This window comes from Betaproteobacteria bacterium (assembly GCA_009377585.1).
In the GTDB taxonomy this organism is placed as follows: Bacteria; Pseudomonadota; Gammaproteobacteria; order Burkholderiales; family WYBJ01; genus WYBJ01.
In genome coordinates, this window is record WHTS01000012.1 from 1 (window position 1) to 56,377 (window position 56,377).

At 66.0% G+C, this 56,377-nt stretch carries 53 protein-coding genes and 2 pseudogenes (1 of these 55 cut by a window edge); 25 read left to right on the forward strand and 30 right to left on the reverse strand.

Features of this window, described 5'->3' with window-relative positions; all coding sequences use genetic code 11:
• The first annotated feature begins 20 nt into the window (after positions 1-20).
• A complete protein-coding gene (locus tag GEV05_06335; protein ID MPZ43007.1) occupies positions 21-422 on the forward strand; it encodes a hypothetical protein in 402 nt (133 codons plus the stop codon).
• Between the two features lie 138 nt (positions 423-560).
• Here GEV05_06335 and GEV05_06340 read toward each other — a convergent pair whose 3' ends face one another.
• Positions 561-1,391, reverse strand: coding sequence for an aldo/keto reductase (locus GEV05_06340; GenBank protein ID MPZ43008.1), 831 nt, complete (start codon positions 1,389-1,391; stop codon positions 561-563).
• Positions 1,392-1,622: 231 nt separating this feature from the next.
• Here GEV05_06340 and GEV05_06345 point away from each other — a divergent pair, with 231 nt between their 5' ends.
• Together GEV05_06345 and GEV05_06350 are read left to right on the forward strand one after the other, a co-directional pair.
• Positions 1,623-2,027: a hypothetical protein gene (locus tag GEV05_06345; GenBank protein ID MPZ43009.1), complete on the forward strand. Its 405-nt coding sequence runs from the start codon at positions 1,623-1,625 to the stop codon at positions 2,025-2,027.
• Between the two features lie 35 nt (positions 2,028-2,062).
• Positions 2,063-2,725, forward strand: a complete 663-nt coding sequence (locus tag GEV05_06350) for a methyltransferase domain-containing protein (protein ID MPZ43010.1) — start codon at positions 2,063-2,065, stop codon at positions 2,723-2,725.
• Positions 2,726-2,754: 29 nt separating this feature from the next.
• On the opposite strand, the gene GEV05_06355 is transcribed toward GEV05_06350, so the two are convergent.
• From GEV05_06355 to GEV05_06380, 6 genes are all read right to left on the reverse strand, one after another.
• Positions 2,755-4,179: a DUF3300 domain-containing protein gene (locus tag GEV05_06355; GenBank protein MPZ43011.1), complete on the reverse strand. Its 1,425-nt coding sequence runs from the start codon at positions 4,177-4,179 to the stop codon at positions 2,755-2,757.
• Between the two features lie 402 nt (positions 4,180-4,581).
• Positions 4,582-4,875, reverse strand: coding sequence for a hypothetical protein (locus GEV05_06360; GenBank protein ID MPZ43012.1), 294 nt, complete (start codon positions 4,873-4,875; stop codon positions 4,582-4,584).
• A gap of 39 nt (positions 4,876-4,914) precedes the next feature.
• A complete protein-coding gene (locus GEV05_06365; GenBank protein MPZ43013.1) occupies positions 4,915-5,892 on the reverse strand; it encodes a tripartite tricarboxylate transporter substrate binding protein in 978 nt (325 codons plus the stop codon).
• Between the two features lie 147 nt (positions 5,893-6,039).
• Positions 6,040-6,837 (reverse strand): M48 family metalloprotease, encoded by a 798-nt coding sequence (locus GEV05_06370; protein MPZ43014.1) that lies wholly within the window; start codon positions 6,835-6,837, stop codon positions 6,040-6,042.
• Positions 6,838-6,908: 71 nt separating this feature from the next.
• Positions 6,909-7,607 carry a hypothetical protein gene (locus GEV05_06375; GenBank protein MPZ43015.1) on the reverse strand — a complete coding sequence of 233 codons (699 nt, stop codon included), beginning with the start codon at positions 7,605-7,607 and terminating at the stop codon, positions 6,909-6,911.
• Positions 7,550-8,134: a hypothetical protein gene (locus GEV05_06380; protein ID MPZ43016.1), complete on the reverse strand. Its 585-nt coding sequence runs from the start codon at positions 8,132-8,134 to the stop codon at positions 7,550-7,552. The genes GEV05_06375 and GEV05_06380 overlap by 58 nt, the downstream gene beginning before the upstream one ends.
• Before the next feature lie 255 nt (positions 8,135-8,389).
• Here GEV05_06380 and GEV05_06385 point away from each other — a divergent pair, with 255 nt between their 5' ends.
• Both GEV05_06385 and GEV05_06390 read left to right on the forward strand, forming a co-directional pair.
• Positions 8,390-9,538, forward strand: coding sequence for an HlyD family efflux transporter periplasmic adaptor subunit (locus tag GEV05_06385; protein MPZ43017.1), 1,149 nt, complete (start codon positions 8,390-8,392; stop codon positions 9,536-9,538).
• Positions 9,519-11,075, forward strand: coding sequence for a DHA2 family efflux MFS transporter permease subunit (locus GEV05_06390; protein ID MPZ43018.1), 1,557 nt, complete (start codon positions 9,519-9,521; stop codon positions 11,073-11,075). Before GEV05_06385 ends, GEV05_06390 begins: the two co-directional genes overlap by 20 nt.
• 30 nt (positions 11,076-11,105) lie before the next feature.
• Here the strand turns inward: GEV05_06390 and GEV05_06395 are convergent, their stop codons facing one another.
• The 3 genes from GEV05_06395 to GEV05_06405 all read right to left on the reverse strand — a co-directional run bounded on the left by GEV05_06395 (position 11,106) and on the right by GEV05_06405 (position 13,272).
• On the reverse strand, positions 11,106-11,435 hold the full coding sequence (locus GEV05_06395) for a heavy metal-binding domain-containing protein (protein MPZ43019.1): 330 nt from the start codon (positions 11,433-11,435) through the stop codon (positions 11,106-11,108).
• The gene (locus GEV05_06400) at positions 11,432-12,325 is read right to left on the reverse strand and encodes a hypothetical protein (GenBank protein MPZ43020.1); all 894 of its coding nucleotides are present in this window, start codon (positions 12,323-12,325) and stop codon (positions 11,432-11,434) included. Before GEV05_06400 ends, GEV05_06395 begins: the two co-directional genes overlap by 4 nt.
• Before the next feature lie 65 nt (positions 12,326-12,390).
• The gene (locus GEV05_06405) at positions 12,391-13,272 is read right to left on the reverse strand and encodes an NAD(P)H-binding protein (GenBank protein MPZ43021.1); all 882 of its coding nucleotides are present in this window, start codon (positions 13,270-13,272) and stop codon (positions 12,391-12,393) included.
• Between the two features lie 58 nt (positions 13,273-13,330).
• On the opposite strand from GEV05_06405, the gene GEV05_06410 reads away from it, so the two are divergent.
• From GEV05_06410 to GEV05_06420, 3 genes are all read left to right on the forward strand, one after another.
• Positions 13,331-14,596 carry a hypothetical protein gene (locus GEV05_06410; protein MPZ43022.1) on the forward strand — a complete coding sequence of 422 codons (1,266 nt, stop codon included), beginning with the start codon at positions 13,331-13,333 and terminating at the stop codon, positions 14,594-14,596.
• A gap of 136 nt (positions 14,597-14,732) precedes the next feature.
• Positions 14,733-15,365, forward strand: coding sequence for an aldolase (locus GEV05_06415; protein MPZ43023.1), 633 nt, complete (start codon positions 14,733-14,735; stop codon positions 15,363-15,365).
• Positions 15,366-15,380: 15 nt separating this feature from the next.
• On the forward strand, positions 15,381-15,851 hold the full coding sequence (locus GEV05_06420; GenBank protein ID MPZ43024.1) for a cupin domain-containing protein: 471 nt from the start codon (positions 15,381-15,383) through the stop codon (positions 15,849-15,851).
• Positions 15,852-16,558: 707 nt separating this feature from the next.
• Here GEV05_06420 and GEV05_06425 read toward each other — a convergent pair.
• Positions 16,559-16,783: pseudogene (locus tag GEV05_06425) on the reverse strand (hypothetical protein).
• Between the two features lie 458 nt (positions 16,784-17,241).
• Between GEV05_06425 and GEV05_06430 the strand changes: the two are divergent.
• Positions 17,242-17,685 carry a hypothetical protein gene (locus tag GEV05_06430; GenBank protein MPZ43025.1) on the forward strand — a complete coding sequence of 148 codons (444 nt, stop codon included), beginning with the start codon at positions 17,242-17,244 and terminating at the stop codon, positions 17,683-17,685.
• A gap of 469 nt (positions 17,686-18,154) precedes the next feature.
• On the opposite strand, the gene GEV05_06435 is transcribed toward GEV05_06430, so the two are convergent.
• From GEV05_06435 to GEV05_06455, 5 genes and pseudogenes are all read right to left on the reverse strand, one after another.
• Positions 18,155-19,084 carry a hypothetical protein gene (locus GEV05_06435; protein ID MPZ43026.1) on the reverse strand — a complete coding sequence of 310 codons (930 nt, stop codon included), beginning with the start codon at positions 19,082-19,084 and terminating at the stop codon, positions 18,155-18,157.
• A gap of 27 nt (positions 19,085-19,111) precedes the next feature.
• Positions 19,112-19,666 carry an ORF6N domain-containing protein gene (locus GEV05_06440; protein ID MPZ43027.1) on the reverse strand — a complete coding sequence of 185 codons (555 nt, stop codon included), beginning with the start codon at positions 19,664-19,666 and terminating at the stop codon, positions 19,112-19,114.
• A gap of 5 nt (positions 19,667-19,671) precedes the next feature.
• Positions 19,672-20,064: pseudogene (locus GEV05_06445) on the reverse strand (helix-turn-helix domain-containing protein).
• A 308-nt stretch (positions 20,065-20,372) separates the two neighbouring features.
• On the reverse strand, positions 20,373-20,882 hold the full coding sequence (locus GEV05_06450) for a hypothetical protein (protein ID MPZ43028.1): 510 nt from the start codon (positions 20,880-20,882) through the stop codon (positions 20,373-20,375).
• A 38-nt stretch (positions 20,883-20,920) separates the two neighbouring features.
• Positions 20,921-22,945, reverse strand: a complete 2,025-nt coding sequence (locus GEV05_06455; protein ID MPZ43029.1) for a CocE/NonD family hydrolase — start codon at positions 22,943-22,945, stop codon at positions 20,921-20,923.
• 330 nt (positions 22,946-23,275) lie between these two features.
• Between GEV05_06455 and GEV05_06460 the strand changes: the two genes are divergently transcribed.
• Positions 23,276-23,740, forward strand: a complete 465-nt coding sequence (locus GEV05_06460) for a cupin (protein MPZ43030.1) — start codon at positions 23,276-23,278, stop codon at positions 23,738-23,740.
• A 295-nt stretch (positions 23,741-24,035) separates the two neighbouring features.
• Here the strand turns inward: GEV05_06460 and GEV05_06465 are convergent, their stop codons facing one another.
• From GEV05_06465 to GEV05_06475, 3 genes are all read right to left on the reverse strand, one after another.
• Positions 24,036-24,320 (reverse strand): hypothetical protein, encoded by a 285-nt coding sequence (locus tag GEV05_06465; GenBank protein ID MPZ43031.1) that lies wholly within the window; start codon positions 24,318-24,320, stop codon positions 24,036-24,038.
• A 37-nt stretch (positions 24,321-24,357) separates the two neighbouring features.
• Positions 24,358-25,392, reverse strand: coding sequence for a hypothetical protein (locus tag GEV05_06470; GenBank protein MPZ43032.1), 1,035 nt, complete (start codon positions 25,390-25,392; stop codon positions 24,358-24,360).
• A 157-nt stretch (positions 25,393-25,549) separates the two neighbouring features.
• Positions 25,550-26,371: an alpha/beta fold hydrolase gene (locus GEV05_06475; GenBank protein ID MPZ43033.1), complete on the reverse strand. Its 822-nt coding sequence runs from the start codon at positions 26,369-26,371 to the stop codon at positions 25,550-25,552.
• Here GEV05_06475 and GEV05_06480 point away from each other — a divergent pair.
• Both GEV05_06480 and GEV05_06485 read left to right on the forward strand, forming a co-directional pair.
• Positions 26,370-27,587 carry a hypothetical protein gene (locus GEV05_06480; protein MPZ43034.1) on the forward strand — a complete coding sequence of 406 codons (1,218 nt, stop codon included), beginning with the start codon at positions 26,370-26,372 and terminating at the stop codon, positions 27,585-27,587. The two genes, GEV05_06475 and GEV05_06480, sit on opposite strands and share 2 nt — an antisense overlap.
• A gap of 110 nt (positions 27,588-27,697) precedes the next feature.
• Complete coding sequence (locus GEV05_06485; protein ID MPZ43035.1) at positions 27,698-28,078, forward strand: hypothetical protein; 381 nt, start codon at positions 27,698-27,700, stop codon at positions 28,076-28,078.
• A gap of 297 nt (positions 28,079-28,375) precedes the next feature.
• Here the strand turns inward: GEV05_06485 and GEV05_06490 are convergent, their stop codons facing one another.
• The 3 genes from GEV05_06490 to GEV05_06500 are packed head-to-tail and all read right to left on the reverse strand — an operon-like array spanning position 28,376 to position 31,739.
• Complete coding sequence (locus GEV05_06490; protein ID MPZ43036.1) at positions 28,376-28,747, reverse strand: GFA family protein; 372 nt, start codon at positions 28,745-28,747, stop codon at positions 28,376-28,378.
• 23 nt (positions 28,748-28,770) lie between these two features.
• On the reverse strand, positions 28,771-30,300 hold the full coding sequence (locus GEV05_06495; protein MPZ43037.1) for an AMP-binding protein: 1,530 nt from the start codon (positions 30,298-30,300) through the stop codon (positions 28,771-28,773).
• A gap of 20 nt (positions 30,301-30,320) precedes the next feature.
• Positions 30,321-31,739, reverse strand: a complete 1,419-nt coding sequence (locus tag GEV05_06500; protein MPZ43038.1) for an aldehyde dehydrogenase family protein — start codon at positions 31,737-31,739, stop codon at positions 30,321-30,323.
• 169 nt (positions 31,740-31,908) lie between these two features.
• On the opposite strand from GEV05_06500, the gene GEV05_06505 reads away from it, so the two are divergent.
• The 6 genes from GEV05_06505 (at position 31,909) to GEV05_06530 (ending at position 41,262) form a co-directional block, all read left to right on the forward strand.
• Entirely contained in the window at positions 31,909-33,327 is a 1,419-nt protein-coding gene (locus GEV05_06505; GenBank protein ID MPZ43039.1) for a homospermidine synthase, read from the forward strand.
• Between the two features lie 320 nt (positions 33,328-33,647).
• The gene (cobA, locus tag GEV05_06510; protein ID MPZ43040.1) at positions 33,648-34,451 is read left to right on the forward strand and encodes a uroporphyrinogen-III C-methyltransferase; all 804 of its coding nucleotides are present in this window, start codon (positions 33,648-33,650) and stop codon (positions 34,449-34,451) included.
• Positions 34,448-36,943 (forward strand): nitrite reductase large subunit, encoded by a 2,496-nt coding sequence (locus GEV05_06515; protein MPZ43041.1) that lies wholly within the window; start codon positions 34,448-34,450, stop codon positions 36,941-36,943. Before cobA ends, GEV05_06515 begins: the two co-directional genes overlap by 4 nt.
• Entirely contained in the window at positions 36,819-37,244 is a 426-nt protein-coding gene (gene nirD, locus GEV05_06520) for a nitrite reductase small subunit NirD (protein MPZ43042.1), read from the forward strand. Before GEV05_06515 ends, nirD begins: the two co-directional genes overlap by 125 nt.
• A gap of 81 nt (positions 37,245-37,325) precedes the next feature.
• Positions 37,326-38,540 (forward strand): MFS transporter, encoded by a 1,215-nt coding sequence (locus tag GEV05_06525; protein ID MPZ43043.1) that lies wholly within the window; start codon positions 37,326-37,328, stop codon positions 38,538-38,540.
• Between the two features lie 10 nt (positions 38,541-38,550).
• Positions 38,551-41,262 (forward strand): molybdopterin-dependent oxidoreductase, encoded by a 2,712-nt coding sequence (locus tag GEV05_06530; GenBank protein ID MPZ43044.1) that lies wholly within the window; start codon positions 38,551-38,553, stop codon positions 41,260-41,262.
• On the opposite strand, the gene GEV05_06535 is transcribed toward GEV05_06530, so the two are convergent.
• Positions 41,259-42,470: a lytic murein transglycosylase gene (locus GEV05_06535; GenBank protein MPZ43045.1), complete on the reverse strand. Its 1,212-nt coding sequence runs from the start codon at positions 42,468-42,470 to the stop codon at positions 41,259-41,261. The two genes, GEV05_06530 and GEV05_06535, sit on opposite strands and share 4 nt — an antisense overlap.
• Positions 42,471-42,627: 157 nt before the next feature.
• Between GEV05_06535 and GEV05_06540 the strand changes: the two genes are divergently transcribed.
• The 4 genes from GEV05_06540 to GEV05_06555 all read left to right on the forward strand — a co-directional run bounded on the left by GEV05_06540 (position 42,628) and on the right by GEV05_06555 (position 46,284).
• Positions 42,628-43,200, forward strand: a complete 573-nt coding sequence (locus GEV05_06540; GenBank protein MPZ43046.1) for an SAM-dependent methyltransferase — start codon at positions 42,628-42,630, stop codon at positions 43,198-43,200.
• Positions 43,201-43,287: 87 nt separating this feature from the next.
• Positions 43,288-44,166: a 4-hydroxy-tetrahydrodipicolinate synthase gene (locus tag GEV05_06545; protein ID MPZ43047.1), complete on the forward strand. Its 879-nt coding sequence runs from the start codon at positions 43,288-43,290 to the stop codon at positions 44,164-44,166.
• Between the two features lie 44 nt (positions 44,167-44,210).
• Positions 44,211-45,356 carry an outer membrane protein assembly factor BamC gene (bamC, locus tag GEV05_06550; protein MPZ43048.1) on the forward strand — a complete coding sequence of 382 codons (1,146 nt, stop codon included), beginning with the start codon at positions 44,211-44,213 and terminating at the stop codon, positions 45,354-45,356.
• A 160-nt stretch (positions 45,357-45,516) separates the two neighbouring features.
• Complete coding sequence (locus GEV05_06555; protein MPZ43049.1) at positions 45,517-46,284, forward strand: MBL fold metallo-hydrolase; 768 nt, start codon at positions 45,517-45,519, stop codon at positions 46,282-46,284.
• Between the two features lie 55 nt (positions 46,285-46,339).
• Here GEV05_06555 and GEV05_06560 read toward each other — a convergent pair whose 3' ends face one another.
• The 3 genes from GEV05_06560 to GEV05_06570 all read right to left on the reverse strand — a co-directional run bounded on the left by GEV05_06560 (position 46,340) and on the right by GEV05_06570 (position 48,551).
• Positions 46,340-46,792, reverse strand: a complete 453-nt coding sequence (locus tag GEV05_06560) for a hypothetical protein (protein ID MPZ43050.1) — start codon at positions 46,790-46,792, stop codon at positions 46,340-46,342.
• An 81-nt stretch (positions 46,793-46,873) separates the two neighbouring features.
• A complete protein-coding gene (locus GEV05_06565) occupies positions 46,874-47,401 on the reverse strand; it encodes a hypothetical protein (protein ID MPZ43051.1) in 528 nt (175 codons plus the stop codon).
• Complete coding sequence (locus GEV05_06570; protein MPZ43052.1) at positions 47,385-48,551, reverse strand: cupin domain-containing protein; 1,167 nt, start codon at positions 48,549-48,551, stop codon at positions 47,385-47,387. The genes GEV05_06565 and GEV05_06570 overlap by 17 nt, the downstream gene beginning before the upstream one ends.
• Positions 48,552-48,866: 315 nt before the next feature.
• Between GEV05_06570 and GEV05_06575 the strand changes: the two genes are divergently transcribed.
• Both GEV05_06575 and GEV05_06580 read left to right on the forward strand, forming a co-directional pair.
• The gene (locus GEV05_06575) at positions 48,867-49,340 is read left to right on the forward strand and encodes a redoxin domain-containing protein (protein MPZ43053.1); all 474 of its coding nucleotides are present in this window, start codon (positions 48,867-48,869) and stop codon (positions 49,338-49,340) included.
• Between the two features lie 7 nt (positions 49,341-49,347).
• Positions 49,348-49,827 carry a peptidylprolyl isomerase gene (locus GEV05_06580; protein MPZ43054.1) on the forward strand — a complete coding sequence of 160 codons (480 nt, stop codon included), beginning with the start codon at positions 49,348-49,350 and terminating at the stop codon, positions 49,825-49,827.
• A gap of 199 nt (positions 49,828-50,026) precedes the next feature.
• Here the strand turns inward: GEV05_06580 and GEV05_06585 are convergent, their stop codons facing one another.
• From GEV05_06585 to GEV05_06600, 4 genes are all read right to left on the reverse strand, one after another.
• Positions 50,027-50,839 (reverse strand): GntR family transcriptional regulator, encoded by an 813-nt coding sequence (locus GEV05_06585; protein MPZ43055.1) that lies wholly within the window; start codon positions 50,837-50,839, stop codon positions 50,027-50,029.
• 4 nt (positions 50,840-50,843) lie between these two features.
• Entirely contained in the window at positions 50,844-52,580 is a 1,737-nt protein-coding gene (locus tag GEV05_06590) for a gamma-glutamyltransferase family protein (protein ID MPZ43056.1), read from the reverse strand.
• A 61-nt stretch (positions 52,581-52,641) separates the two neighbouring features.
• Positions 52,642-53,100: an OsmC family peroxiredoxin gene (locus GEV05_06595; protein MPZ43057.1), complete on the reverse strand. Its 459-nt coding sequence runs from the start codon at positions 53,098-53,100 to the stop codon at positions 52,642-52,644.
• Between the two features lie 19 nt (positions 53,101-53,119).
• On the reverse strand, positions 53,120-54,661 hold the full coding sequence (locus GEV05_06600; GenBank protein ID MPZ43058.1) for a gamma-glutamyltransferase: 1,542 nt from the start codon (positions 54,659-54,661) through the stop codon (positions 53,120-53,122).
• Between the two features lie 251 nt (positions 54,662-54,912).
• On the opposite strand from GEV05_06600, the gene GEV05_06605 reads away from it, so the two are divergent.
• Positions 54,913-56,377, forward strand: the 5' portion of a protein-coding gene (locus GEV05_06605) for an ABC transporter substrate-binding protein (GenBank protein ID MPZ43059.1). 143 nt of this gene lie beyond the right edge of the window; only the first 1,465 of its 1,608 coding nucleotides appear in the window; the start codon lies at positions 54,913-54,915; the stop codon falls past the right edge of the window.

Here is a 56,377-nt window from a genome sequence, read left to right on the forward strand (position 1 = left end):
CTAGGATCACCGGACACGCTATGTTCCTGCTCCTGCTTCTCGTGACGCTGCTCGTCGCGTTCGCCGTATCGCTGATCGTCATGTGGATGTTCGCCCGACCGGTCGATAGCATCCTGAAGCGGATCATTTCCGACGACATCAGCTCGGCCTGGCTGCGCTATCTGAAATTCGCCATGATGGTGGTCGGAGTCTCGGCCGGCGTAAGGATCTACGAGATCGAGAAGTACATTACGCCGCAGCGGCACGACAAGGAGGCGCGGATTCTCGAGCTCACATCGGAGCGCTGGATTCTTGAGCTTTACCGCACTGTCATTGAAGCGCTGCAAGGCATCGCCTGGATGCTCCTCGTGTTCTTCGTATTCGCGCTGATCGCCTATGTGATCGTCCGGTTCGCCGAAACGAGGCGTCCGCGCGAGCCGTAACGTGCACGTGCCGCGCGGGCGGTCACGCTTGCAGCCGGCCGGGAGGAGGGAGCGCCTTGTCGTTGCGTTAATCCGGTTGCGGCAATGCGGTCGGGCGTTCGAGCTCTCGGCGCTCGAGCGCGCCGTTCGATCCTTGCCTCAATCCCAGGCCGGCGCCCGGCCGATCGGATCGGCGATCCGTCCGTCGGGTCGCTTGAGCGCGGCTATCCGCGCCATTTCTTCGTCGCTGAGGGCAAAGTCGAAGACCTGCAAACTTTCGGCCATGTGCGCCGGGTTTGCGGAACGCGGGATGGGAACGATATCGCCCTGTTGCACGAGCCAGCGCAGCGCAATCTGCGCGATGGTCTTGCCGCGGCTGCGCGCGATGTCGGCAAGCACCGGTTCCGCGAACAGTCGGCCGCGCCCCAACGGGCAATAGGTCATGAAGATCAGACCGGCTTCGCGGCAGAAGGCAAGCACCTTGGTCTGCTCGAGATAGGGATGGTATTCGGCCTGCAACGTGGTGAGCGGCTCCGGGCATGAGCGCATCGCATCCCGCGTCAGAGCGATGTTGAAGTTCGCGACCCCGATATCGCGGGCCTTGCCTTCGCGCTTGGCCTTTGCCAGCGCGCCCATGGTCTCGGCGAGCGGGATGCCCTCGGTACTCGGCCAGTGCACGAGCAGCTGGTCGACGTAATCGGTATCGAGTCGCGACAGGCTCTGCTCGAGCGAGCGCGCGAAATCGCCGGCTCGCAGATACTCGTGCGATACCTTGGTGGTGATGAACAGGCGGTTGCGCGGGATGCCGGAGCGCTTGACGCCTTCGCCGACGCCTTCCTCCGAACCGTACTTCCATGCCGTATCGATATGCCGATAGCCAATTTGGAGCGCCTTGGCGACGATTTCCGCGCAATCGCCCAGCTGCGACGTGCCAAACCCGATCATCGGGACGGCATCGCCATTCAGGGTTGCGTAGTACCTGCCGGTCATGCGCGGAAGTTCTCTTTGCAAGTTGGACAGCTCGGCAACGACCGGCGATTATGCAATCGCGTGCGGTCGCTGTCATCCCCGATTGTTCGAACCCCGATTGTTCGCGCTTCGATGTATTGTTCGAGAGGCCGAACGCGCGCGCCCGCTGCTATCATCGATGCACCATGCATAGTCTGCCCGCCGAACGCGCGAAAGCTGAGCCTCGCGCTGAATCCCGAGCTGCAATTGGGGGTGTCGAGGACGTCGGAACGCCAGGGTCTCGGCAACGGGCGCACGGGCTATGCGGCCACTCTGATCGTCTCCAGAGAGACGTCGTTCGGAGCGATTCACGCGAACGCGTCGGCCAATCGCGTGGGCTATGATCTGGCCGGGAATCGAGAGACGAATCGCCGCACGCTCTATCGCCTGTCGGTCGCACCTGTCGTGACGCTCTCGCCCACTTGGACGGCGGCCATCGACTTCGGCCTGACGACCAATCCCGACCGCGCGCGGCGCGCCCGCATGGGTTATGTGGAATTGGGCGCCATATGGTCGCCGCGCGCGGACATCGAGCTGGCCTTCGGGATCATCCGGCAGGTCGGCGACGGCGAGCCGACCAGCCAGACGCTTACCGCGGGGCTGACTTGGCGGTTCTAGCAACAACCGCCCGTACCGAGGAGACGGAAATGCGCATTGCCCGATTGGTTTTGAAGGCCGCCTGCGTGGTATCCGCGATGCTCGGCGTCGTGGCTGCCAGCGCGCAGGCGCCGCATACGCATCAGCACCGTTTCGACGACGCACACAAGTGGTCGCAGATCTTCGACGACCCCGGTCGCGATACATGGCAGAAACCGCACGACGTCATTCAGGCGCTGGCGTTGAAGCCCGATGCCGTGATCGCAGACATCGGCGCCGGTACCGGCTACTTCGCGGTTCGGTTCGCGCACATGGTTGCGAAGGGACGCGTGTACGCAGTCGATACCGAGCCCGCGATGGTGCAGCACGTTGCCGAGCGTGCGAAGCACCTGGGCCTCGGCAACCTGACGGCTTTGCGCGCATCGCCGCAAGACCCGGGCTTGCCCGAGAAAGTCGATCTGATGGTATTCGTGGACGTTTACCATCACGTCGAGCATCGCGATGCCTATTTGCGCAGGCTGCGCGATGCGTTGAAACCGGGCGGGCGCGTCGCCATCATCGATTTCCGCATGGATTCGCCGGTCGGCCCGCCGCGCAGCGCACGCGTCGCGCCGGCGCAGGTGAAGGGCGAGCTCGAACGCGCGGGTTATCGCCTGGCGCAGGAGCATGACTTCCTGCCCAACCAGTATTTCCTCGTGTTCACGCCGGGCAAGTCCTGATCGGCTGAATTGCTGCCTGGATTAGATTCTCAGTCGCGATTACCGGGGTCCACCCGCGCGCGCGGCGGGCGGCGGAATTCTCGTTCCGGCTCCGCGTTGCGGTTAGGCGGCGGGCCGCGTTCGACCCGTTGCGCTGCACGCGGCGCTTCCCGGGGGGCGCGCGCACGCGCATCGTTGCGGTCCGGACGCTGGCTGCGCCCTTGCTCGCGATGGTCGGAGCGGTCATTGCGCCGCACATCGCTCGTTCCATGACGGCGATCGGAGCCGTCGCGGTCGATTGCGCCGCGATTCCGGTCGGGTCTGCCGTCGCCATCCCGATCCGGGCGCCGTGCACGATCCGGCACACCGTCATTGTTCCGGTCGGTTCGCCTCGCACGATCCGGCACACCGTCGTTGTCGCGGTCGGTTCGCCGTGCACGATCCGGCACGCCGTCATTGTTCCGGTCGGTTCGCCTCGCACGATCCGGCACACCGTCGCCATTGCGATCCGGCCCGCGCCGGTCGCGCAGATCGTCCCGCCGCGCTTCGCGCGACTCGATCACCGAGCGCGTGGCCGCGGGGCCGCGCCTGTCGTTATCGTGCCGCCAGTCGCGACGGTCGTGGTGGTCCCCATCCCGGTCCCTGCGCCGCCGCCGGTCGTCGTGCCGCCATACTCCGGGCCGAGCCTCCCGATGCACCACCACCGAGTTCGAGTGGCGCGGGTAGTAATGGGAATGAACGTGGACCACCCGCACTTCGTGCCGCGGCCACGCGAACCCGCCGAAGAAGAAGCCGCTACCGATATGAATCCCCGGGCCCCAGGTGAGGTAGTGGCCCCGCGGCAACGGGTCGACATAGCCATGCCAGCGCGGCCAGTGCATGGGCGGACGCGATGGCCACCACCAGCCGCCGTAAGCGACGCGCGGGTCGTAGTGGGGGACGTAGGCGGTCTCGGGCGAGGCTTGCTCGATGACGATGCCGGCGGCCGTGACCACGATTTGCACGGCTTCGTTGGAGCGCAATGTTCCTGCCTCATAAGCCCTGCGGCGCAAGGCCTGCACCGTATCCATCACCTCCGCGCGCTGGTGCAGAAATGCGTTGCCGAGATCCCCGGTCCAGCGCAGATGGCCCGCCATCGTTTCGAGCACCATCGGGAAGGCGAGCAGCGAGCGCACGCTCGGATCCCAATCCTGATCCGCGGACGTGCGCACCGCCGCGTCTCCGCTCAGGCCCGGTCTCGCCCGCAGCCAGTTGGCGGCGTCCTCGACTTCTTCCGGATAGGTGGCGGCCATCAGCACGTGCGAGAGGAGCGCATCCGGATAGAGCGCGATCGGCGCCAGCATGGAATCGAGCGTTGCCCGGTCGTAGCGGACCGCGCCGGATTGTGCGGACGCAGTTCCGACAGCGAAGACCAGGCTCGCGCTGGCGATCATGACCAGCAGGCGCAGCAGCAGATGCCGTGCAACCCGTCTCATGTTTCTCTCCTTGGAACTCCACGCGTCTTGCAATTAACGTACGCGCCACGATCGGATTTAACGCTTCGCGCTCTCACGAAGCCACCAGAGAAGTGAAACAGTGTGTAAGCCGGGATACATCCCCGATCGCCCGCTGCCAGGAAACCCGTTGCCCACAGCCATGTCGAGCAAGCGCGGCGCGCGACAGAGGCACTTTGTCACGCCGGTCAATAGAAACGTGCGCCGGGAGACGGTGGCGCCAGGGGACGGTGGCGCCAAGGGACGGTGGCGCCAGGGGACGGTGGCGCCAAGGGACGGTGGCGCCAGGGGACGGTGGCGCCAAGGGACGACAGTGTCCCGGACGACTGCGTCGGGGACACATTGACGTGTCGGTGCTAGAGCGCGCGATTTTCCGGGCGTCGGCTACATTCCGAGCATGCGCCCGATCTCGGCCACGTAGCGTGCACCCTGGATGGCGTCGTCCACCAGCGTATCCATAAGCCGGTGGATGCTGCGCAGCCGTTCGTGCACCGGGCCCGGAGGCGGGCCGCTCGAGTCGAGCAGGCGCTTGAGCGAATCGACTTCGTCGCGCAGGGCCTGAACGTCCTCGGAGCCGCTTCGCACCTTTGCCAAATCCGCTTCCAGCGCGGCAACCAGCTGCTCGACCTGCTGCAGATCGACCTTCGGTGCGAATTCGCGATTGTCCGGCTCGCTCATGACAGCCTCCAGCCCGCCTTTACGCTCAACCGTTGCAGACTAGTTCAATTGTACGCCCACGCTCTTGACGACCCTGGACCACTTGGCGATCTCGGCGTGATAGTCCTTGGTGAACTGCTCCTGCGAGCTGCCCACTGCATCCAGCCCCTGCGCGAGCAGCGTCTTGCGCATTTCGGGATCGTGCACCAGCCGCGTCACCGCTGCCTGCACCTTGGTGGCGATCGCCTTGTTGGTCGCGCCGGGCATGAACAGCGCATACCAGTTTTCCACCCCGAAACCCGGAACACCCGACTCCGCAATCGTCGGATACTCGGGCAGCGCCGGCGTGCGCTTCGGTCCGACCACGGCCAGGGCGCGCAGCTTGCCGGTGGTGAAAAACGGCCGGGTCGATATGACGCTCGCCACCGTGAGGGCGACGCGTCCGCCGACGAGGTCGGTAATGCTCGGCGCCGTACCCTTGTAGGGGATATGGGTCATCTTCAGGCCGGTCATCTGGTTGAACAGCTCGATCGACAGGTGCTGCGCCGAGCCCAGCCCGGACGAGGAGTAGAGCAATTGCTCGGGCCGTGTCTTGGCGAAGGCAACCAGCTCCTTGACGTTTTTCACCGGAATGGACGGATGCGTCACCAATACGCCGGGAGAGACCACCGCCATCGTGACCGGAAGCAGATCCTTGGCCGGATCGTACGGCAGCTTCATGATGCTCGGCGTGATGGCGAGTCCGGATGAGGTCATCAGCACCGTATAGCCGTCGGGTGCCGCGCGCGCCACCGCGTCGGCCGCGATCGTGCCGCCGGCGCCGGGCCGATTGTCGGCCACGAACGACTGGCCCCACGACTCGCCCAGTTTCTGCGCGATGATGCGCCCGGTCGTGTCCACGCCGCCGCCGGGTGCGAGCGCAATGATCATGCGGATCGGTTTGGTGGGATACGCTGGCGCCTGCGCCTGAGCGGCGCTGGCGCAGATCGCCGCCGCGAGCGCCGCCAACGCCCGATCTCGAATGGGCCTGCAATGCATCGTATTCTCCTGGTGTGATTTTGCAGCGCTATGCTCGAGCTGCGGGCGCAAGTATAGCGGCGCGCTGCATCACACCGGGTGATTATTGATGCGTGCCGGACAGGCGGACAGGTTCCTGGGTGGCAGGAGCGACGTAATGTTGCCCGATCAGTGGCGGGCTGCCTGATAGAGCGGCGTCATCTTGGGCACCAGTTGCTGCAGGTTCGCGATTCGGGTTTGGTCCGAGGGGTGGGTGCTCAGCCACTCCGGTGCGCCCGAACCGCCGCTCAGCTTCGCCATCTTTTGCCACAGCGAGATGGCCGCGTTCGGGTTGTATCCTGCCCGCGCCGCGATCTCGATGCCCAGCCGGTCTGCTTCGGTTTCTCCGGTGCGGCTGTTCGGCAGCTCGAGCGCCACCATCGCCACGTTCTCCAGGCCGCTCAAATTCACGCCGGTCGCAATCGATCCCAGGGTGAGGGCGGCATTGGTCGCGACGGCGCGCGACATCCGTTCGCGCCCGTGTTGCAGCAACGCATGCGAGATCTCGTGCGCCATCACCTGCGCCAGCTCGTCATCGGTGGGATTGATTTTCTGAATGAGACCCGTGTACACGGCCATCTTGCCGCCCGGCATGCACCAGGCGTTGACGCTGGAATCTTCGATCACGTGCACTTGCCATTGCCAATCGGCGCTCGCCGGAATGATCTTTTCGGCCTGGGCCACGAGCCGGCTGGTGATTCTCTGCACGCGCGCGGCGCTGGCGCTGTTGGTATCGAGCTTGCGCTGGCTGCGCGCCTGCGACACCGTCTTGGCATAAGCCTGCGCCGACGCCGATTGCGCTTGTTCTTCCGAGACGAGCATCACTTGCGAGCGGCCGGTGACCGGATTGGTCTCGCAGCCGGCGACCAGCATGCCAGCACCGACGAACGAACACGAGAGCAAGAGGGAACGAAGCTGGGCGTGCATGACGGACCTCCGGGAAGCGACGGAACGTTCGATATTTGGCGCGCAACGGCTGGATGGGAGCCTTGTCATCGCTAGATCGTGTAGCGGGCGAGCCGGTCGCGATCGATCATCGCGGCGAATCCGGGCTTGTCCTCCAGGCTCAGCATCCCATCGCGAATGCGCGGCGGCTCGTGCAGAATCTGATCGGCATACGCGAGGTAGTAGCTCGTTTCCGCCGGCAACGTATCGGCGTGACGCGGAAAGGCCGCGGCCACGTGCGAGGCGGCGAGCGAGCCCAGCGCACTTTCGGCATGCAGGCCGACGTTGACACGCACGTTGCCCTGGTCGCAGGCGCGCGCGGTTTCCAGCGCGCTGCTGGCGCCGACTCGCGTGGGCTTGATGCCGATGGCGCGCGCCCCGCGCTCGAGGAAGAGCCGCGCGTCGGCGAGCGTCTGGCAACGCGAATCGACCACCAGAGGCACGGAACTTTCGGCCTGGGTTTTTTCGAACCAGGCGTCGGGGCGTAAATCGCACGGATCCTCGGCGTGCGTGGCACCCGCTTCGGCCAACAACCGCAGATACGCGGGCGCTTCATCCTGCCGATAGGCGCTATTGGCGTCGACATAGAGCGCAACCGACGCACCGACCGCCGCGCGGATCTCCTGCAAGGCGCGCGCATCGATCTCGAATCCTTGTCCGCCCTTGATCTTCAAAGTGCGAAAGCCGAAGCGAGTCACCATGTCGGCCGCTTCCTGCGCCATGACCTTGGGGCGTCGCGCGTAACGGTCCACGAGAGCGCGACCTCGCGCACGCCGCCCCACAGCCGCCACAACGGAGCGCCCTTGGCTTGCGCGCGCAGGTCCCAGCAGGCGTTGTCGATGAGTCCCTGGGCGAGCGTGTTCTCGGGAAAGCGGTCGAGCCGGCTGCGGACCGCGGCCGGCTCGGAGAGATCGACGTCCTCCAGCGCCGGCAGCAGCAGGTCCTCGAGCGCCGCTGCGAGCACGCGCGGCGTGGTTCCGGTCCACGTCGGCTTGATGGGACCTTCTGCAACGCCTTCGAGTCCTGCGTCGGTGACAAGTCGAAGAAGCATGAAAAGCCCGCTGTCCTCCACCGTATCCTTCCAGCGCACGGGACGGGGATAGGGCAGCTCGTAGACGACCACATGGGAACGGACGAGGCGCATGGCGGGGACTCGCTTTGTTGTTCGGGGGACGAGTCTACCTTGTCGAAAGGCGGTGCACGTTTGCGCTCGTTGCGTCCGTATCGGATTGCAGGGGCTACTTCGTGCAACAGCATTCGACGGCTCGTGGCTTCGCATGCCAATGGGCTGTTGCCTCGCTCGCCAAAGCGTCGCGTCGGCCGATTCGTGACGCAGCGTACGGCCTGTGGCAAGCCGCACCCCTCGTGCCCGAGTCCACGATACGATCCGGCAAGCCGACAAATCGTCGCTGCCGCTTGCCCGGGTTGCCGCGCACGCCGCATAATCCACTCATCTTTCGAATGAATCCGGCACGCGCGAGCCGATCTTCCTCACGTCCTGCTGGTCACTGCAGCGGGCAACGCGCACACAACAATGGCGGAACAGCAACAGAGCGAGGCATCGCGGTCCGCGCCTGAAAGGACCCCATCCTCGCGGATACGCCGCACCGGACGCGGCAAGCTCATCCTGGTTCTCGTTGCCGCCGTTGCCTTGCTCGTCTGGGGCGGGCAGTGGCTGTATTACCGCTATACGCACGTCTACACCGACGACGCCCGCATCGACGGCGAAGTGATCACGATTTCCAGCCGCACCGCGGGCTGGCTCACGGAAATGAACGTGATCGAGGGCGACACCGTGACCAAGGACCAGGTGCTTGCCCGGGTCGATGCGCGCGATTCGCTGCTGCAGCGCGAAGTCCTCATGTCCAAGCTCGAATCGATCCAGAGCCAGATGGCCGTCGTGCGCGCCCAATCGGGCAAGGTCGATCAGGAGACGCTCGGCAAGGTGCAAAGCGACACCAACCGCCTGGCGGCAGCCGAGGCCGAGGTGGCATCGCTGGAAGCGCAACTGAAGCAGGCGCGCTTCGACTACGAGCGTGCGCGCGACCTGACGGCGCAGAAGTGGTTATCGCAGCAGGCGATGGAGCGGGCCCGCACGGCCTTGCGGCAGACCGAGGAGCAGTACAACAAGTCGGTGGCCGAGGTGGCAGCCGCGCGCGGAATGCTCGCCGTCGCCGGCGGCGGCCGCAAGCAGTTGCAGGTGCTGGAGAGTCAGATCGAGGTGCTCGCGCGTCAAGCCGACGAGATCCGCGCCGAGATCAAGCGCCAGGAAGTGGACATCTCCAACCGGATCATCGTGAGCCCCACCGACGGCCGCATCGTCATGACCTTCGTTCGCAAAGGCGAGCACGTCTCTGTCGGCCAGCGCATCCTGATGTTCCACGATCCGACCAAGATCTGGGTCGAGGCGAACATCAAGGAAACCGACATCGGCCTGCTCGAGCCCGGCATGAACGCGCGAATTCGGGTCGATGCCTACCCGGATAGCGAGTTCGAAGGCACGGTGCATCGAATCGGCCGGGCCGCGACCAGCCAGTTCGCCTTGCTGCCGGACCCGAACCCCAGTGGCAATTTCACCAAAATCACCCAGCGCCTGCCCGTGCGCATCCTGCTCGACGAGACCGACGTGCGGCTACGGCCCGGCATGATGGTGGAAGTCGACATTGGCGTCCGAAACCGCTGAAGTCCTGGCCGCGCGCTACGGGCCGCGGCTGCGTCTGTACGCCACCGGCACCGCCATGCTCGGCATGGTGTCCGCCGTGCTCACGACCACCATCGTCAACGTGGCGATTCCCGACATCATGGGGGCGTTCGGCATCGGCCAGGACCAGGCGCAGTGGCTCGCGACCGGGGCATTGGCCGCGATGACGGTCGGCATGCTGACCAATGCATGGCTGGTGCGCAGTTTCGGCGAGCGGCGTACCTTCATCGGGGCGCTGATGCTGTTCGTTTGCGCGCTGCTGATGGCTGGATTCAGTCCGAACGAAGACATCCTCATCTTCGCCCGCATCCTGCAGGGCGCGGTTGCAGGCATCTTGCAGCCGCTGTCCATGTACGTTCTGTTCCGCGTCTTTCCGCCCGAGCAGCGCGGCACGGCGATGGGCTTCTTCGGCATGAGCGTCATCCTCGGACCGGCCATGGGCCCGACGCTGGGCGGCATCCTGATCGAGCACTTCAACTGGCGCTACGTGTTCTTCGCCGCGGTTCCGGTCGCGTTGGCGGCGATGCTGCTCGGCAGCTTCTTCATGCCCGAGCGCGACGAGTCGGGCAAGCGGGCGGAGTTCGATTTCGTCGGCTTCGCGTTGCTGGGGCTCGCGCTGGGCACATTGCTGACCGGGTTGAGCAATGGCCAGCGCGAAGGCTGGGATTCCGACTTCGTCTTGTCGCTGTTCGCGCTCGCGATCGCGTGCGGCCTGGCATTTCTCGCCTGGGAGCTCAGGGTCGCGCAACCGCTGGTCGAATTGCGGGTCCTCGGCAACAGCCAGTTCACGGCTGCCGCGGTGGTGGCTTTCATCTTCGGGGTCGGGCTCTTCGGCACGGTCTACCTGGTGCCGCTGTTCGTGCAGCTGGTGCAGAAGTACACGGCGCTCAACGCGGGGCTGCTGCTGATGCCCGCCGGACTGATTCTCGGCGCCTTCATGCCGGTCGCCGGCTACATCGCCGACCACACCCCGGCGCGGGTGCTCATCATCGCGGGGCTGCTGTGCTTCGGCATTTCTTCGTACTGGCTCGCCGCGGTCGATGCGAACACGCCGTTCTGGACCATCGCCTGGCTGGTGGTGCTGAGCCGCGTCGGGCTGGCGCTGATCAAGCCCTCGCTCAATCTCGCGGCGCTCCGACCGTTGCGCGCCGAGCAGCTATCGCAGGGCGCGGGTATGATCAATTTCGCCCGTCAGCTCGGCGGCGCATTCGGCGTCAATACGCTTTCCGTGGTGCTGGACCGGCGCACGATGTTCCACAGCGAGGCGCTGACGAGCACCCAGTCCGGAGCGAATACGGCAACCGCCGAGCTGTTGCAGCACATGCAGGCGCTGCTCGCGCAGGCAGGCGTCTCGCCCGACGTGCAGGTCTCGGGCGCACTGCATTTCCTCGGCCGGGTAGTGCAGGCGCAGGCCTACACCGCCGGCTTTCGCGACAGCTTCCTGGTGTGCGCGCTGATTTTCACTGTGGCACTGATACCGGCGTGGATCATGGGGATGGGTCGATCGAAGCCGGCCTGAGCCGGCCCGACTTGCCGCCCGGCGAAGATCTCAGGGGTTGCCGTGCACGATAACCGCGGTACCGCTTACGGTGACCATCAGCATGCCGTTGCTTTCCCCGAGCACCTCGTAGTCGAGGTCGATGCCGACGATCGCGTTGGCGCCCAGCTCGGCGGCGGCGGCTTCCATGTCCTGCATGGCAATCGTACGCGCGTCGGCGAGCTTGGATTCGTACGCACCCGCGCGGCCGCCGACGATGTCGCGAACGCGGGCGAAGAAATCGCTGAAGACGTTCGCCCCGATGATCGCTTCGCCGGTCACGATGCCGACATAGCGCGAAATGGGGTGGCCTTCGATGCTGGGCGTGGTGGTCACGATCATGGCTGCTCTCCTTTCACCGCGTGAATCGTCTTCGGTTCGGGCGGTCCGCGGTCGAAGAACGCGGCTGCGGCCCGCGCCGGATTCGCCTGGTACGCCTGGGCGAAGGCGGCGTCGAAATCTGCGCCGTTCTGCAGCGAGATCAGTAAGCGGCGAAACGCCTGCGGATCACGCCGGTGCAGCCAGCGCACGAACAGCAGCGCCTGGCGGTAGAAGACGCTGACGGGCAGCTTCCAGTCGTCCGCCATGCGGCGGCTCTGCCACGGCAGGTGTTGCTCGTCGGGCAGGAAGTAGTGCTGGCTCGCGGCCGCTGCCCAGGCCTGCTCGTCGCTGGCGAGATCGGCACCGCCGCCGTGCGCGACGAACGATGCAAGTCCCTCATGGAACCAGACCGGGATGCCGAGGCTGTAGTGGCCGCGCACCTGGCCCATGTGCAGGTGGGACAGCTCATGCAGCAGGATCGGAACGAGTCGCTGCGGCTCGCGATCGAACAGCCGCGGCGCGAGCAGCAGCCGGTTGTCGTACACCACCGCCGCGGTGAAGTTCCAGCGCGGATCGACGAAGCGATGAAAGCAGGCGTCGTTGCCGCACACGTACACCACCGGCTCGTCCCGGAACGGCCGGTAGTGCATCGTTTCGACGTGCGCGGTTGCGGCCGGAAGCAACGCCGCGACCTGGCGCGCGAATGCTTCGGCGCCCGGCGCATACCGCACCTGGCTCGATTGCGCGAGCGGCCGGAAGTGCGACAAGCTCTCGATCGCATCGTCGTATCCGACGTGGGCGCAACCGCCATGCGCGAGCACGGATACGACGCACAAGGTGCGTGTCAGCGATCGAAATTCTGCGGCGGACTTCGTCGTCGACGCATTCCGATAACCTGCGGCGAGCTTCATCGTTGACGCATTCCTTGGCGAACCGGCCGCTGCCGGGCGGTCGGGCGGAAAACGATAGCACATCACTACGCGGGTCCGGTGGCGTCGATCGCTGCGGGCAAGCCGTCGAACACCGTCGGATAACGCAGCTGCACGCCGAGCTCTTCTCGCATGCGCCGGTTCGACAGGCGGCGCGACTCGCTCATGAACGACAGCAAGGCGGCCGGGATGCGGCTCGCCGCTTGCGCGCGTGCGATGCGGGGCGGGCGCGGCAGGCCGGCGCGATCGGCGAGGAGATCGAACCAGTCGCCCATGCTGAGCTGCGTGTCGTCGCAGGCGTTGTAGATGCCGTGCGCGCCGGGATGAGTAAGCGCCGTAACGCTGATTGCTGCGAGGTCGTCGGCATGGATGTGATTGGTGTAGACGTCGTCCTCAGGCCGGAGCACCGGCGTGCCTTTGCGCAGGCGCTCGAGCGGAAGCCGATCCGCGGCATAGATGCCCGGTGCACGCAGGATCACGCAGCGCACTGCATGGGCGCGTTGGAATGCCACGATCTGCGCCTCCGCGTCGACGCGGCGGCGCGCCCGATCCGTCGCCGGGTTCACCGCGCGCGTCTCGTCCACCCAGGCGCCTGCGCAATCGCCGTAGACGCCGCTGGTGCTGATGTACACGAGGCGCTGCGGCAACGCGCAGGAGGCCAGCATCGCGAGCAGGTTCGCCGTGCGCGGATCGGTCGTGTCCGTGCCCGCAGGCGGGGCGCAGTGCAGGACGTGGCTCGCGCGGCCGGCGAAGCGTCGCAGCGACGCCGGATCGTCCAGGTCGCCTGGTTCGATGGCGAGCCCCGGACGGGTCGGGATCTCGCGGACGCGTTCAGGGCGCACGAGCGCAGTGACGCAGAAGCGAGCGGTGAGCCGCGGCAAGGCGCGCTGCGCAATATCGCCGAAGCCGGCGATCAGGAGCGTGTTCATGGCATCATGCTAGCTGCGAATGCGGCTCGCGGGGAAGCGGGTCCGTGTTGGAGATGTGATGCTTCTCGGATGCATTGCCGACGATTTCACCGGTGCGACCGACCTGGCGAGCATGCTGGTCGCGGGCGGGATGCGCACGGTCCAGAAGATTGGAATTCCCCGGGATCGGTCGATCGCCGACGGCGCCGACGCGGTCGTGGTGGCGCTCAAGTCACGCACGATCGCCGCCGCCGATGCGGTCGCGCAATCGCTTGCCGCTTTGGAATGGCTGCGTGGCAGCGGCGCGCGCCAGATCTACTTCAAGTACTGCTCGACCTTCGATTCGACCGATTGCGGCAACATCGGCCCGGTTGCGGATGCGCTCATGCAGGCGTTGGGCACCGACTTCACCATCGCCTGCCCGGCGCTACCGGCCAACCGGCGCACGATCTATCTGGGCCACTTGTTCGTCGGCGACATGCTGCTGTCCGATTCGCCCATGCGCCATCATCCGCTCACGCCGATGACCGACGCCAATCTCGTGCGCGTGCTCGGGCGCCAGACCCGGCGCAAGGTCGGCTTGGTTGCGTATCCCGAGGTTGCGGGCGGCTCGGAACGTATTCGGGCCGCGTTCGATCGGCTGCGTGGCAACGGGGTGAACTACGCAATCGTCGACGCGTTGTGCGACGAGGATCTGAGTGCGATCGGCGCTGCTTGCGCTGATTTGCCGTTGGTCACGGCCGGGTCGGGCGTGGCGCTCGGGCTGCCGCAGAATTTCGTGCGCCAGGGGCTGCTGTCGCTTCGAAAGGACGCCGCGCTATTGCCTTCGGCGGGTGGTCGCGCCGCCGTGCTGGCCGGAAGCTGCTCCGAAGCAACGCGGCGCCAGGTGGCTGTCATGGCCAGGCACCATCCTGCTGTGGCGATCGATCCGTTGAGCGGCGGTGATGCGGATACGCTCGCGGGCTCTGCCATCGAGCGTGCGCGGGCCGATATCGCCGCTGGGAGGATCGTGTTGTTTTATTCCAGCGCCGAACCCAACCAGGTCGCGACGGTGCAGACGCAACTGGGTGCCGAACGGGCCGCTGCGCTGGTCGAAGGAGTGTTCGCGCAGCTCGCGCAAGAACTGGTCGCGCTCGGCGTGCGCCGGCTGGTGGTCGCGGGCGGCGAGACCTCGGGTGCGGTCGTCCAGGCGCTCGGCGTGAAGGCGCTTGCCATCGGCGCGCCGATCGATCCCGGCGTGCCGTGGACCATGAGCCTCGGCGAGCCGCGCATCGCGCTCGCGCTCAAGTCGGGAAATTTTGGCGCGGACGATTTCTTCGACAAGGCGCTCGGGATGGCGTCGTGAGCGGGGCGGAAGCCGGCAAGGTCGCAGACGGAGCGCATTTCCCTCCGCCTTGCTTTACGCGCGGCCGAAGCCAAGCTATCCCGCGATCGTTTTGCATCCCGCTTGCGCGGCAATCGGCTCGGTAAAGGAACGTGCAATGAAAGAAGCGACACTGCGCGAGGAAATCGCTGCGCTCGGCCGCTCGATGTTCGAGCGCGGGCTCACTCACGGATCGACCGGCAACATCAGCGCCAGGCTCGACGACGGCTGGCTCCTGACGCCTACCGGCTCCAATCTCGGGCGGCTCGATCCGGCGCGCATTTCGAAGCTCGACTGGAACGGGAGGCTGGTCGCGGGCGATGCACCGTCGAAGGAGTCGTTTCTGCATCTTGCGATGTACCAGGAGCGCGACAAGAGCGGGGCAGTCGTGCACCTGCATTCGGTCCATTCGGTCGCCGTCTCGGTGCTGGAACAGATCGACGCAGCCGATCCGTTGCCGCCGCTGACGGCGTACTATGTCATGCGCATCGGACGGCTCGCGCTGGTGCCGTATTACGCGCCCGGGGACATGGCGCTGGCCGAGGCCGTGCGTGGCGTGGCCGCGAAGCACCATGCCGTGCTGCTCGCGAATCATGGCCCGGTGGTCGCCGGATCGAGTCTCGCCGCTGCCGCGGACGCGGTCGAAGAGCTGGAGGCCACCGCGCAGCTCTATCTGCTGCTGCGCGGGAGCCGCGTGCGTGCGCTGACCGAAGCACAGGTTGCCGATCTGAAGCAACGTTTTCCGACCTGACCGATGGAGGAAGAGATGGCCGAACAGCCGCAATCCCTGCTGAGCGCAGCAGCGATCGCCGCGATGGCGGAGCGCAAGTTCCAGCACATGTTCAATGCCAACGGGATCCGCATGACACGTTCCTTGAGCGACGCCTGCGGCTTGAAGCAGCTCGGCGTGCACCTGGTCCGGGTCGAGCCGGGGCGCGAATCGACCGAGTATCACACCCATTCGCACGACGAGGAGTGGATCTACATCCTCTCGGGGCGCGCAATCGCCGAAATTGACGGGCGCAAGACCGAGGTCAAGGTCGGCGATTTCATGGGCTTCGTCGCAGGTTCGGCGCCGCACACCATGAAGAACGAATCGACCGAGGATCTTGTGTATCTGGTCGGCGGCACCCGGCATGCCTACGACGTGGTCGACTATCCGCGCCGCGGCATCCGCTCCTACAAGTACGACGGCAAGCGCGACAACGTTGACACGAAGAAGCTCGGGGTGGAATGACCTACTCATTGCGATGCGTGGGTGAGTGGAGTGCTCCCCAGGATTGGGTGGTGTGGGCCGATATATCCAGTCCGATCCGATCGCAGTACGCGCACCTTCGACCCCGCCTGCTCCATTGCAGCGAGCAGGCGCCTCCACTACACTGGCCGCCAACAGGTCGTACGGCGCGATCCCGCCTGAGTGGCTCTTGGCTTGCGGCGGCGGTCGCGGATTCGATGCTTACAGCCCGGAGGGGAACATGAACGCGCCTACCGCAACTTCCGCAGCCACGCGTCCCGCCGCTGTCCGTTCTGACGCGCCGAAGTTCGAGCTCGATCCGAAGTGGCCCAAGCCGTTGCCCGAGGGCTGGATCACCGGCCAGCTGCCCTGCGTGTACGTCGATCACAATGACAGTATCCTGATCGTCAATCGCGGCAACATCACCGACGAAGAACGCGAGACCTGCATCCAGGCACCGCCGGTGATGATCTTCGATCAGGGCGGCAACCTCGTCCACGCCTGGGGCGACTGGGACGTGATGCCCTCGACGCCGCACAGCTGCGCGGTGGATCGCGACAACAACGTGTGGGTTTCCGCCAACGGCGACGGCATGGTGCAGAAGTACACCTACGACGGCAAGCTGCTGCTGCAGATCGGCCAGAAAGGGGTGTTCGACACGGCCGACGGCGGCAAGAAAGGCCCGGGGCTCAATGCGGCGCACGATCGCTTCAACAAGCCGGCCGGCATCGCCTGCGATCCGGCCAACGGCGACGTCTACTTCGCCGACGGCTACGGCAACCGCCGCGTGGTCGTGTTCGACAAGGACGGCAAATACCTGCGCCAGTGGGGACGGCAGGCGACGCCGGAAGAGATGGAAGCCGGCGTGGGCGGCGCGTTCGCCGAGGTGGTGCACAGCGTCGATATCGGCAACGACGGGCTGGTCTACGTGGGCGACCGCCAGGGAGACCGTGTCCAGGTGTTCGACAAGCAGGGCAACTTCAAGCGCAATATCTGGGTACGCACTGGCACGCCGCAGCTTCCCGACAAGCGCGGCACCGCGTGGTGGACGGCGTTCTCACGCGATGCGTCACAGAAATATCTGTACGTGATGAACGGGCGCAACGAGCAGGTGCACATCCTCGATCGCGAGAGCGGGGAGATCCTGTCGAGCTTCGGCCGGCCGGGCCACCAGCTGGGCGATTTCACCCATGGGCACAGCATCGCGGTCGATACGCGCGGTAATCTGTACGTGGCGGAAACGAATTGGGGCCGGCGCGTGCACCGCTTCCGCCCGGCTGGCTAACACGCCACTTGCGCGCATCCGGCGTTGGGGCTGGCTGCGCAGCGTTCGGCGGTGTGATGCTCTACGCGTTTCGGGCTGCTGGCCGATACGTTGTAAGCAGCTGCCACCCTGGGCCGATATTTCCAATCCGATCCGATCGGGCTCGCGGGCGGCATCAATACCTATGCATATGTTCAAAGCAATCCGCTGACTTGGATCGACCCGGATGGTCGCCAGAGCAGAGAAGGAAGAGAACGTCCGAGTGATCGAACCCCGCGAGACCGACCCGATGGGCCGTATGGTCCCATTGGTCAGGCAAGCACTGATCCTTCAAAAGTACCCACGCCCTCGGTGCCTTCGACGTCACTGGTTCCGACGACGTTCCAGGCATGCATGGCGAAAAATCTCGCCGACTGTCCACTCGCTGTAGTGGGTTCGTGCGCGCCAATCTGTGCAATTGCCGCTCCGACCGGACCTGGGGCATTAGGCTGCGCGATCGGATGCGCATGCACCATCAGCTACACGTGTTATGAGCTTAGCCGGATGCAGTGTAACTACTTATCTGGCCGATAGTCGTTCAGGGGACGACTCGATGGTTACGATTCGAAAACGCGTTTACTTCAAGTGCCCGAAGTGTGGTCATGCGACGAGCTATGCTCTTCAAATCGCCGGAGAGAAAAATAGCTACGTGTGCGAGCGCTGCAGTTCCATTTCGACCCCGAGGAACTATCTGCTCGCAAGCTTTGTTTACGGGGCGGTCCTCGGCGGGCTCATGGGCGTTATAGCCTATTGGATCTTTACTCGGCATCTGTTCACCGCATCGCCGGCGTTCGCGATATTGGCCGCCGTGCCTATCGGGTTAATTCTTGCATGGCTTGTTGCGCCAATCCTGTCGCGAGTGTTTTACCGATGGACCTTGATAAAACCAGGTTCGTAGCGACGAAGGTCCAGTAACGGGCAATCGCGGCGATGGACTGGCGTAATGCATCCTGAGTGGTCTCGTTGGGCGCCTGAGTTTTGCGAAGGACGAGGCAGTGCTGCGTCAAGGCTGCGATTCAGCGTCATCGTCGCCCAAGAGCTTGCCCTGCTCGGGCCCGCGCTCATGGCGAATGACCTGCACGATGCTGTAGATGGCCTTGAGCTTGCCGAGCTCGATCCACTGGCGGATCTGTAGCTTCACGTGCAGGATGTCGTTCTTACGGAAAGCCGCCTCGCCCGACTGCACGGCGTGCATGAAGGCTTCATCCTCGATCGCGACGTAAATCGTGCGGCTGCCATCGGAAACGCGCCACTTGTTCTCTTCCTCGAACGAAGGCGCGACGATGGTGACGCGCGTGTCGGTGACGGAGATCGTCTCGCCCTCGTGCTCGGTCGGGGCGACGAAGGCGGGGAAGTCGTCGCGCGTGACCTCGACGGTGTCTTTGCCCTTATGGCGGACCTTGAAGAGGTCGATGCCGCGGCTCTTGAGCGGCTCGACGATGCGCTCGACTGCTTTGCGGGCGCGCAGATTCTTGAACAGCTCCCACACGCGCCGGTCGACGCTGACGGGTTCGGCATCGCCTTCGAAGGTGATCTTCACCCGTTCGGTATGCTCGACGGTGACGGAGGTGGTTCTCCGACCGCGGCCATGCTTGATGAGCTGGAACAGGCCGAACCCTGTGCCGAGGACACCGGAAATCCCGAGGATCTGGAAGAGGTTCGCCCAGGCGCTCGCCTCGCTGCTGCCGAAGAGACTGACGATCTGCTGATAGAAAGTGGCGAGCTCGAGGCTGACCTCGAAAGAACCCTGCTCGAAGCCGGCGCGCACGCGAAGCCGGATCTGCACCTCGGGCGGCAAGGCCAGGTCGTGGGCCTCGTCGAAGAGCTCGGCGAGCGCGAGCAGCGCCGGTGCCAGATCCTTCGCGTCAATCGCGCCTTCGGCGACATCCTCCCCGTCGTACACGATGCTGAAGCGTGCATCGTCTGCCGCCATGGAACTCCTCCCCTTCTTCTTAGCTGCTTACTTCTCCTGCGGATGCACGAAGCCGATCGGCCGTCGCCTGGGTACGGGCTCGGGCGGGGCCATGAGCTTCTTGATCGCGTCGAGGATCTCGAAGATCGTCTCGTCCTGGGTGTCGATGCGCTGCTCAAGGGCGGTGAGCTTGCGAGCAAGGGCCTTGTGCGTGGCGAGGACCTCGCGCATCTGCACGAAGGCGCGCACGACGTAGACGCCCATCTCGATGGCGCGAGGGCTGTTGAGCACGTTGGCGGCCTGGATTGCGCCATGTTCGGTGAAGGCGAAGGGAGTGAAGCGCGGGTCGCGGTGCTTCTGGGAACCGGTCGCAATTTGCGACCGGTTCAGCGTATCGAGCTCGGCACGGGTGAGCCGGAACATGAAGTCCTCGGGGAAGCGCTCGATGTTGCGCTTCACCTGCTCGTTGAGCCGTCGAGTTTCAACGCCATAGAGTGACGCGAGGTCGGCATCGAGGATGACCTTGTGGGCGCGTACGAGAAGGATGCGGCTGGTGATGGCCTCGACGGCGATCGCGACCGATGCTCGCTTCGATCCCGCCATGGGTCTCAGTGGCTCGTGCCTGCGAGCACGTCTTCGAGCATCTGAATGACGAGCGGCTGCTTGGCGCGGGGAAGCTGCGCGATGCGCTCCATCTGCTGCTGGAGCTTCGGTGCCGGCCCGCGTTTACCGGCCGCGCGCACGGGCTCGCCGAGGAGCTCTTCCACACCGACGTGGAGCGTGCGCGCCATTTGCACGACCATCGACACTGGCGGGCGGGCGCGTCCCACCGCGTATTGGGGCAAGCGTTTGCTGGGCGATGCCGAGCTCGTCGGCGAGCGCCTGCTGCGACAGACCCTGGACTTGCGTGCGGCGGCGAGCCGCGCGCCCAGGTCCTTGAAGAACTGCTGTTCCCCGGGGTTCATGGAAGGCGCTGCTGCAAGCTGCGAGGCGCTCAGCATAAGGCCGTGTCCGAGGAGGATGACCGACTCTACTCACAATGTGAGTAACTATATCGCAGAGCGATTGGTACTCAAAACCCTTTCGACAGCGTGCCAGGTCGGCGGCGAAACCGCACGAGACGGAGTGTGGCGCGGATTCGATCGTTAATCGCCGAAACGCATCTCTTGCCGCTTGCCGCCGGCGTTGCTCTTTGCTGGTTAAAGCGATCCTGGCCGAGTGCGCCTTCATTCTCGAGCTGCAAGCAACGGATGAATCAAGCAAAGTAGCCTCGACTACGACGCAAGCATGTCGGGTCAACTATAGAGTATCAGCGCTGCCTGCTGTGAGCGGGCGGTGTTGTATCAGGCGGCGTAATCATGCCTGCTCGCGCCGCGAACTTCTTGGCGGTGGGGTGATAGACGTAAGGCTGGTCGTCGACGAGCGCAAGAAATTCCGCGCGTGCCTGCACCGCGCGCTCGAAGGCGCCGCGTTCGCCGTACTTGCACACCGCGAAAGTCCTTGTTATTTGCTTACCGTCAGGACGTTTGAGCCGCGCCTGCCACGAACCCTGAGGCTGATTGTATGGGCGGATGAAGTGCACGCCGGGCACGCCGCTGGTATTGGACGAGCGAACGAGCTGATGAAATTCGCGCTTCGCGAGCGTGCGGGTTCGGGCGAGCACCCGATCGCGCCAGGCGATAGCGGCGGCCAGGGCCTTCTTCGAGCCCCCGCATCGAAGATCGTAGAAGCTCTTGTAGTAGGTCTTGCCGCGCCGGCGGATCGCGACCGCCCAACACCAGACGCTGGGTTTGGCTTGGATACGGCTGATGGCGTACATAACGATGCCGAACAGAATGGATCGGCTACACTCTCGCTTCAGTTGCCGGTTCGCGGGACGCGCTCCTCGAACTCGCGTTCGAACACGTTCGCATCGCCTTCGTAGGCTGCGAGCTTCCCGCGGATGACGAACTCCCGCTTGGTGCACGAGACCTGCGTCCGACTCTGCGTGCGGATGCGCCAGTCCCCGCGCTCGAACTCCCACGTCCAGTCCACTCTAGCGGTCGCGGACAGCGGATCGTCCTCGACCACGCAATAACGCTCGGTCGAGCGCGCTTCCGCGATCAGATCGATCTCGTCGTAACGGTTGCGCCCGCTCGTATCGTGCACCTCGACCACGGTCAAACCCTTGCCTAGATCGGTCGTGATGACGCGATTGCGGCTGCCGGGCGTGAGCGCCGTGCGCGCGACCGGGGCAGCGGATTCCGGCGCCTTGAAGCGCGACAGTTTGCCGTCGGCGCGCGAGGCTGGCCGAATCGGCAGCTCGAGCGCGCTCTTTCCGGTGACGAGCGTGAGCGTTACCGGCTCGGGCGAAGGCCACACGAGTGGCCAATACGTGGTCGAGAGCGCGACCCGGATGCGGTGGCCCTTGGCGAACGAGTAGGCGCAGTCGATCAGATCGAAGCGCACCGTGTACTGCTTGCCCGGCGTGAGCCGGGCCACCTTGTCGGCGCCTTCACGATGCGTGAGGTTGAAGGTCTGGTACGTGACGCGAGTGGATGCGCCGTCGGGCGCGACATCGCACACGCGCACGCACACGAACGCGACCGGCCGATCGACCGAGAACGTGAGCGTGACTGCGGGGGTGCCGAGGATCTCGAGATTCTTGCGCAGCCGCGCGCTGTCGAAGCAGATCGACTGGCCGTCGTCGGCGCGCTGATCGCCGGGAAGCTCCGGACTGGGCCCGTGCTGGAACCAGGGCATGAGCTCGCCGGCGCCAAGGCCGAGCGTCTGCGGCGATTTCCACGCAAGCTTGGCCGAGCGCCCGGCGCGTGCGTCGAGCGTGCCGCCGGCATTCATGAAAAAACGCTGTGGCCTGATGCGCGGGCTCGGCCATTGCGCTTCGCTCACCCAGCGCCCGGGCGATTCGGCATAGAAGCTCTTGGCGGGCACCGAGCGCGGCATCCAGGCGATGAGTTTGGGATCGCGCGTGACGCCCGTGTCCCGGCCGCGCATCCAGTGGTCGTACCAGCGCAGCGCTTCCTGCAGGAAACCGATCGCGGGCCCGGGCATGCCGAGGTGCCCGTAACGATGGCCCCATGGCCCGATGAGGCCTTTGCACGGCGCCTCGAGCTTGCTCAGCGATTCGCTCACCGCCCCGACGTAGGCCCCGTCGGCCCAGCCGCTCACGGCGAAGAACGGCACCTTGATGCGTGCGTGGTCGATCGCGCGGCTGCGCCAGTACTTGTCGAACCTCTGGTGCTTCAGCGCCGAGATGATCTGCGGCGTGTTGTTCTCCACGCGCGCCATCCACATTTCGCGCCAGCGGCTGCCGACCAGCGCCGGATCGGGTGGCCGCGACTTGTAGCCGAACACCTGGCTGGACCAGCGGATCGCTCGCAGGAGAAAACATCCGCCGCGATAGACCTGACTGTAGCGAAAACGGTCGGGTGCATACGACTGCGCGATCACGGCCTTGAGCTGCGGCGGCGCGCGAAACGCCGTCTGTATGCCCTGAAAGCCGCCCCACGATATCCCGAACATGCCGACCTGGCCATCGCTCCATGGCTGTTGCGCGATCCAAGCGAGCACCTGCACGGTGTCTTCGGATTCGTCGCTCGTGGCGAACACGCCCTGGATGCCGTCGGAATCACCCGAGCCGCGAATGTCCACGCGCATCGTGGCATAGCCGTGGCCGGCGAAGTAGCGGTGATGCATGGCATCGCGCGGCGCGTAGATGTCACGCTTGCGATACGGAATGACCTCGATGATGGTCGGCACGCGCTGCGTCGATACGATATCGGGCAGCCACAGCTTGGCGGCCAGCCGCACCCCGTCGGGCATTGGAATCCAGCAATCTTCGGTTTCGGTGTACTTGTGGGGGAAGCGGGTGAGGGTTTTCAAATCGTGGGCTTGGGGGATGATCGTGTGAGGCTTTCGATGCTATCAACAGCACGAGCCTGTGTACATGTCGCTCCGACATCGTGCGTGCGGTTCGCGGCGCGCGATTGCTATACTTGGCGCAATCCTTCCTGGATGGGGAACGCGACATCCGCGCGGGTATACGCGAGGTCAAGGCGGGGTCGATCGCCGACGGCGGCAAGAAGCGACAGTTCGCCTACTGGGAAGACATCATGCGCAAGGTCGCGCAAAGCGGTCCAACGCAGAAGTCAGCAGGAGACATCGATGCCCGACACGGTAGCACCGCGCTATTCTCCGCTTGTTCCGCAGGACATGCTGGACGAGATTTTCTGGAAGGATGGACGTGAGCCGAAGGACGAGCGGCTGTGGGTGCCAAACGGCCCCGGCCGCTGGTCCAGGCCGCTGTGCCTGAACGTGAGCCAAGGGTATTGGGTGCACCTGGTGAAGATCACACAGGCGGGCGTCGTGTCGCGCCATCGCCATCCTGCGCCCGTCCACGGCTTCGTTCTCGAAGGTCGCTGGCGCTATCTCGAGCGCGATTGGATTGCAACGGCTGGAAGCTATTTGTTCGAACCGCCGGGTGATGTGCACACGCTGGTCGTCGACGAAGGCGACTCGATGATTACCCTTTTCCACAACACCGGTGCGCTGCTGTACTGCGACGAGGAGGGCCGAACCGTCGGCTCAACCGACGTGTTCGACAGGGTCGCCGCAGCGCGCAAGCACTTCGAATCGGTCGGCCTCGGCGCCGACTACGTGAAGCGCTTTATCCGCTAGAAGGAAGCGAGCCCCGCGACTCGCGCCGCGGGGCTGCCGCTCAGTTCTGCTCCTGCCCTTCGCGCAGCAGGTCGATCACCTGCGGTGCGATCTCCCGAGCGCGTTGATCGAGCTGCTCCGGAGTCAGGTTGGCAATCGGGTGCGGCATCATGACGAAACGGAAATCCGGCAAGCCCCAGGTGCGGGCCATCGCCTTTCCGGTCTTTTCAAAAACGTCCGTGATGATGGACGCGGACGGTACGCCTTGCTGTTCGAATACGATACTGTCGAGCACACTGCCCGAGCTGCAGGACCCTCAATCGCCGACGCCGGCTATGACGATGTCGCAGCCGGCCTTGTACTCCTCGACGATTTCGGTGTGGGGCGCAGAGCCCGAGCTCTTCTTGCGCCGGATGAGATGGGTCTTGGCGCCATGCTCCTTTTCCAGGATGTCGGCGATGCGCAGCAGCAACTGATCGGAGTTGTGCTTGGTGTTGTCGATCAACCCGATGCGCAATCCGGCCAGGGATTCCGGCCGGGCCGCGTAGTTGATGCGCCGGTTGCTCACTTCGGTGGTGGGATCCAGAATCTGCACTGCCATATCGGCTCCTTTCGTGTGAGTTGCCGGCCCCAAGGCTTTAGGGCCGGCGGATCTCCTTGCTGACGCTTTGTGAACCGTTCTTGCCGCCCCAACCCGGGATGTAGCACGACTGCACGCCGGCGCGGCCTCCGGCGGAAATGACCAGAAAGTCGGACGGCTCCTGCACCAGCGGCACCAGAGTGCGTTCGTCTTCGGCGGTGACGTCATCCGGCTTGACGTGTGCGCGCTTCTGCTCCGCCACCGAGGTCTGCGAATGCTCGAACGCGTATTGCTGCACTTGTTCGCGCGTCCAGCCGGACTTCTTGATGGTTGCGGAATGCTCGCCGGCGAACACCATTGCGTATTGCGGCTGGCGCGCCGTACCCGCCGACATGCGCATGTGCGCGCACATGGTTTCGAGTACGCCTTCGGCCGTGGCACTCAGCTGGTTGGAAATCTGGTGCGGTGCGAGCGCGGCGAAGACGGTGACTGCGTTCTGGTCGGCGCGAAATCCGCGCGTGGTATGAAAGGGCGGCCAGGGACTCTCCGCTTCGTTTTCGGCGATGCAATAGCTGTATTTGCCGCCGTGCCCCAGGCTGCTGCGGTCGAGCTCGCCCGGAAGCGTGCCGATGACGTTGCGCATGACCAGCCGCACCGCGCGGCCTATGGTCGCGTTGGCGCGCCAGCCCGGTCCGAACAGGTTGTCGCCGCAATTGATGTCGAGCTCGCGCGCGATCGGGCCGTTCACGACCATGAATACGGCCGAGCCGCCGGTGCTGGTGGCGGGCCCGTGATAGCCGTAGAGCGGATCGGCGAGCGCTTCGATGGCGGCGGCAACCACCGGCATGTAATCCGCCTTGCACCCGGCCATGACCGCATTGATCGCAACCTTCTCGGCGGTCACCGACACCTGCCGGTTCTCGATGAATGCGAGCTGGTGATCGGGCGCCATGCCCGCGGCGTTGAGCATGGCTTCGACGCGATCGGGCGTGGGCGGTATCACGGGCAACCCGTCGGTCCAGCCGTTGGTGTAGCAAAGCTCGATCGCACCGGACAAATCGGGCGCCATGTGGCGTCGCGATCTCAGTTCCATTTCAGCCCCTTTGTCGTTCGTTCGATTCGCAACCCGCTCACCGGCATTGCCGTCACTCCGGCTCCGGCGGAAGCGACCTCCCGCGCAAGCGGAAATTCGATTCGCAGAAAGTATGCACCGTTCCAGCGACGGGGAAAAGGCTCATGCCGCGACCGGCTCATGCTGCCGGTCTGCCGGCATGGCGCTCGATGAAGGCCAGCGTCTCGCGGGCGCACAGGTCGGAATCGCTCGCCGCGACGTGATACGAGCTGCCTGGGAGAACGAGAAGCTCCGAGCCGGCGATCTGCCGCTGCCAGGCGCGGGTCTCCTCCACCGACGCGACGCCGCTGCCCTCGGAGGTGATCACCAGGGTCGGGCAGCGGATATTCGGCAGATCGGCGCGGATGTCGGCCGTCTCGATATGCGACATGAAGCCGATCTGGCTTTCCAGGTCTGTGCGGCCCATGAGCTCGGCCCACCAGGCGATGCCCGCGGCGGGAAAGCGTTCGCCCAGCCGGCTGCCCATGCTGTGACGCGCCCACTGCGCCACGCCGAGCCAGCGTAGCTCGGCGATCAGCGCAGGCAACCGTTCGGCTCGCCCGGGCCACAACGGCGGGGGGGAGCCGACCACCGTGAGCGTGTGGACCCGCTCGGGATGGCGGGCGGCCAGCGCCCGCGCTACGGTGCCCGCCAGCTTTGCGCCGACCACGTGCACGCGCGCGCAACCGAGGGCATCCGTGAGGGCGACGAAGTCGGCGACCAGGCGCTCGACGCTCCACGCGAATCCGGCCGGCATGGGCGTCGACGCGCCGAAGCCGCGCATATCCGGCCTGATGATGCGCAGATGCCGTGCAAGGTGCGGAACCCAGCCGAACCAGACCGCGCCGCTTTCACCGAGACCGTGCAGCAGCAGGATCGATTCCGGCGCGCGCCACGGATCGGTGTAGTCGTCGAGCGTGTAGTGCAGCAGGCAGCCGTCGTCGAGACGCAGTTCGGGCATGGCGCGCTCCTCGCTGCGATTCTATTGGAACTTTCGCAGAGTGAACGATGCCCCTCACCCCCAACCCCTCTCCCGGCGGGAGAGGGGAGCATTGCGCGCCAGGCAATCGGGCTGGCGCCGCCCCGCGTCTTGCTGCATGATGCGGCAGATCGAAACGCGTGCGGCAGGAGGAAACGTGAAGCACACACTGGCCCTGATGGGCGACATCAACCTGATGAAGATTAGCGACGCCACGGTGCCGTTTCGCCAGGTGCGCGAGCTGGTGGCGGATGCGGACTGCCGGTTCGCCAACCTCGAGTGCTGCCTGTACGATCAGGCGACGCAGCACGAGTTGCGCGACGAAGGTTTCTTCGCGCTGCCGCGCATCGGCGAGGCGCTGAAGCTGCTCGGCATGGATGCGATCGGCAATGCCAACAACGTCAACTACGGCGCCGATCCGATCCGGTCGTCGTGCGTCGCCCTGAAAGCGCTCGGCATTCCGAACACCGGCGCCGGAGAAAACCGTGAGGCTGCGTATGCGCCCGTGGTGGTCGAGCGCAAAGGCGTGCGCTACGGATTCCTGCAACGCAGCTCGGTCTACTGGCCGACCAATCACGAGGCGGGTGAGAGCTCCCCGGGCATCGCGGTGTTGCAAGGCCATACCGCGTATCAGCCGATGCTGTACAAGATCCGTCCCGAACTGCCGCCGGCAAACCGTCCCGGCGTCCCGCCGGCGGTCGTCACCTGGGCCGATCCGAAATCGCTCGCGCGCTACAAGGAAGACGTCACGGCCTTGCGCGCGCGTTGCGACATCCTGACCGTATCGCACCACTGGGGCCTGTTCGAGGAGGTGCTCGACTACCAGGTCGAGATTGCGCATGCGGCGATCGACACGGGCGCCGATGTCGTCATCGGCCACGGACCGCACTACTCGCTGCCGATGGAGATGTACAAGGGAAAGCCCGTGTTCTATGGGCTGGGCAACTTCTCCTTCCATACCGGTCACGGCGGGCGCCTGCATGGCAACTGGGTCGGCGAGGCCGTGCGGGTCAGCTACGAGGACAAGGTGCTCAAGCGGGTGGCGCTGCGGCTCGTGAGGCACAACGAGGCGAACGAAACGCTCTTCACGCATCCGAAGGACGAGGCGCCGGCGATCGCGCGGCTGCAGTCGCTGTGCGACCGCTTCGGCACCAAGCTCACGCCCGAGGGCGACGAGCTGGTGGTGTGGAAGGCCTGAGGGTCGTTGAGAGGTCGAGTCATACAGCTTCACCGGTGCGATCAGGTCGTAGTCGTACCTAGTCGTACCGTATCTTTTGCGAGCAAGTACGTTGACGCGAAGAGGAGCCCATGAGCCAAAGCCCGATTCGAAGCTACACGGTGCAAGCGCGCTCGACCGACACGTTCGGGCGCGTGCTGTGCGCCGCGCGCAATCATCATTTCGTCGTCGACGGGCCGGTGCAGAATGGTTGCCCTGGCGAGGCGGTGAATCCGGGAGAGCTTTTTCTCGCCGGCGTCGCTGCCTGCGGCGTGGAGCTGGTGCAGGTGATCGCCAAGGAGCAGCAGCTCGCACCGAGCTCGATCGCGGTCGACATCGAAGGCACGATGGATCGAAGCCGGCCGGTGCGGCAGGACGTCACCGTCTTCAACGCCGTCACGCTACGCTTTCAGCTCTCCGGCGTGACGCAGCCGCAGGCGGTCGATCTCATCGAACGCTTCAAATCGAGGTGACCGCTCTACGGCAGCGTCGCAGTTGCGACGCCGGATGTGAAAGTCGACGTGAGCGTCGCGGATTGATTTTCCGCGGACCACCCCGTCCGCGCGGCTCGCGCGTCCCGCCCCTCCTTCACAGGAGGGGAAGTGACCAAGCATTCCCCTCCTCTCTCAAGAAACCCAACCAGGTTTCTTAACTGCGCCTGCCCGCCTGCGGGCTAATACTGCTCATGAGGAGGGGTGGCGCGAAGCGCCGGGGTGGTGTGGTTTATTCCGGGGCGGTACGGCTTTACTCGCAGGTTATGTGAGGCTCCCTCAACCGCGCAGCGCCGCCTCTTCCCAGTGCTGTCCGTCGAAGTGCCGGATCTCGATGCCGGGCAGCAGGCGATGGAAGTCGTCCAGCGTGCGGAGGTTGACCGCATATTGATCCGGCGCACGGCGCGGATTGCTGAAGACGTGCATGCCGCACTGCTTGCAGTACCAATGCTTGGCGGTATGCGTGCCGAACTGATAGAGCCCGAGCGTGTCATCGCCCCGCACGATGCTCAGGCGTTCGGGCGCGACGCGATGGTTGATCACGCCCTTTTTGGTGCAGATCGAGCAGTTGCACTCGGTCGCGGTCTTCAGTTCCGATTCGATCGCGTAGCGCACGGCCCCGCAATGACAGCCGCCTTCGTAGCGTTCCATTATCGCCTCTCCGTGATCACCGCTCAGGAATCGAGCAGAAACTCCAGCAGCTTGAGCCGCTGCACCTTGCCCGACGGACCCTTGGGCAATTCCTGCAGCAGGAGTATCGTCTTCGGCGTCTTGTAGCGGCCGAGCTCGCGCTCGCAGAACGCTTTCAGTTCCGTTGCGTCGCACGCTAGCCCGGATTTCAACACCACGGCCGCGGCGATCTCCTGACCGTACTGCGCGTCGGGAATGCCGACCGCGGCGGCTTCGAGCACGGCGGGGTGCGCGAGCAGCACCTCGTCGATCTCGCGCGGCGCGATGTTCTCGCCGCCCTTGATGATGAGCTCCTTGATGCGGCCGGTGACGAACACGAAGCCGTCGGCGTCCATGAAAGCCAGGTCGCCGCTGTGCATCCAGCCATCCGCGTGCAAGGTGCGCGCGGTGTTCTCCGGGTCCTTGTAATAACCCTTCATGACATTGTCGCCGCGCACCATGATTTCGCCCGCCTGTCCGGGTGGCAGCGGACCGCCGCTGGCCGGATCGACGATCTTCGCCTCGTTGCCGAAGGCGCGCCCCGGGCTTCCGATCTTGCGTTGCTCTGGCTGGTACGGATTGGTGAAACACGGCGCCGCGGTCTCGGTCATGCCGAAGGTCTCGATAATGCCGATGCCGAAGCGGCGCTCGAACGCGCGATGCTGCTCCGGGGGCAGCGGCGCCGAGGCCGAGCGGCAGAATCGCACCTGGTCGATCGACAGTCCGCGCGCGCGCGGGTCGGCGCCGTTCAACAGGTAGGCGATGATGGTCGGGACGACGTTGATCCAGCTGCAGCGGTAGTCGGAGACCAGTCGCCAGTAGCTCGAAGCGCTGAAGCGGTGCGGCATGACGATCGAACCGCCGTGCACGAGGGGTGCTACCGCGGTCACGATCTGGCCGTTGATGTGGTAGAGCGGGAGCGCGCACAGCACGCGATCGGACTCGGTCAGGCGGTGCGCGCTGGAAGTGAACTCGCCGCCCGCGACGCAGTTCCGCTGGCTCAGCAGGCAACCTTTGGGCATTCCGGTCGTGCCCGAGGTGTACATCAGCAGCGCAGCATCGTCCTCGTCGATGTCGGGCAGCGCGCTCTCGGCTGGAAGTGCCGCGTCGAACAACTGCTCGGCATCGACGTCGGTGGGCACGACATGAATCGGCCGATCGATCGCGGCCAAGGCCTCGTCCAGGCGGCTACGGTACTCGTCGGCCACGAACACCGCGCATGTGTCCGCATGGGCCAACACGTATTCGAGCTGCGAGCGTTGCGACAGCAGGTTGATCGGCTGTACGACGAATCCGCCGTACATGGCCCCGATCAGCAGTCGCGCCGCCTGGTAGCCGTTGTGCAGCATGAACGACACTTTGTCGCCCTTGCTCAAGCCCAGGCCGAGGAGATGGTGCGTGAGCGAGCGCGACTTGCGCTGCAGTCCGGCATACGTCAACGCAAGCCCGGTCTCGGGCGCAAGCAGATAGGGTCGATCGCCTTGGATCTCGGCGCGCCAGTCGACGTAGTGGCGGATCGTTCGTACGGCGCTCATGCGGCGCTCGCGGCTGCGAATCAGAGGCCGTACTTGGCGCGGTAGCCGGCGAACACGTCCTCCGCGCTCGGCTCGTTCGGCGCGATCGGACGCACGATGCGCGTCGTATTCAGGAAATGCCGGTAGTTGAGATTCTCGGAGAAGCCGTTGCCGCCCCAGGTGCCGCAACCCATCGAGAGCGAGAACGGCAGCCCGTTGTCGAAGCTGCCGCCGTTGGCGATCGCATGCGCCTGATTGACGATGACGCGGCACACGGTCATCTCCAGGCCGAGCTTCATGACGTGCGCATCGTCGCTGGTGTGGATGCCCACCGAGTGGCCGTTGCCCTGGTAGTCGTAGATCGACTGCGCGAGCGCGAACGCATGCTCGAAGTCGCGCGCCCGATACACGGTGAGAACGGGGCAAAGTTTTTCGCCCGAGAACGGGTGCTCGCGTCCGGTGCCGCTCTCCTCGACCATGAGGAAGCTCGCGCGCGTCAGCTCGGACCGCGTGAGCCCGGCAAGCTCGCAAATCCTCGCTACCGATTGCGCCGTCGTTGCCGAGCCGAGCTTTCCATGCGGGAACATCACCGCCTGCAGTCTTGCCTTTTCCTCGGCATTCAGAAGCGCGCCGCCCTGGCGTTCGAATTCATTCAGCATCACAGCATAAATCGGTGCGAGCAGCACGGCGGAATTCTCCGACGAGCAACTGGTTGCGTGATCGAAGACCTTCGAACGCGCGATCTTGGCCGCGGCCGCCGCGAGATCGGCGCTCTCGTCCACGATCACCACCACGTTGCCCGCGCCCACGCCGAGCGCCGGCGTCCCGCTCGAATAGGCTGCGCGCACGTTGGCCTGTGAGCCGGTGACCACGACCAGGTCGGCCTGCTTCATCAGTTCTTCGCTCATCGCCTTCGAAACCGGCTGCGGCAGCATCTGCACCAGATCCTGCGGCGCACCCGTACGGCCGAGCTCGGCATGAACGAATTCGAGCAGCTTGGCACTGGTGGAATGGCCCTTGGGTGACGGCGCCAGGATGACCGCGTTGGCGCCTTTCAATGCGTTGATGATGTTGTTGGCCGGGGTGGCACCCGGATTGGTCGAAGGCACGACCGCGGCGACGACGCCGACCGGGCGTGCGATCTCGACGATGCCCTTCTCGGGATATATGGCCACCACGCCGACCGATTTTGCACCGCGCAGATCGCGCAGCAAGCCGAGGGTCTTGCGATGATTCTTGTCGAGCTTGTCCTGGACGCGCCCCAGCCCAGTGTCGCGTACGGCGAGCTCGGCCAGTATGCGATTGCGCTCCGGTGCCATGATCGCCCAGCCGGCGGCGAGCACCAGCTCGTCGATCCGGGACTGATCGTAGCTTGCCGCGATGCGCTGCGCCGCGCGTGCGCGCGCCACCAGGCGGGCAACGATGTCCTTCGCCGGGATCTCGGGCACTGCGGTATTCATGGCTCTGCTCCTCTGCACCGGCGCACGCACGACGCTCGACTGCAATGATAGCAAGACGCCTCATGCCGCTTCGGACTTGCTTTTTGCGATGCAGAAACGATATTGCTACACTCGCCCGGTTTGCTCGGCTGTCGAGCAGGCGCTGCATTCATGGAGGCTCTATCGAGAAATGATCGAGGAAACGAAGCATGCCCGGCTTCCGGGGAAATTGGTGTTCGTCGGTTTCGGTTCGGTGGGTCAGGGCACGTTGCCGTTGCTGCTGCGCCACTTGGACATTCGCAAGGACGGTGTCCTCATCATCAACGCCGACGAGCGGGGTGCAGCCGAAGCTGCAGAGTACGGAATTCCGTACCGCGTCGAACCGCTGACCCAGGCGAACTGGCGCACGGTGCTCGATCGTGTCCTCGAGCCTGGAGACTTTCTGCTCAACGTTTCGGTCGACGTAGGCAGCGTGGACCTGATCGATTACAGCCTCGAGCGCGGCATTGCCTATCTCGACACCTGCATCGAGCCCTGGCTGGGCGGCTACACCGATCAGAGCGTACCGGCAGCGTGGCGCACCAACTACGCGCTGCGCGAAAAGGCGCTCGCCTTGAACGAGAAGCACGGCAAGCGCTCGACCGCGATCGTGACACACGGCGCGAATCCCGGGTTGGTGTCGCACTTCGTCAAGCAGGCGCTGCTCGATCTGGCGCGCGACCGTGGGCTGGATGTCGCTGTGCCGACCTCGCGCAGCCAGTGGGCGCTGTTCGCCGAGCGCATCGGCATGAAGGTCGTGCACGTCGCCGAACGCGACACGCAGTTCGCGATCCCACAAAAGCGCCCGGACGAGTTCGTCAACACCTGGTCGGTGGATGGCTTCGTCGGCGAAGGCGCGCAGCCAGCCGAGCTCGGTTGGGGCTCGCACGAGCGCCATTTTCCTCAAGATGGCAGCGAGTACGACTTCGGCCGGCGCTGCGCGATCTATCTGAATCGCCCCGGCGTCTCGGTGCGCGTGCGCAGCTGGACGCCGCTCAACGGCCCCTTCCACGGCTTTCTCATCACGCACAGCGAATCGATCTCGATCGCAGACTACTTCACCGTGAAGGATGGGGATCGGGTGCGCTTCCGTCCCACGGCCCATTACGCCTACCACCCGTGCGATGGCGCGGTGCTTTCGATCCATGAGTTTTGCGGGCGCAACTACCAGCCGCAATCGCGCTATCGCGTGCTCATGGACGACATCCAGGGCGGCATCGACGAGCTCGGCGTCCTGCTGATGGGGCACGAGCGCGGCGGCTACTGGTTCGGCTCGCAATTGAGCGTCGGGGAAGCACGCAAGCTCGCGCCGTACAACAACGCGACCACGCTGCAGGTGGCTGCCGGAGTGCTCGGCGCGATTGTATGGGCGTGCGAGAACCCGAATGCCGGCGTGGTCGATCCGGACGACATCGACTTCGAGCGCGTGCTCGAAGTCGCCCGGCCGTATCTCGGTAACCTGGTCGGTGTGTATACCGACTGGAATCCGCTGCAAGCCCGCGGCACGCTGTTTCCCGAGGAGCTGGATGCCACCGACCCGTGGCAGTTCAGGAATTTTCGGGTGATCTGACCTCTCAGGCGGTGCCTCCTCGGCGCCGCCTTCTTGTCGCAATACGTCCACGCAGCGTCCGGTACGGTGCACAGCTTCTGCGCGATGCACTGCTGCAGTGCGGCGAAAGGTTTCCGTGGGTGCGTCGCGCGCTCGCCGAAACCGTTAAAAATCCTGTGATGCCAAGGCCCTAGCGACGCGCGTGCAACATGGCACGTCGGTTGCTCAGCAGCAACCGACGCCGCTTGATCGAAGCGCGACCGGTGGGCCGGTTGCGGTAAACGGGGACAACGGCGTCCATGTGTGCGGACCTATCGCCGCCATGGACGCCTTCATTTGCGATGCGCGAAGCGATATCCAGCCAAGGCAAGGTGTACCTGATCGGAGCGGGGCCGGGCGCGGCCGACCTGCTCACGTTGCGCGCGGCCCGTGTGCTCGCGACGGCGGAAGTCGTGCTGGTCGACGCGCTGGTCGATCGCAGCGTGCTCGATCACTGCGCCGCGCAGGCACGCATCGTCCATGTTGGCAAGCGCGGCGGCTGCCGCAGCACCCCGCAGGCTTTCATCCAGCGGCTCATGGTGCGCTATGCCCGGCAGGGACGGATAGTGGCGCGTCTCAAGGGCGGCGATGCCTTCGTGTTCGGCCGCGGCGGCGAGGAAGCCGCCTTCCTGCGCCGCCATGGCATCGCAGTCGAGATCGTCCCGGGCCTGACCGCCGGCATCGCCGTGCCGGCCGCGCTCGGCATCCCGGTCACCCAGCGCGGAATCGCACACGGCGTCACCTTCGTCACCGGTCATGCCAGCGGCATTGCGGAGCCCGACTGGCGCGCACTGGCGCAAAGCCGCACCACACTCGTCATCTATATGGGCCTGCAGCGGCTGGCGGACATTGCGCGTGCCCTCATGGCAGGCGGTTTGAGCGGGGCAACGCCGGCTGCCGCGATTGCGCAGGGCACGCTGCCGGGCGAGCGCCACGTCATCGCGCCGCTGTCCGATATCGCGCGCGCGGTCGCGCAAGCAGCGCTCGCCGCGCCGGTCGTAATCGTCGTCGGCGAAGTCGTGTCACTCGCCGACGCGCGCATGGACGCTCCAGCGACGTTCGCGCGCCGCAGTGGAACACAGGCAAGGGAGGCAACGCAGGCATGAAACGCGCAAACCTGGTGATGGTCGGCAACGGCATGGCGGGCTGCCGCACGCTCGAGGAGCTGTTGAAGATCGCGCCCGACTTGTATGCCATCACGGTGTTCGGCTCGGAGCCGCATCCGAACTACAACCGCATCCTGCTCTCGCCGGTGCTCGCCGGGGAGATGACGGTGCAGGACATCATCCTGAACGATCTCGATTGGTACCGCGACAACGGCATTACCCTGCACGCCGGCAAGCGGATCGCGCGCATCGACCGCATCGCCCGCAAGGTGATCGCCGAGGACGGCACACAGGCCGAGTACGACCGGCTGTTGCTGGCAAGCGGCTCCGACCCGTTCATTCTCCCGGTGCCGGGAAAGGATCTGCCCGGGGTCATCAGCTATCGCGACATCGCCGATACCGAAGCGATGATCGAGGCGGCCGGCCGTCACAAGCAGGCCGTCGTCATCGGCGCCGGATTGCTCGGGCTGGAGGCGGCCAACGGCCTGGCGCTGCGCGGTATGGATGTGACCGTCGTGCATCTCATGCCGTGGATCATGGAGCGGCAGCTCGATCGCGTCGCCGCCGGCATGCTGCAACGCTCGCTGGAGTCGAAGGGCCTGCGCTTTTTGCTCGAGAGGCAGACCAGCGCAATCGTGGCCAATGCCGCCGGTCGGGTCGGTGCGGTTCAGTTCGCCGACGGCGGCTCGATCGCGGCCGACCTGGTGGTGATGGCGGCTGGTATCCGCCCGAACGCCGAGCTCGCCCGGGCGGCGGGTTTGCACTGCAACCGCGGCGTGGTGGTGAGCGACACGATGCAGACCTTCGATCCGCGCATCTACGCCGTGGGGGAATGCGCCGAGCACCGCGGCACTGCCTACGGACTGGTGGCGCCGCTGTTCGAGCAGGCGAAAGTCTGCGCCACGCATCTCGCCTACTTCGGCATCGGCCGTTACTCGGGCTCGTTCGTATCCACCAAGCTCAAGGTCACCGGCATCGACGTGTTCTCCGCGGGCGATTTCACGGGCGGCGAGGGCATCGACGAGATCACGCTCAACGATCCGTCCGGCGGCGTGTACAAGAAGCTGATGCTGAAGGACGACCGCATCATCGGCGGCGTTCTGTACGGCGATACCGTGGACAGCTCCTGGTATCTGCAGCTCATGCGCGACCGGCAGAACGTGCACGAGATCCGCGACCACCTCATGTTCGGCCAGACCAACCTGGGTGATGCCGGCCACCAGGGCGAGAGCCGCGCCGCAGCCATGCCCGATCACGAGCAGATCTGCGGCTGCAACGGCGTGTGCAAGGGCACCATTGTCAAGGCGATCAAGGAAAAGGGCCTGTTCACGCTCGAGGACGTGCGCAAGCACACCAAGGCATCCAGCTCCTGCGGATCGTGCACGGGCCTGGTCGAGCAGTTGCTCGCCTCGACCATCGGCGGCGCCTACCAGCCCGCGGAGGGCAAGGACAAGGCGGTGTGCGGCTGCACCGATCTGTCGCACGGCGCGCTGCGACGTGCGATCCGCGAGAACAAGTGGCTCGACATTCCGACCGTCACGCGCGCGCTGGAGTGGCGCACGCCGAACGGCTGCGCCACCTGCCGCCCGGCGCTCAACTATTACCTGATCGCCACCTGGCCGCACGAGGCGCGCGACGATCCGCAAAGCCGCTTCATCAACGAGCGCGCGCACGCCAACATCCAGAAGGACGGCACGTTCTCGGTGGTGCCGCGCATGTGGGGCGGCGTCACCACGCCGCAGGAGCTGCGCGCGATCGCCGACGTGGCCGAGAAGTATGCCGTGCCGACGGTCAAGGTCACCGGCGGCCAGCGCATCGACCTCCTGGGCGTGCGCAAGGCGGACTTGCCGAAGGTCTGGGCGGAGCTCGGTCAGGCCGGGCTCGTATCGGGTCATGCCTACGGCAAGTCGCTGCGCACGGTCAAGACCTGCGTCGGCGCCGAGCATTGCCGCTTCGGCACCCAGTCGTCGATGAGCATGGGGGCCGAGATCGAGCGCATGCTCTTCGGCATGTGGGCGCCCCACAAGGTGAAGCTCGCGGTCTCCGGCTGCCCGCGCAACTGCGCCGAGTCGGGCATCAAGGATGTCGGCGTCATCGGGCTCGAAGGTGCCTGGGAGATCTACGTCGCGGGCAACGGCGGCATCAAGACCGAGGTGGCGCAGTTCCTGTGCAAGGTCGCCACGCGCGAGGAAGTGCTCGAACACACGGCGGCCTTCCTGCAGCTCTACCGCGAAGAAGGCTACTACCTCGAGCGCACGGTGCACTTCGTTGCGCGCGTGGGGCTGGAGTACGTCAAGAAACAGGTCGTGGCCGATGCCGCCAACCGGGCTGCGCTGGCGCAGCGACTGCAGTTCGCGCTCCAGAACCATGTCGATCCGTGGGCGCAGCGCGCCGGCAACGAGCGCTCCGACGACAGGCCGGCGACGCTGCGCCGGGAATTCGAGCCGCTTGCGCTTGGGTCCGAACGGCGCGAGGAGACGGCCCGTGGCTGAATGGATACGCATCTGCACGCTGGACGAGATTCCGGTGCTCGGTGCGCGTGTCGTGCGCGATCCGTTCGGCGATATCTGCGTGTTCCGCAACGCGAACGACGAAGTGTTCGCCCTTAACGACCGGTGCCCGCACAAGGGCGGCCCGCTGTCGCAAGGCATCGTGCACGGGCGCAGCGTGACCTGCCCGCTGCACGGCTGGAGGATCGACCTGGCCAGCGGCGACGCGGTCGCGCCGGACCAGGGTTGCACGCATTCGTATTCCGTCAAGGTGGAGAACGGCGATGTGCTGCTTGCGTTGTGATTTGGCGCGCGGCGTGCGTGCGTGCGCGTCCGCTTGCCTTGGATGCGAACGGCGTGTGAATGGCGCACGGGGGAAACGCGCATGAACCGCGAGTCGTTCCTGCGGGCCGGACATCTGCCCACGCTGATCGCCGCATTCCTCTACTTCGACCTCGCGTTCATGGTCTGGGTGATGCTGGGCCCGCTCGGCGTCCAGATCGCCGCAGAGCTGCACTTGAGCCATGCGCAAAAGGGCTTGATGGTCGCCACACCCGTGCTCGCCGGTGCGTTGCTGCGCATCGTCATGGGCCTCATGGTCGATCACTTCAAGCCCAAGCTCGCCGGCGCGATCGGCCAGGCGATCGTGCTGGTCGCGCTTCTGTGGGCGTGGCATTTCGGCGTGCAAAGCTACCACGGCGTGCTGCTGCTCGGCGTATTCCTCGGGGTCGCCGGCGCTTCTTTCGCCGCGGCGCTGCCGCTTGCTTCGCGCTGGTATCGCGCCGAGCACCAGGGAACGGCGCTCGGCATTGCGGGCGCCGGCAACTCCGGCACGGTGCTGGCGGCGCTGTTCGCTCCCGCGCTCGCGGCGGCATTCGGCTGGCGCAACGTGTTCGGCCTGGCCGCGATCCCGCTGGCGCTCGTGTTCGTGCTCTATCTCGTGCTCGCGCGCGACGCGCCAGACTGTCCGCCGGCCAAGCGGCTCCCCGAATATTTCCGCGTGTTGAAGGAAATCGACGCCTGGTGGTTCATGTTTCTGTACTCGATCACGTTCGGCGGCTTCGTCGGCCTCGCCTCCTCGCTCACCATCTACTTCAATTCGCAATACGGTCTGGATGCGACCACGGCCGGCTTCTTTACCGCCGCGTGCGTGTTCGCGGGCTCGCTGGTGCGACCGATCGGCGGGATGGTCGCCGACGGGATAGGCGGCGTGCGCACCTTGTCGGTGATGTACGTGCTGGCCGCGGCGGCGCTCGCGCTGGTGAGCATCGGGCTGGCGCATGCCTGGGCCGCGCTGGCGGTGTTCGTGATCGCGATGCTGGCACTGGGCATGGGCAACGGCGCGATCTTCCAACTGGTGCCACAGCGCTTTCGCCAGGAGATCGGCGTCATGACCGGCATGGTCGGCATGGCGGGCGGCGTCGGCGGCTTCTACCTCGCCTCCTCCCTCGGCTACTCCAGGCAGTTCACCGGCAGCTATCAGGCGGGGTTGGTGACGTTCGCTGCCCTGGCTGTGCTGGCCTTGCTCGCATTGAGTGGGGTCAAGCAGCGCTGGCGCACGACCTGGGGGGCGCCGCATCTCAGCGCGGCCAGGATCTGATCGGCTGGCGATGGTCGAGACACGCTCTACCTGCTGCTATTGCGGCGTCGGCTGCGGGCTTGTCATCGAGCATGACGGCAGCCGCATTCACGGCGTGCGCGGCGATCCCGATCATCCGGCCAACCACGGCATGCTGTGCAGCAAGGGCGCGACCCTGCACTTGACGGCAACGCGGCAGGGACGGGCGCTGTATCCGCAACTGCGCCGCAATCGCTCCGAGCCCCGTGCCCGCGTTGGCTGGGATGCCGCGCTCGATACGGCCGCCGCGACCTTCGGTCGCATCATCGCGGCGCACGGTCCCGACGCAGTGGCCTTCTATGTCTCCGGCCAGTTCCTGACCGAGGACTACTACGTCTTCAACAAGCTCGCCAAGGGACTGATCGGAACCAACAACCTCGACAGCAATTCGCGCCTGTGCATGTCTTCGGCCGTGGCGGGCTACAAGCTGACGCTGGGCGCGGACGCGCAGCCGGCATGCTACGAGGATATCGACCACGCCGATTGCGTGCTCGTCTGGGGTGCGAATCCCGCGTTCGCGCATCCGGTGCTGTTCCAGCGCCTGGAGCAAGCCAAGGCACGCAATCCGGCGCTGCGGCTGATCGTGGTCGATCCGCGTCGTACCGATACCGCGCAGGGTGCGGACTTGCACCTGCCGATCCTGCCCGGTACCGATCTCGTCTTGCTGAACGCGATGCTGCACGTTCTGCTGTGGGAGGGGCTCATCGATTGGGCGTTCGTGCGCGCGCACACCGAGGGCTTCGACGTCCTGCGCGATGCCGTGCGGGAGACGACGCCGGTCACCGCCAGCCAGATCTGCGGGCTGCCCGCGGACGCCATCGTGACGGCGGCGCGCTGGTTCGGCCAGGCGAAAGCGGCGCTGTCGATGTGGTGCCAGGGCCTGAACCAGTCCACGCACGGCACGCACAACAGCGCCGCGCTGATTCACCTGCACCTGGCCACGGGACAGATCGGGCGTCCCGGCGCCGGACCGCTCTCGCTCACCGGCCAGCCGAACGCCATGGGCGGACGCGAAGTGGGCGCCATGGCGAACCTCATGAGCGCGCATCGCAGCCTTGCCGATGCCGCCGATCGCGCCTGGATCGCGCGCTTCTGGGGCGTGGAGGCGGTGCCGGAGCGCCCGGGAAGAACCGCGGTCGAAATGTTCGATGCGCTGGGCTCGGGAGAGATCAAGGCGGTGTGGATTGCCTGCACCAACCCGGCGCAATCGATGCCGCACCAAAGCCGCATTCGCGAGGCACTGACTCACGCCGAGTTCGTGGTGGTGCAGGAGGCATTCGCGACCACCGAGACAGCTGCCTTCGCCGACCTGCTTCTGCCGGCGGCGACCTGGGGCGAAAAAGAAGGCACGGTGACCAACTCCGAGCGGCGCATCACGCACGTGCGCAAGGCGATCGAAGCGCCGGGCGAGGCGCGAGCCGATTGGCGCATCGGCTGCGACTTCGCTTTGCGGCTCGGTGCGCGGATCGGCAAGGATGCTGCGGCGCTGTTTGCCTACGACAAGCCCGAGGACGTGTTCGTGGAGCACGCGGCGAGCACCCGCGGGCGCGACCTCGACATCTCGGCCCTGAGTTATGAAGTGCTCGATCGCGATGGGCCGCAGCAGTGGCCGTATCGCGAGGGCGCCGCAACGCCACGGCTTTACGGCGACGCCCGCTTCGCGACGCCCAGCGGGCGCGCGCGCTTCGTCGCGATCGAACCGCGCACCGTCGCCGAGCCGATCGATGCGCGCCATCCGTTGCGGCTCTCGACCGGGCGCCTGCGCGATCAGTGGCACGGCATGAGCCGTACCGGGCGGGCCGCGCGCCTGTTCGGCCATGCGCCGCAGCCGGTAGCCTCGATGCATGCCGACGACATGGCGCGGCGCGGGTTGCGCAGCGGAGATCTCGCCTGGTTGAGCAGCCGGCGCGGGCGTGTCTTGCTCGAGGTCGAAGCATCGACCGAGATGTACCCCGGACAGGTGTTCGTGCCCATGCATTTCGGTGCGCGCCATCTCTCGCATGCCGGCATCAACGAGCTGACGCTCGCGGCCTTCGACCCGTTCTCGAAGCAGCCCGAGCTCAAGCACGCCGCCATCCAGGTGGACAAAGCCGTGCTGCCGTGGAATCTGCTCGCGGTGCGGGCCGCGGCCCCCGGCGATGCCGAGCAGGTGCTCGCATGGCTCGACCGGTTGCAACCGCTGCTGGCCGGTTTCGCCTACGCCTATGCTGGATTGCTCGGCCACGACCGCTCCGCGGTCGCCCTGCGCGTCGCGCACGACCAGCCGATTGCCCCGGAGCGGATCGCGCAGATCGACGCCTGCCTGGACTTGTCCGCGGAAGCGTGCGCGTCCTATACCGATGCGCGCCGCAATATCGCCAAGCAGGCGCTGCTCGCGGACGGCCGCCTGCACGGCTTTCGGCTGTGCGGGGATCTGGCCGCCGCCGACTGGCTGCGGGAAACGCTGCTGGACGCACGCCCGGCGGACGCGCTGCGGCGCTGGATGCTGGGTCCGTTCGAATCGCCGCCGGTGGGTGCGCAGGCGCGCAGGCGCGGCCGGATCGTGTGCAATTGCCTCGACGTATCGCAAGCCGAGATCGAAGCGAAGCTCGATGCCGGCGCAAGCGTGGAAGACATCCAGTCCGCGCTGCGCTGCGGCACTTCGTGCGGATCGTGCCTGCCCGAGCTGCGGCGCATGGCGCGCTCGGCGACGCAAGCCGTCTAGCGGGCGCGCGCCCGGGTCGCCGCACGCAGATGGTCCAGCACGCGACCGCCAGCCCGACCATCCGCCGGCAAGCCGTTCGCCGACTGATAGGCGCGAATCGCCTCACGCGTCTTCGGTCCGATCATGCCATCCGCATTGCCGATGTCGAACCCCTGGCCGATGAGGTGCTCCTGTACTTCGCGCCGCTCGGTGCGCGACAGGCCGCGATCGTCGGTCGGCCAGGGCGTTTGGAACGTGCCGGCGCCGCGCAGCCGATCGGATAGATGCGCGATGGCGAGCGCGTACGACTCGGCGGCGTTGTAGGAATAGATCGCGTCGTAGTTCTTGAAGGCGAGAAATGCCGGGCCCGCGGCTCCAGCAGGGAGCAGCAGTGCCGCCGCGCCCGCACCGGTGAGCGCGGCGCCGTCGATTCGCCGAATGCCGAGCGCCGACCACTGCGCGAGGCTTTGCTTCTGGCGGCGTCCGGAGGGTCCGCTGTAGCCCGCCGGCAGCCGCACTTCGTATCCCCAAGGGGCGCCAGTCACCCAGCCCGCCCGGCGCAGATAGTTCGCGGTCGAGCCGAGCGCATCGGGCACCGAGGCGACGATGTCGCGGCGGCCGTCGCCGTCGAAATCGACCGCGAGGCGCAGATAGGTCGATGGCATGAACTGGGTCTGGCCGAAAGCGCCCGCCCAGGAGCCGGTCAGCATGTCAGGCGTCAGGTCGCCGCTTTGGACGATCTTGAGCGTGTCGAGGAGCTCGCCGCGAAAGAACCGCTGCCGCGAACCGAAACAGGCGACGGTTGCGAGCGAGCGCAGCAGCGGACGCGTGCCCATGACGCGCCCGTAATCCGACTCGACTCCCCAAACCGCGAGGATCGTGTAGCGGTCGACGCCGAACTGTTGTTCCGCTTTGGCGAGCGTCGCCTCCCATTGCTGCAGCTTGCTGCGGCCGTCGGCGATCCGCTGCTCGTCGACCAGGCCGGCAAGGTAATCCCAGATCGACAAGCGAAACTCCGGCTGGAAGCTCATCGCCTCGAGCACGCTCGGATCGGGCTCGATCGTCGCCAGCGCGGTATCGAATGTTTCCGCGCGCACGCCCTTGTTCATCGCCTCGGTGCGGATCTGCGCGAGGCAATCGCGGAATTCACCCGCCGGCGCATCGGCAGCGCGCGCGGCCGGGCTTGCCAAGGCGAGGGTCAAGGAGCAGACCAGGAGCGCTATTCTCAAATCGGTGTTCCAATCGTGGTCGAGAATGGTTGCGGGCGCGACAGGCGCCTGCGCCGGTTTCTAGACGGTGCGCCTGCGCCGGTTTCTATAATAGCGGCGTGCCCGCGCTGCCGATGGCATTGCCGATGGTTGCGGGCGCGACTGGCGAGACGAGCGAATGACTGCAGCCGATACGAATCACGCCGCACCAGGGCCTTCGGTCTGGGTGCGCCGTTGGGCCGACCATATTCCCCGCGGCGGGCGGGTGCTCGACCTGGCGGCGGGTTCCGGCCGGCATGCCCGGCTGCTCGCCGCGCTCGGTCACCCGGTGGAAGTGGTCGATCGCGATGCGGCGGCGATGAGCGGGCTCAAGGGCGTCGCCGGCATCCGTACCCGCGTCGCCGATATCGAGGCGGGCAGCTGGCCTTACCCGGGCGAAGCGTTCGCTGGCGTGGTCGTTACCAACTATCTGCATCGGCCCTTGCTTGCTTTGCTGGTTGCCGCCGTCGCGCCGGGCGGCGTGCTCATCTACGAAACGTTCGCTGCCGGCAACGAGCGTTTCGGCCGTCCAACCAACCCGGATTTCCTGCTCAGGCCCGGCGAGCTGCTCGATGCGGTGCGAGGGCGGCTGCGCGTGCTGGCCTACGAGGACCTGGAAGTCGAGGTGCCGAAGCGGGCCATGGTGCAGCGAATCTGCGCACAGAGAAGCACTGCGCAGAGAAGCACTGCGCAACGAGGCGCTTCCGAGTAGCCCGGCCGCAGGCTTGTCCAAGTCGAGTCCCGCGGTCCGTGCGCCGAAACGATGCGATAGAATAGCCACCTTTCAAGCGAGAGACCCATGCTCACCGGCAGCCTGGTCGCTATCGTAACGCCCATGCACGAGGACGGCAGCCTGGACCTGGAACGGTTCCGGCGCCTGATCGACTTCCATGTGCACGAGGGCACCGACGGCATCGTCGTGGTCGGAACGACCGGTGAGTCGCCTACGGTCGACTGGGACGAGCATCGGCTGCTCATCAAGACCGCGGTGGATCACGTGGCCGGCCGTGTCCCCGTGATCGCAGGCACCGGCGCCAACTCCACCCGCGAGGCGATCGAGCTTTCCGCGTACGCGAAGGAGGCGGGCGCGGACATGAGCCTGTCGGTCGTCCCGTACTACAACAAGCCCACGCAGGAGGGGCTGTATCTGCACTTCAAGGCGATCGCCGAGGCCGTCGACATTCCGCAGATCGTATACAACGTACCCGGGCGCACAGTGGCCGATCTTTCCAACGGCACGCTGCTGCGACTGGCCCGCATTCCGAATATCGTGGGTGTGAAGGACGCGACCGGCAATATCGAGCGCGGCTGTGATCTCGTCCGTAACGCGCCGGAACGTTTCACCATCTACAGCGGCGACGACGGAACGGGGCTGGCGCTCATGCTGGTCGGCGGCCATGGCGTCGTTTCGGTGACGGCCAACGTGGCGCCGCGGCTGATGCACGAGATGTGCGTGGCTGCCATTGCTGGTGACACGCGTCGCGCCCGCGAGCTGAACGCGCGGCTGATCCCGCTGCACAAGGCGCTGTTCGTCGAGCCCAGTCCGATACCCGTGAAATGGGCGGTGCGCGAGCTCGGTCTGATCGAGCCGGGCATTCGTCTCCCCCTCACGCCGCTCTCCACCAGTTGCCACGATGTCGTGCGCAACGCCATGCGCCAGGCGGAACTCATCGCTTGAATGCGCGTCTCACAGGCTCTTCTCCGAGCCGCTTCGAGAGTTCTATGAAGTCGATTGCCGCTGTGATCATCGCCGTTGCGTCGGTTGCCGCGGGGTGTTCGTCGCTGGACGGCATGCTCGACTCGCGTAAGGTCGATTACAAGAGCGCCGGACAATTGCCACCGCTCGAGATCCCGCCCGACCTGACGCGTCCTACGACCGACGACCGTTTCGCCGTTCCGGACATCAACCCCAAGGGCAGCGCAACCTACTCGGCCTATTCCAGGGAGCGATCGGCCAAGCAGGTCTCGACCAATTCCGACATCCTGCCGAAGGTGAGCAACGCGCACATCGAGCGCGCGGGCACGCAGCGCTGGCTGGTGGTCGAGGCCAACCCGGATGCGTTGTGGCCCACGGTGAAGGCGTTCTGGCAGGAGATCGGCTTCCTGGTCAACCTCGAGGTGCCCGAGGCGGGTGTGATGGAGACCGACTGGGCCGAAAGCCGCGCTCGGATCGATGACGGCGTGATTCGCGGCGCACTCGGCAAGCTGTTCGGGAGCGTGTCCTCCACGGCCGAGCGCGACAAGTTTCGCACCCGCCTGGAGCGCGGCGTCAACGGCAAGACGACGGAGATCTACATCAGTCATCGCGGCATGATCGAAGTGTTCGCGAACTCGGCCATCGGCGACGAGAAAACCATGTGGCAGCCGCGCCCGGCCGATCCGGACCTGGAAGCCGAGATGCTGCGCCGCTTGATGGTGCGCTTCGGTGTGCAGGAGGCGCGCGCGCAAGCCGATCTGCAGCGCGCCAGCGCCAACCCCAACCCCAAGGCGCAGATCACGCGCTCCGCCGATGGCGCTGGGCGTCTCACCATCGAAGACCCGTTCGACCGTGCCTGGCGGCGGGTGGGGCTCGCACTGGACCGGGTCGGCTTCACGGTCGAGGATCGGGACCGCTCCAAGGGTCTGTACTTCGTGCGCTACGTCGACCCGGACGCCGATGCCCGCAGCAAGAAGTCCACGGGTCTGCTGTCGAAGCTCGCCTTCTGGCGCGACGATGACGATCCCAAGAACCGCAAAGCGCAGTACCGCATCGCGGTCAAGGATGCGGCCAACGGCTCGGAAGTGAACGTGCTGGACATGGAAGGCAAGCTCGACCGCTCGGCGACGGCCAACCGCATCCTGACGCTGCTCTACGAGCAGCTCAAATGAGCGGTGAAGGGCGCCGGGCGAGCATCTCCCCGCAGCCTTCGAGTGTTCGCGTCACCCTGCCGATCTGCGCCGAGCAGGTCATGCCTGCATGCCCCGGTTCGCCCGAGTACGCGCCGCGCTGCCGCGCCTTGGCTCGCAGGCGCAGGCCGGGCTGATCGCCATGCGCTTCGCCTCGCTCGGTAGCGGCAGTCGCGGCAACGCCTTGCTGGTGGAGGCGGGCGGCAAGCGCGTGCTGCTCGACTGCGGCTTCTCGTTCGCCGAGACGGTCGCGCGGCTGCAAAGGCTCGGCTGCGCGGCCGAGGACATCGACGCCATCGTCGTCACGCACGAGCACGACGACCATATCGGCGGGGTGGCGCGCTTCGCTGCGCGCGTCTGCATTCCGGTCTACATGACGCCCGGCACGCGGGCGGCTGCCGGGTCGCGCTTCGACGACGTGGATTGCCGCGCGTTCGACCCCCATACGGCTTTCAAGCTGGGCGAGCTCACCGTGGAGCCGTTTCCCGTTCCGCACGACGCGCGCGAGCCGGCCCAGGTGGTTTTCGACGACGGCCGTCATCGGCTCGGCGTATTGACCGATGTCGGGGTCCCGACCGCCCATATTCGCACGGTGCTCTCCGGCTGCTCGGCGCTCGTGCTGGAGTGCAACTACGATGCCGCGCTGCTGCGCGACGGGCCATATCCGCCGTCGCTCAAGGCCCGCATCGGCTCGCGCTTCGGTCATATGCGCAACGAGGATGCCGCCGAGCTGCTCGCGGCGCTGGACCGTTCGCGCCTGCGTCACGTGATCGGCGCTCACCTGTCCGAAACCAACAACCATCCGGAACTGGTCCAGGCGACTCTCGCGCAGGCGCTGGGAACGGGCGCCACGGCGGCCGTCTCGGTCGCGCACCAGGACCAGGGATTCGACTGGGTCTGCCTGGATTGACGCCTGCAAAAAGCCGGCCAAGGGGCCGGCTTGTGTGGGTGAATCCCGGAAGACGTTACTTCTTCATGGCATCCGTGACCGCTTCCTTGGCGTCCTTCGCCATCTCCTTGGTCTTGTCCGCGGCATCCTTGGCCATCTGCTTGGATTCTTCCGCAGTGTAGGAAGGCGTGGTCTCGAGCGCAGGCGACTTGGGATCCATCGGGTGGCCGGCGGAGGTGGCGCTATCGGAGGGTTTGGACTCCGCGGTGCTCGGAGCCCCCGCGGGCGCGCTGGCATCGGCCGCTGGAGCGCTGGTGGTCGGCGCGGCGGGCGCGGTTGCCGGGTCGGCCGCCGGCGCAGGAGTGGCTGGTGCCGTTGTCGTAGGAGCGGGTGCGGACGCGGGCTTGTCGCCAGACTGCTCGCCACAGCCGGCCAGGAACAATGCAAGTACGGCGCCAGCGATCATGGTGCGGTTCATCGTTTCTCCTAATTTGTGAATGACAATCGAAGCAGCGTATTGCCCGATCATCACAGCTTCTACGGCAAATGCGTACAGTCTAGCACGTACCGTATGATCTGCTGCAACGAAAATCGGGCAAGCGCATTCGCATCATAGACCCAGTGTTGTACCGGTCACAGCGGGCTGCGACGCCTCCCAGATCTCCTCGAAGCGCTGCACCAGCAAGCCCGCGCCGTCGGCATCGTTCAGGACCAGAATGCCGCGTGCATTATCGAAGTGGAAGCGGCGGGCATAGTGGCTGCCGTCGACGACGCAGAACGGGTCGTAGACGCCGCGCGCGATCGGCTGTGTGCGGTGGATGCTTACGGCATGGGCGAAGTAGCGCTGCAAGGCGACCAGGCGCGGGCAATCGAGCCGTATGCGGTCGGCATCGTGCACCACGATGGCGACTCGGTTCGCCTTGTCGGCGAGCAGAAACCGGCGCAGAGCGTCGGTGCGCGCTTGCGCGTTGTGAGCGCGATGGAGGCTCCGATCGAAGATCCGGATGCGGCCGAGCGCCATGCCGATCAGCTTGTCGATCGCCGCTTCGTAGGCGCTGACCCCGGAAAGCGGCTGCTCGTCGCGCAACAGCGCGGCCCCGTGTTCGCCGTCGTGCGGGGTTTCAGGCGAGCTCGACATAACCGGCTCGATACCATTCGTGCATTTGTCGCGCAGCCTGCAGCGAACGGCTGCGCCACGGCAGGGCCGCGCGTTCGTCGGCCAAGGCAATCAGCGCGGCGCGCGCCGAGGGCGGCATACGAACGCACTCGCCGTTGACGAACAGGCGATCGCCGCGAAACAGCATCCGCGTGGAAGCCGCGAGCCGAACGCCGTGCGCGCGCGCATGTGCGAGGAAGCGCGCGAACGGTACGATGCGCTCCGGCGCGCGGAACCAGACCTGCGCCTTGGGCTCGGTCAGCTGCTCGCCGGCGAATTGCTCGACGGTGGCGCGCGACCAGCGAACGGCGGCCAGCATCGCTTCGATCTCGCGCACCATGGAAGTGCCGATCTGTGCCGGGTGCTTCGGCAACGTCGTTTCGCGATCGCGATAGCGCCCGGTCAGTGTGAGCCTGTCCGGCAGCCATTGCAGGAAGCTGGTCGCGATCTCCTGCCGGCTCGGCGCACGAAAGCCGACCGAGCAGGTGATGCACTGGGTCGTGGCCACGCCTTCGTGCGCATAGCGCGGCGGCAGGTACAGGACATCCCCGGGCTCGACCGCGTACTCGCGCTCGGGGCGAAACGATTTCAGGATGCGCAGGGGAGCGTCAGGCTGAAGCGCGAGATCGCGCTGGCGCCCGATGCGCCAGCGCCGGCAGCCAAGAGCTTGCACCAGGAATACGTCGTAGGAGTCGAAGTGCGCGCCGACTCCACCCCCCGGGGGAGACAAGCTCAGCATCACGTCGTCGTGGCGCGCATACGGAATGAAGTCGAACCGGTCCATCAGTGCGCGCGCCGCAGGCAGATGCAGATCCGCGCCTTGCACGAGCAGCGACCAGCCGCGCGCAGGCAGGCGCTCGAGCCGCCGGCGCGGGAACGGACCGTGCTCGACGCTCCAACGTTTGCCTTCTCGGCGCACCAGGCGCGATTCGACGTCGTCGCGGCTCGCGAGCTCGATCAGCATCGCGGGCTCGAATCGTTGTGCGACTTCGGTGAGCGCGGATCTCGCGAACAGCGCTTTTTTCTGCCAATAGGTGCGCAGGAAACGCGCTGCCGTGAGCGCGCCTGCCGTGCCCTCGCTCATCCATTCGTGCCCGCGCATGTTCACATCGGCCTCGTCAGCCATCCGCATGCACGCCGTGCGCGCGGCATCTCGCGACAGCGGAACTGGCGCTACGCTTGTTCGTCGCCACGCGATTATAGCGGCCGCGATCGCGCGCGTTCTCCGGGGCGCGCTCCGTGCGCGGCTTTTATGCGCACGCAACAGATCCGTGCGCGGCTTTTATGCGCACGCAACAGATCGGTGCGCGGCTTTTATGCGCACGCAACAGGTTGGTGCGAGGTTTGTGTGCACGCAGCAGTTTCGTGCGAGGCTTCCGCGCACGCAAAAGGTTTATACTGTTGCCCGATTCTTCGCGCGAGGCGATCGGTCGAAAGGATTCAGCCTATGCAGCTTCGGGCCGGGCAACCTGCACCGCAGTTCACGCTTCCTGATGCGGACATGGAGATGGTGAGCCTTGCGGATTTTCGCGCTCAGAGCAACGTCGTGCTCTATTTCTATCCGAAGGACGACACGCCCGGCTGCACGCGCGAGGCGATCGATTTTTCCGATCTCGAGAACGAATTCACCGAGCTGCACACGGTCGTACTGGGAGTGAGCCGCGACGACTGCCTGTCGCACGGCGCCTTCCGCGACAAGCACGGTCTGTCGCTGCGGCTGCTCTCGGACGCGGATTCGGAAGTCTGCGAGCAATACCGCGTGTTGCAGGAAAAGGAAGTCGAGGGTGTGCGCCGGGTGGGAATCTCGCGCTCGACCTTCATCATCGACCGGCAGGGCGTGCTGCGTCACGTGCTCTACGGCGTGAAGGCGGCCGGACACGCGCACGAGGTCCTGGAGCTCTTGCGCCGAATGAAAAAGTGAGCCGACCATGAAGATCCAGAAGGACACGGTGGTGTCGTTGAACTTCGAGATGAGCGATGCCGAAGGAGCGGTGCTGGAAAAAAGCGACGAGCCGGTGGGCTATCTGCACGGCGGCTATTCCGGCATGTTCGAGGCCGTGGAGGAAAGACTCGAAGGGCTGGACGAGGGCGCCGAGGTTGCGGTGACACTCGAGCCCGACGACGCCTTCGGCGAGTACGACGAGAGCCTGAAACGCAGCGAACCGCGATCGGCGTTCCCGGCCAATATCGCGGTCGGCATGCGCTTCGAAGGCACCGGCGCGGAGTCGGGCGAGACTCGCGTCTATACCATCACGGCCGTACAAGGCGATCAGGTCGATGTCGACGGCAATCATCCCTATGCCGGCAAGACGCTCGACTTTCGCTGCACGGTGTTGTCGGTGCGTCCGGCGACCAGCGAGGAACTGACGCACGGGCACGCGCACGGCCCTGGCGGCCATCACCACTAAGACGCCCGCCATCCGCCCCTGAGGCGTCATTCCCGCGAAAGCGGGAATCCAGGCTGCGGCGCGCAGGCTGTCCGATGGCGCAGCGGCGCACGCAGTCTTCATCCACCATCACGCCGAGCCGCGGCTGCATCGCCAGGTTCGCATGGCCGGCTGTGACGGCGAACAGTTTGCGCGTCACGTCGGCTGGGAGGTTGCTTGCTCAGCGCGGCGCGCGCAGCTCGCGGCGGAATTCCATCGAGTACGTAAAGCGTCCCTCGGGGTGAATGGTCACCGTGGTCTCGAAGTTGCGCGCGTCCCTGTCGATGTAGCGCCGGATGATCGTGATCGCCGGCGTGCCCGTCTTCACTTCCAGCAGCGGCGCGATCTTTCGCGGCACGCGGCTGGGAAAAAGCTGCAGGCGCGCGCACTCGGTGGTCTGGCCGAACATGCGCTCGAGCTGCGCGTAGACGGGCTCGCGGTCGAGGTTCGGCGAGCGCACCACGCCGGCAAAGGGCGGCAGGATGTAGATGTCCTGCCACGCGAGCGGAAGCGCGATTCCTCCGGAGCGGCGCACGCCGCTGATGCGAAACCAGCGCGTCCCGACCGGACAGCCGAGCAGGGCGGCGAGCCGCCGGTCCGCCACGACGTTCGCGGTCGTGCTGCCGTCGCGGTACGTCTCCGAGGGATAGCTCAGGATCTCGCCGAGCGAATTGAGCGTCTGCGTGTACACCGAGGGTTGCGCGGCCGCGATCACGATGGATCCCGCGCCCGGCCGGCGCGTGACCAGCCCTTTCTCGGTGATGACGCGCAGCGCCTCGCGCACGGTATAGCGGCTGGCGCGGAAGCGGGCGCACAGCTCGATCTCGGTCGGCAGCAACGTGCCGACAGCGTGCTTGCCGCTCGCGATCTCGGCCAGCAGGCGCTCGGCGATCACGCGATAACGTGGGCGCGAGCGCCCGCGACGGGAACCGTCGACCCGGCTGGGCGCGCGCAACATGGCGGGCGCGGAAGATGCCGAACGCGGGCTTCCCATTCGCTTACCAGGCGAGCGCGTAGGCCTCGCGGCGCGGGTCCGCGCCCGCGTGCAGCAAGCGAGTGTCCGGATCGCGGCGCACGGCGCACACGGCGCCCGCGAGCCAGACGGCCGCACCCCAACGCTCGACGTTGTGCCCCAGCCGCTCCAGGTCCGCAAGGCAACTTTCCGGGATGCGGCTTTCCGCGCACAGGCGTCCCGGCAGGTAGGCATGGGGCGCAAACGAATTCGGGAAACTGAACGTGCCAAAACGCGGCGCTTCGATCGCCCGCTGCAATGGCATGCCGAGCTCGGTGACGTTCAGGAATGCCTGCAGCATCGCCTGGCTCTGGATATCGCCGCCCGGCGTACCGAACGCCATGAAGAACTTGCCGTCACGAAGCGCGAGCGCCGGGCTCGGCGTCAGGCGCGGCCGTTTTCCCGGCGTGACGCAAGCCGGATGATCGGGCTCGAGCCGTGACTGGCTGCCGCGCGAGCTGATCGACAGGCCCATGCCGGGCACCATCGGATTGTCGTAGCTGGTATCGGACAGCGTGGCCGAGTATGCATTGCCGAAGCGATCCACGGTGCAGGCGTAGCTGGTATCCGCCGGGGCCGGCACCTTGCCGTGTGCGTGGCGCAGCGCCGCTGTGCGCTGCGCCGACGCACCAGGCGGCAATCCGGGCTGGGGCATCGCACCGAACGCCCGCTCGGGATCGATCCGGCTGCGCTGGCTGCCCGCGTAGTCGTCGCTGAGCAACCCGGCCACCGGCACGGCGACGAATTTCGGGTCGCCGACGTACGCTTCCCGATCGGCAAAGGCGAGGTTCAGCGCCTCGGCCACCGTGTGGACGTAGGCGCTGCTGTTGAAGCCCAGCGCAGGAAGATCGATGCCCTCCAGGATCTTCAGCGCTTCGAGCAGGACGATGCCCTGGCACCAGGTATCGCACGAATGCACGGTGTAATGCTTGTAGCGACAGGCGATCGGATCCTCGACCGGAACTTCGAAGGAAGCGAGATCGGTACGCGTGAGGAATCCGCCTGCGCGCGCATGAAACTCGGTGATGTCGGCGGCGATCGGACCGCGATAGAAGCACGCGTGCACCGCGCGCAGCTTCGCATCCCGGTCGCCGCGGCAGGCGCGCTCGGCTTCGATCAGGCGCCACAGCGTACGAGCGAGGTTCTCCTGGCGCAGAAGGCTTCCCACCGCCGGGGTCTGCCCGTTGGGACGGAAGATGCTGCGGTTCTCCGGGTAGCGATCGAAGTCGGCCGCGTGCGATTCGATGCCGTAATGCAGGAAGGGATAGAGATAGAAGCCCTGCCGTGCGAGCTCGAACGCGGGGCCGACGGCTTGCTCGAACGAGAGCGTTCCCCAACGGCGCAGCGCCTCGATATGCGTGGCGGGCGCGGCCGGCAGCACGGTACGCAGGATGCCTTCGGGAACGGCTTCGCCGCCTTCGCGACGCAGTCGCTCGACATCGGTGGCTGCGGGCCAATAGCCGAGCCCGGCGAGGCTGACGACGCGCGCTTCGTTTTCCAGGTAGATCAGCGTCGGCGCCACGCCGGCGAAGCTGACGATGTCCGGTTGCAGCACGGCGAGCGCCATGGCAGCCGTGACGCCGGCATCGATCGCATTGCCGCCTGCGTCCAGGACGCGTTGCGCGGCGAGGGTAGCGAGATAATGGCCGCTCGCCACGGCGCATTCGCGCCCGGCGAGGGTCGGGCGCCAGCTCAACGCATCGAATGTGCCGTTACCGGCCATGCGTGTTGCCTCCTTGTGGGCATCGCGGCCGCGAAGCGCGCTCGTCGGCGATGCGCCGCAATCAGCCCGACGCCTGTTCCTTGACACTCACCTGGGTCGAAACCGAGTTGGCGATGAAGCAGCCGTGATGCGCTTCGTCGTGCATCCGCCGCAGCATCTCGGCATCGGGCTGGCGCTCGCCGGCAAATACGATGCGCGGGCTGAGCTCCGCGCGCGTGATAGCGAGCTTGCTTTGCGCATTCTTCTCCAGATATCCGACCGCGGCGTCCTCGTAGCGATCCACCACGAAGCCGTGCTTGGCGGCGACGGCCAGGAAGGTGAGCATGTGGCAGCTCGACAGCGCGGCGACGAATGCATCCTCCGGATCGGGCAGATCGGGGTTGCCCTTGTACTGCGGCGAGGCCGAAGCGCCGACCGTCACTGCACTCTTGAAGCGCCATTCGTGATCGCGGTTGTAGCTGGCGTAGGTGAAGTCGGCAGACGTTCGCTGCCAGATCGTCTGTATGCGGTGCTCGGACATTGCCCTGCTCCGGAAGAATCTAGAAACCGACCGCCTGGCCGTCGGTGCGCCATTCGGATGCGCCGACGTAGCCGCCTTCGGTCTTCAGAATGATTTGCGCGCGGCCGAAGTCGGTATCGAAGCGCTCGGCGACCACGACCGAATGGCCCAGACGCTGCAAGGCTTCGATCGCTTGTTGCGGCATCGCTTCCTCGACATTCACGACCGATCCGTCCACGCGCCAGCGCGGCGCGTCGATCATCGCCTGCGGATTCTGCCCGTGGTCCACCCGCCGCAGCGCCATTTGCAGGTGACCCTGCGCCTGCATGTAGCCTCCCATCACGCCGAATCCCATCACGGGCTCGGTGCCCCGCGTCATGAACGCCGGGATGATGGTATGGAACGGACGCTTGCGCGGGCCCACCTGGTTGACGTGGCCTTCGGTGAGCACGAAGCCGATGCCGCGGTTCTGCATACTGATGCCGGTTCCTGGAACTACGACTCCGGAGCCGAAGCCCTGGTAGTTCGACTGGATGTACGACACCATCATGCCGGAGGCATCGGCGGTGGTGAGGTACACCGTGCCGCCGCGCGGCGCACCGAAGGTTGGCGTGCCTGGACACGATCGGTCGATCAGCTTGGCGCGCTGCGCGAGATAGGCCTTGTCGAGCAGCGCAGCTGTGCTCACGCGCATGGCTGCAGCATCTGCGACATGCTGTTGCGCATCGGCGAACGCGAGCTTCATCGCTTCGACCTGCAGGTGCAGCGACTGCGCCGATTCGGGCGCAAGGCTCGCCATGTCGAAATTCTCCAGCATGCCGAGCGCCATCAGGCAGGCTATGCCCCAGCCATTGGGCGGGATCTCGTGCACCTGGTAGCCGCGATAGTCGATCCCGATCGGCGCCACCCAATCGGCCTGGTGGCTCGCGAGATCCTCCATCGACAATGCGCCGCCGTTTTCCTTCGAATGCGCGACCATGCGCTCGGCGAGCTCGCCGTGATAGAACGCTTCGCCGCGGCTTTCGGCGATCAGCGCGAGCGTGCGCGCCTGTTCGGGATGGCGGAACAATTCCCCCGCCTGCGGCGCACGCCCGCGCGGCATGAACGCCTCGCGAAAGCCCGGTTGATCGGCCAGGTCGGGCGCCTGTCTTGCCCATAGCCGCGCGATGGTCGGGCTCACGAGATAGCCGTCGGCGGCGTAGCGGATGGCCGGTTGCGCCAGATCCGCGAACGGCAGCTTGCCGAATTTTTCCGATAGCGTGCGCCAGGCGGAAACGCACCCTGGCACCGTGACCGAGTCCCAGCCGCGCTTCGGGATCGCGCTCGAGCCCGCGAACCGTTTCGGGCTCCACGCCGCCGGCGAGCGGCCCGATGCGTTCAGGCCATGCAGTTGCTTGCCGTCCCAGACGAGTGCGAAGGCGTCGGCTCCGATGCCGTTGCTGGTGGGCTCCACCACGGTCAATGTCATCGCGGTAGCCAGCGCGGCATCGACCGCGTTGCCGCCCGCAGCCAGTATGCGCAAACCGGCCTGGGCGGCCAGCGGTTGCGAGGTGGCGACGATGTTGGAGGCCAGCACGGGCATGCGCTGGGACGTATAGGGAAATTGCCACTCGAGCATGTGAACCACCGGCCGAAGGAGAGTGCTTCGATGATACACCCGGGGGTCGGGCCGGCGGAACGCGCGGGCGCGGATGCTAGACTGGCCGCAGCCGGCAGCCGCCAAGTCCCTGACCTGATTGGACGCCGCTGCCGTATGCCGCGCGCTCGAGGCTTTGCACCACGCGCTTTGCACCACCCAAATTGCGCGCCGATTTCTCCGAAAGGACGAAGGCCATGACGCGACCCGATCCTCTCCTGCGCCCGCCGTTTCGGCATTGGTTGCGCGGGCTGGCTGCGCTGTGCGCGACCGTGCTGGCTGCGTTGCCCCTGCAGGCGATGGCCCAGACGCTGCGCATCGGCATGGCGGCCGACGTTACGGCGCTCGATCCGCACTACGCCAACATCGCGCCCAACAATGCCGTCGCCTGGCACGTGTTCGATGCGCTGGCGAACGTCGACGCGGATACGCGTCTCATCCCGGGCCTTGCCACGTCGTGGCGTGCGCTCGACGACACGAACTGGGAGTTCGTGCTGCGCAAAGGTGTGCGCTTCCACGACGGCTCGCCGTTCGACGCGCGCGATGTCGAGTTCTCCATCCGGCGCGCGGCCGCCCTGGCCGACAAGGGCGGGCAGTTCGGCGGCTTCGTGCGCGCAATCCGCGAAATCCAGATCGTCGATCCGCACACGATCCGCTTCAAGACGGCCAAGCCGCACGCGGTGCTGCCGCAGGATCTGAATTCCATTTTCATCGTCTCGCGCGCCGTGGGGGACGCAGGCACCGAGGATTTCAATGCCGGGCGTGCGGCCGTCGGCACCGGGCCGTTCCGGCTGGAATCGTTCGCCCGCGGCAACCGCGTGGACCTGGTGCGCAACGATACCTACTGGGGCGACAAGCCGGCGTGGGCGCGCGTGACGCTGCGCATCCTGTCGCAGGACGCGGCGCGAATGGCGGCGCTGCTCGCCGGTGACGTCGATGCGATCGAGAACATCCCGACCAGCGATGTCGCGCGCATCGCCCGCGATCAGCGCCTGCGCATCGAACGCAAGGTCTCGTGGCGCACGATCTTCCTGCATCTCGACCAATACCGCGACGCTCCCCCTGGCGCTACGGACGCAAACGGCAAGCCGCTCGCACGCAATCCGTTTCGCGACCGGCGCGTGCGCGCGGCGCTGTCGGCCGCGATCGACCGCAAGGCGCTGGTCGACAAGGTGATGGAGGGGCTCGCCGTGCCTGCCGGCAACCTGGTGGCGCCGCCCGTGTTCGCGCACGACGCTTCGCTTCGCCCGCCGCCCTTCGATCCGAAGGCGGCGCGGCAGTTGCTCGCCGAAGCCGGCTATCCCGAAGGCTTTCGCCTGACGCTTTCGACGCCGAACAACCGCTATATCAACGACGAGCAGGTGGCGCAGACGGTCGCGCAGATGTGGGCCCGGATCGGCGTGCAAGTTGTGCGGGTCGAGGCGCTGCCGGCCGCAACTTATTTCACCAAGGCTCGCAACGGCGATTTCGGCGTCGCGCTGCTCGGCTGGGGCTCCTTTGCCGGCGATCTCGCGTTGCGCTCGCTGGTCGCCACGCCTTCAGCGGAGAAAGGCCTGGGCAGCTGGAACTGGGGCGGCTATTCCGATGCGCAACTCGATCGCGCGGTCGAACAGGCGCTGGGAACGGTCGATCAGGCCAGGCGCGAGGCGCTCGCCAAGGCCG

Bases quoted from the DNA above. Each gene is read 5' to 3' on its own strand.
- GEV05_06545 (MPZ43047.1), top strand. From the start codon at position 43,288: ATGCTCACCGGCAGCCTGGTCGCTATCGTAACGCCCATGCACGAGGAC.
- GEV05_06505 (MPZ43039.1), top strand. From the start codon at position 31,909: ATGATCGAGGAAACGAAGCATGCCCGGCTTCCGGGGAAATTGGTGTTC.
- GEV05_06465 (MPZ43031.1), bottom strand. From the start codon at position 24,320: ATGGCAGTGCAGATTCTGGATCCCACCACCGAAGTGAGCAACCGGCGC.
- nirD (MPZ43042.1), top strand. From the start codon at position 36,819: ATGTCGATCCGTGGGCGCAGCGCGCCGGCAACGAGCGCTCCGACGACA.
- GEV05_06440 (MPZ43027.1), bottom strand. From the start codon at position 19,666: ATGGCGGGATCGAAGCGAGCATCGGTCGCGATCGCCGTCGAGGCCATC.
- cobA (MPZ43040.1), top strand. From the start codon at position 33,648: ATGCGCGAAGCGATATCCAGCCAAGGCAAGGTGTACCTGATCGGAGCG.
- GEV05_06335 (MPZ43007.1), top strand. From the start codon at position 21: ATGTTCCTGCTCCTGCTTCTCGTGACGCTGCTCGTCGCGTTCGCCGTA.
- GEV05_06555 (MPZ43049.1), top strand. From the start codon at position 45,517: ATGCGCTTCGCCTCGCTCGGTAGCGGCAGTCGCGGCAACGCCTTGCTG.
- GEV05_06460 (MPZ43030.1), top strand. From the start codon at position 23,276: ATGCTGGACGAGATTTTCTGGAAGGATGGACGTGAGCCGAAGGACGAG.
- GEV05_06560 (MPZ43050.1), bottom strand. From the start codon at position 46,792: ATGATCGGGCAATACGCTGCTTCGATTGTCATTCACAAATTAGGAGAA.
- GEV05_06385 (MPZ43017.1), top strand. From the start codon at position 8,390: ATGGCGGAACAGCAACAGAGCGAGGCATCGCGGTCCGCGCCTGAAAGG.
- GEV05_06580 (MPZ43054.1), top strand. From the start codon at position 49,348: ATGAAGATCCAGAAGGACACGGTGGTGTCGTTGAACTTCGAGATGAGC.
- GEV05_06365 (MPZ43013.1), bottom strand. From the start codon at position 5,892: ATGCATTGCAGGCCCATTCGAGATCGGGCGTTGGCGGCGCTCGCGGCG.
- GEV05_06500 (MPZ43038.1), bottom strand. From the start codon at position 31,739: ATGAATACCGCAGTGCCCGAGATCCCGGCGAAGGACATCGTTGCCCGC.
- GEV05_06380 (MPZ43016.1), bottom strand. From the start codon at position 8,134: ATGCGAAGCCACGAGCCGTCGAATGCTGTTGCACGAAGTAGCCCCTGC.
- GEV05_06600 (MPZ43058.1), bottom strand. From the start codon at position 54,661: ATGCCCGTGCTGGCCTCCAACATCGTCGCCACCTCGCAACCGCTGGCC.
- GEV05_06395 (MPZ43019.1), bottom strand. From the start codon at position 11,435: ATGATCGTGACCACCACGCCCAGCATCGAAGGCCACCCCATTTCGCGC.
- GEV05_06410 (MPZ43022.1), top strand. From the start codon at position 13,331: ATGCTTCTCGGATGCATTGCCGACGATTTCACCGGTGCGACCGACCTG.
- GEV05_06355 (MPZ43011.1), bottom strand. From the start codon at position 4,179: ATGAGACGGGTTGCACGGCATCTGCTGCTGCGCCTGCTGGTCATGATC.
- GEV05_06475 (MPZ43033.1), bottom strand. From the start codon at position 26,371: ATGCCCGAACTGCGTCTCGACGACGGCTGCCTGCTGCACTACACGCTC.
- GEV05_06435 (MPZ43026.1), bottom strand. From the start codon at position 19,084: ATGGCGGCAGACGATGCACGCTTCAGCATCGTGTACGACGGGGAGGAT.
- GEV05_06495 (MPZ43037.1), bottom strand. From the start codon at position 30,300: ATGAGCGCCGTACGAACGATCCGCCACTACGTCGACTGGCGCGCCGAG.
- bamC (MPZ43048.1), top strand. From the start codon at position 44,211: ATGAAGTCGATTGCCGCTGTGATCATCGCCGTTGCGTCGGTTGCCGCG.
- GEV05_06420 (MPZ43024.1), top strand. From the start codon at position 15,381: ATGGCCGAACAGCCGCAATCCCTGCTGAGCGCAGCAGCGATCGCCGCG.
- GEV05_06515 (MPZ43041.1), top strand. From the start codon at position 34,448: ATGAAACGCGCAAACCTGGTGATGGTCGGCAACGGCATGGCGGGCTGC.
- GEV05_06595 (MPZ43057.1), bottom strand. From the start codon at position 53,100: ATGTCCGAGCACCGCATACAGACGATCTGGCAGCGAACGTCTGCCGAC.
- GEV05_06575 (MPZ43053.1), top strand. From the start codon at position 48,867: ATGCAGCTTCGGGCCGGGCAACCTGCACCGCAGTTCACGCTTCCTGAT.
- GEV05_06450 (MPZ43028.1), bottom strand. From the start codon at position 20,882: ATGTACGCCATCAGCCGTATCCAAGCCAAACCCAGCGTCTGGTGTTGG.
- GEV05_06370 (MPZ43014.1), bottom strand. From the start codon at position 6,837: ATGCACGCCCAGCTTCGTTCCCTCTTGCTCTCGTGTTCGTTCGTCGGT.
- GEV05_06400 (MPZ43020.1), bottom strand. From the start codon at position 12,325: ATGAAGCTCGCCGCAGGTTATCGGAATGCGTCGACGACGAAGTCCGCC.
- GEV05_06470 (MPZ43032.1), bottom strand. From the start codon at position 25,392: ATGGAACTGAGATCGCGACGCCACATGGCGCCCGATTTGTCCGGTGCG.
- GEV05_06340 (MPZ43008.1), bottom strand. From the start codon at position 1,391: ATGACCGGCAGGTACTACGCAACCCTGAATGGCGATGCCGTCCCGATG.
- GEV05_06490 (MPZ43036.1), bottom strand. From the start codon at position 28,747: ATGGAACGCTACGAAGGCGGCTGTCATTGCGGGGCCGTGCGCTACGCG.
- GEV05_06525 (MPZ43043.1), top strand. From the start codon at position 37,326: ATGAACCGCGAGTCGTTCCTGCGGGCCGGACATCTGCCCACGCTGATC.
- GEV05_06585 (MPZ43055.1), bottom strand. From the start codon at position 50,839: ATGGGAAGCCCGCGTTCGGCATCTTCCGCGCCCGCCATGTTGCGCGCG.
- GEV05_06485 (MPZ43035.1), top strand. From the start codon at position 27,698: ATGAGCCAAAGCCCGATTCGAAGCTACACGGTGCAAGCGCGCTCGACC.
- GEV05_06480 (MPZ43034.1), top strand. From the start codon at position 26,370: ATGGCGCGCTCCTCGCTGCGATTCTATTGGAACTTTCGCAGAGTGAAC.
- GEV05_06540 (MPZ43046.1), top strand. From the start codon at position 42,628: ATGACTGCAGCCGATACGAATCACGCCGCACCAGGGCCTTCGGTCTGG.
- GEV05_06590 (MPZ43056.1), bottom strand. From the start codon at position 52,580: ATGGCCGGTAACGGCACATTCGATGCGTTGAGCTGGCGCCCGACCCTC.
- GEV05_06570 (MPZ43052.1), bottom strand. From the start codon at position 48,551: ATGCGGATGGCTGACGAGGCCGATGTGAACATGCGCGGGCACGAATGG.
- GEV05_06565 (MPZ43051.1), bottom strand. From the start codon at position 47,401: ATGTCGAGCTCGCCTGAAACCCCGCACGACGGCGAACACGGGGCCGCG.
- GEV05_06530 (MPZ43044.1), top strand. From the start codon at position 38,551: ATGGTCGAGACACGCTCTACCTGCTGCTATTGCGGCGTCGGCTGCGGG.
- GEV05_06360 (MPZ43012.1), bottom strand. From the start codon at position 4,875: ATGAGCGAGCCGGACAATCGCGAATTCGCACCGAAGGTCGATCTGCAG.
- GEV05_06415 (MPZ43023.1), top strand. From the start codon at position 14,733: ATGAAAGAAGCGACACTGCGCGAGGAAATCGCTGCGCTCGGCCGCTCG.
- GEV05_06405 (MPZ43021.1), bottom strand. From the start codon at position 13,272: ATGAACACGCTCCTGATCGCCGGCTTCGGCGATATTGCGCAGCGCGCC.